Below are 45,721 nucleotides of genomic sequence, written 5' to 3'. Positions count from 1 at the left end.
GGCTTTTATTCTATTCCAGCAAAATTCTCCACCAGCCTTAAAACGTTAAACTTAGTTACATTCCTATTCTACAAAAACTTACGCCCAATCTTTTTCCACAAGAGACCTCATATATTCTTCAATAAGCTCTAGATAGAGATCAATTAGAGAGCTAAAAGTCCTACTTAACACGTAATATATACTCCCCTAGCTCGGGAGCATTCACGCTGTAGTTCTGCTCAACTTGCAGCGCTGGATGTTGCAAGATTTGAGGCCGAACAAGCAAAATATCCCCTACATGGATGATATTTAAGTAGGACATTCGCTCTACAGCCTTGCGGATCATGGGCTCCGTCACCTCCAGATCCCATTCTCCCCACTCAAGATGATAGCTTGGTTGCAACCCTCCTTCGTCTAAAAAGCAATCTTCGATTATTCCAGCAGCTGCATACTCAAAAGCCACAGCCTCACTCCATGGCTGCCGAGCGGCAATAAGGTCGCAAAGACGATTGTGATGCACAATATCAAACCCAACCCCTAGCCCATTGATGTAACGATGTGAGAAGCGAGAGGCGACCTCGCGACCTGTTCTACCGATTCGCACAAGCAACGAGGGATAAGCCACATAACACTCTTCGGGCGAGGTGTTAGGCAGAAACAAGGGATATCCTTTGCGGATGAGCGCCTCCCCTTTATAGTAATAATGTAGGAGTTGCTCCCTACCATCAAAAACGAACTGATATATTTTCATTTGGCGTCGAGCCTAAGAAGAAAGAAAAGAGAACCAATAGGGAAACATCTAACCCCTAAGATATTGCTGCAAACTAGAGCCTGCCAAATCTTTGGGAGAAAGGATTAACTGCTCTCTAGGCACTCCATATTGTAGCCAATCAACCCCAATCTCAGGCTCAAAGGGATAAAGATGACATTCGTCTTGAGGGGAATAACCATTATCTACCTTGTAAGAAAAAATAGCTTCGTCGCTCACCACAAGATAACCATGGGCAAAGCCCCGAGGAATGTAAAGCTGCTGCTTGGTTGTACCAGAGAGACGAACGGCGACATGACGACCGAAGGTTGGACTCTGCAACCGAAGGTCTACGGCTACATCTATCACCTCCCCATGGATGCAACGCACGAGTTTTGCTTGGGCAGCCGAGCCATGTTGCAGGTGTAGTCCTCGCAGTACCCCTCGGGTAGAAAAAGACTCATTTTCTTGAATAAAGGGACAAGGCGAGACCTTCTCGGCAAACTCAGGGAAACGTAAAACTTCGGTAAAAGAGCCACGCTCATCTCCAAAAACCTGAGGCGTGAGGAGCCAAACTCCTGGAATTTCTAATTCTTTGTATTGTATCATTTCCAACTAATAGACTTAAAAGAGAGCAAGCGCGGATGGATTTATTCCTCGGGAGTAACTTTAGGGGTATTCTCTTCCCCCACCTCATCCGTAGACTCCGAGGCTCCCTCCACTCGATCTATAACAATAAATTCTGTGCGTCTATTTAGGGCATCTGCTATTTTCTTATCCTCTTCACTAAGGGCAGTAACGAATGCTTCGTCAAGTATCGTACCTTCGGGGAATTGGGGGTAAAGGACATGAAGGGCTGAAGATATCACTCTAGGACGTGACTTCCCATATCCCTTGGGTTGCAACTGATCGGCTGGAATCCCTTTCCCCTTTAAATAATCCACTACAGCTCGCGCACGCCTATCACTAAGACCTAAATTGTAGGCATCGGATCCCACACGATCAGCATGAGACGAAAGCTCAACCACGACCTCAGGATTATCTTGTAGTATCTTGGCAATCTGATCTAGAGCAACCTTGCTCTCCGGCAATAAATCTGCACTATCGAAGGCATAGAATATGTCTTGGAACACTTCGCTCACTACAGAGGAAGCAAGTGTAAAATCAATGGCATAAACGGCATCTTCGGTAGCAACATCACTCTCAAAAGAAGAATAGGCACGTAAGTATTTATCGGCGCCTGCTAAGAGAACATAACGCGTCCCCCCCCCTATATCTAATGAGTAGTAGCCATCGGCGTGGGTAGTAGCCACAAGAGGAGTCTCGGGATTCGTCTCACTTACAACACGTACAAATGCCCCTGCAATAGGATTCCCCTCGCGGTCTGAAACAAAACCCTCCAGAATCGTAAGAATAGCAGGTTGGGTAAAAGACCAAAGATGTGGACGCCCCCATGCATCCTGACGAGAAGAGGAAAAATAACCTTCGCTCGTATTATTCTTATCCGGCTTAGGGTTAAGGGTCATGGCATAATCATCCTGGGGAGAATTAAGAGGCGCGCCAAGATGTTCGCAAAGCCACTCCCCCGATGACTGCAACGTGGCCCGGTAGAGATCGTATCCTCCTAGGCCGGGATGACCATCTGAAGCAAAATAGAGCGTACTATCCCCCACAGCAAAAGGAGAGATTTCATTACCGGGAGTATTGATCGCTCCTCCTATATTGGTAGGTACAGCACTCCCGATCTCTTCTACGTTGATGTAATAAATATCTTTACCTCCATACCCTCCCTCACTCACAAAGTAGAGTTTCTCTCCCGAAACCGAGAGGGCTGGATGAGCCGCCATACGCAACGTATCGCTCCAGATCTCCAATTCTTTGCCTGCACTCCATCCTCCTTCTCCACTTTTTGAGGACTTATAGATTTTGGCAGTTCTGTCGTAAAGATCGCTATACTCCGCCATCGTATAATAAAGGGTGTTACCATCGGGAGAAACAGCAGGCATCCCTTCGTCATTAGAGGTATTGATACCTCCGGAGATACTATCGGGGCGAGACCATCGTCCTTGGGCATCTTGGTGGATATAGTAGAGGTCATTAGGCTTCTCCCCCGTGATGGCACTGTTCTCTATCTCAGGGTTTTTGTTACGAGCCGAAGAATAAATAAAAGCACTCCCATCGGGCAAAAAAGCCCCTCCAAAATCACTTCGAGACGAATTCAAGTTGCGTGCCAAACGCACTTGATAGTGAGAAGGATTGGAACGCAAAGCGTCTATTTGCAGGCAACACTCTCTCCCCAAATTGGCAAAGTAATCATTGGGATAAAGAGCACAAAAGGCCTCGTAATCTACAAGCGCATCCCGAGTGCGCCCTAGGCGTTGCTCCATCTCCGCAAGTCGCAAAAGCACAATGGAATCCGGATACTGATAAGAGCGCGCCGAAATATAAAAGGATTTGGCCCTCTGCGCATTGCGTGCCAAACGATAATTTTCTGCGGCACGAAAAGCAAAAAACGCCTTTTTCTCTTTGTCTTTGCGAGTCTGCTTGCGATAGAGCTCACGGTACATCTCGGCAGCCTCTCCGTAACGCCCCGCCTTGTGTGCATACTCCGCATCACGTATTTTACGCGCTGCACACCCCCCAAGCAAGAGCAAGAAAAAGAAAGCCCCAACAAGAAGAGCTACTGAATACCAATGATTTTGTGGAGTTGTATGCTTAGACGCCATGTAGGGTGTTGCTTGATATACTCAATACACTCTTCCAACGCATGAGGAGGTTGCAATATTGCTTCTCCCGGTTCGTAAATAGGACTTAAGCAGTAGGTGCGTGCCGGCGGAAGGCTCTCTATTGCAGGTGGTAATGGAGCTGATGCTCCAAAGGGGAAACGCCACTCATCCACACCATGGGGAAAATTCTCCCACAAATGAGGAAAGGACTCGGGCTTGGCACTGCACGTGATGTAGTCAATTCCACGAGGTACAGGGCGTGTACCATTGGTTTCAATGCTCTGTCTATACCCCTTTTGATGGAAAAATCCGACCACCTCTTCGGTAAGATGCAGGGTAGGCTCCCCCCCTGTCCAAAGGATATTATGCGTGGGGAAAGAGGCAAGCTCTGCAACAATTGCCTCCAACGACATTGGGGTAAAAGAAGAAAAATCCGTATCGCAATAGCTGCAACGAAGGTTACAACTACTCAAACGTATAAATACCATCGGAAGCCCCACTTGTGCCCCCTCCCCTTGTAGGGAATAGAATATCTCGTTTACAGGAAGTTCGAGATGGTCTAGCATGGCAATAGGCGGTAAGACGCACGGCACTTGGCGGTCTCTTCTACAGTACAGGCCACCAGAGTAACACCCGTACCCTCCAAATTGTGGGGAGCGACCTCCTCCACCAAATAACGAGCCATCGCCTCCGCCGTTGGATTGAAAGGAACTATCACCAAATCCTCGGGGGCAATCTCCTTCAATTGAGGTAGAAGAGGATCTTCTTGCCAAAGCATCATTTTATGATCCCAAGCCTCCTCTACCCAGAGACAAAGGCGTTCTTTGATCACACCAAAGTCTATCACACGCCCCAAGGCGTCTAGCTCAGGAGCTGTACAAACAAAGTGGATACGATAGTTATGCCCATGTAGATGGCGGCACTTGCTCTCGTGCCCTACAACGCGATGCCCCATGCTGATATCGTGGTATCGCTCGGCTGTGAGGAGACTCGGTCGGTTTTTATTCTCGTTCATCTTCATTGTTCTGTACGTAAAGGTACTACATTCCTCGTTAGTACTCTACACAACCCTATCCCCCATCCTGTAAACAGGACTAGGAAGAGGGAGAAGAAATGGCCACGATCCGAGCCTTTCGACCTCCCATTCAGTGGAGAGAAAAAGCCCCCTTTACCCTAGAGAGCGGTATGAAAAACGACTCCAAGGTAAAGGGGCTCAATATAGACGATTAAGTATGGAAACGAAAGAGATTACATGTAATACTTCTCAGCCCCCTCTCCCTCTATAGGCACATCCCACGATTCTTTATAGAGATCCTCTATATCCTCTCTGGACATTTCGTACTCGGCAGCGAGGTCATTAAGATATTCTTCCAACGTTTTAGGATCATCAGAGGGGCGCTTTGTCACCACTCGAATGGGGATTGTTAGCTCAAAAACAGAGAGTGCAGAAAAAGCTTCCTCCCAAGCATACGCAGAGCGGAAAGAGCCATTAGGTCTCTTCTTTTTAGGGGTTGCAAAGCGCACCATACGGAGGTGAAGATCGTAAGAGAGATGCTTATCACGAAGTCCGATAAAAGGGTTACTCTCCTCGAGAGTCTCCGGATCATCGAAATACCCCTTTAGCCCCAACTGCTTACGAGAGAGCTTTACCTCATAGTTTTCACCAGGGGGGCTATACCCAAACATTCGATCTTCTGGATGAGTATCGCGATACACAAACTTCGCCCCCACCTTTTCGAAAGTTGTATTCACTAGAGGCCCCTCAACCTTACTCCCTGGGGTGTATTTACGGATATTGTCTACCGTGATGAAGAGTTGGAATAGATCCTCAGCCCCCTCCTTCACAAACATATTATTGACACGCTTACCCTCCTTATCGTAGCAAGTAAGCTCCAGAGACCAAATCACGTTCGACTTCCAACGGACAGGGTTGTTCCCTCCGGCTATACTATACCCTTTGCCATCAGCATTGAGTTTGAAATCTACCTTTTGCACCCCCTTGTCGGGGAAACCAATATTGAGATAGGAAGGATCCCCATGGAACTCAGCCCCATGCAAGTGACCACAATGCATCTCAATGCTGATCTTATCGGGCAAAACAAAGCTCGACATATTGGGCTTAGGATCGTTGCTACAACTAGAGAACCCTAGAGAGAAAGCTACCGACAATAAAAGAGTCGCAAAAACAGATCTCCTCATATTGCGTTTCTATCACTTAGTTATTGTAGGTCTATTGGAATGTACAACTCAAGATCGCGTGTACCCATAGTGCGAGCAGGTTGATCGAAGGGATAAAAAGAGTTTGTTGTTCGGTTAATCTTTGTCGAGGGAGGCAATACATGTACCAATACCACATTCAAGAAAAAGTGATCCAGAGTGGCATTGGGATGTACATAGAAGGCACCCTCTAGCCCAATCGGGTTACGCTTCCCCTCAAGTTGCAGCGTCTCTGCATACTTATAGGTGATAGCACTTGGTATGGTGCGATAGGTTTTCTTGGCTTCGTCTTTAAGCTCTCGACTTATAAAAAAGAACTGATGTAGAGCCGCCTGCTCTGGGGTAATGTATTGAGCATTGATATCAGAGCCGGAGGCATTACGCAGCACAATTTCTAAGTGATACCATTGACCTCGCTTTAGTGCAAGAGGTGTGTGATTTGCTTTTTCATTGGAGAAGCTCCATGTAGAAGAGGAGCCCTTATTCGTAATCTTATCCACAAAGAGGGCTGTTGTATCTGCCACTTCACAAGGGGTAAAGATAAAATCGGTACTATAGGGTACCTCATGCCCACGCTCTTTTGCCTGATTTATCGGCTTTTCCGGGGTAATTTTTCCACAAGAACTAAGGGAAAACAGGAGCACAAATAGGGCAGTAGCGAAAGTTGTACAGAGCAGTTTTTTCATTGTCGTATATCTATTTGTTTTGTTATTCTAGAAGTAGTAACCTAGGATAAGTTGCACATCTCGCCCCTTCTCATGGGCAAAGTAGCGAAACCTATTCGTGTACTCTTTGTAGAGCGCGTTAAGCAGATTCTCCGCACGCAACGATACCTTCCACGATCTACCTTGACTCATAGTGTGGGTATACTCTGCCGATGCTCCCAGCAAATGATAGGCATCTGGCGTCGTGGGTAAAAAGTCTATTGAGGGGTCAAACCTCCGCTGCTTTGTGACAAAAACCCAATCCAACCCAAACGAGAATTGGTTGTGGGGGAAGAGATTATGGCTCTTCCATTGGATAGACTGGCGGTAGCGATCGGAAGGGATATAGGGTAAATATCCCCCGGTTTTGCGTTCTATAGCGCGAATCCACTGCCCTTCGAAAGTGTATTCCCAACCCTTGAATGGGTGCACCCTCAGTTGTACATCCCCACCCCAAAAGCGAGCATCTACTTGCCGATAGCGGAAGATGGGAAAGACCCCGGCTACCAACTCTTTCACGGCAATGCCTCCCGTATTGGGGTCGTGCTCGGGGCTTGCAAAAATATAGTTGCCAATGGATTGCAAAAAAGCGGTTGCAGAGGCATGTATCCAAGAGTTGACATAGCGAAGTTCGTTATTCCACTTCCAAGAAGCCTCGGGCTGCAGAGTAGCATCCCCCTCCTCATACGCTGCCGCTCCGTGATGCAAACCTTTGCTGTAGAGCTCATTGACATCAGGGGCTCTCCAAGCCAAACCAAGATTGGAAGAAAAGGTAACTCCCTCTAGAGGACGTACAAGACCCGAGAGCGAAAACGACGGACTATTGTAGTGATGCTCCCCTCCATACTCCTCGCCCGAGAGCCCATAGCCTAGGGCATTGAGGTACTTATAATCGTAACGCACCCCAAGAGCAACCTCGTAACGGGGACGTACCCATTTGCTAATACCATATCCCCCAAATGTAAGACCGGCGTAGTTGGGGATAAGGGGCACCGTACCGGTATTGGTCGTTTTATTCTGCTGCAATTGGGCACTAGAACCAACAACAAAACGCAAGGGTTGCTCTTTAGAAGATTCCCAAATGGCTTGTGCTCCATGACTTGCTAGTAGAAGCCCCAAAGCAGGTTTATGCGCCAGGGAGCCGACACGTATCTCAAACTCCTGCCGATCATCGTTCTGAAAGTCATATTGCATCCGCAATAGACCTCCCTGCTTTAGCTTGTACACCCCCGATAGGCGCATAAGCCAATGCTGTACCTCTTGCTTGGGAGCTGCAATTTTATAGCTACGAGGGGCGAAGACTTGAGGCTCTCCCAACTCAAATCGCTCCAAGAGATCTTCGAGGGTACCTATATGCGAACCCGTAAAAATACCGAGTTGAGAAGAATAGTAACTCACGAATAAATCCGTAGAAAAACGAGGACGATCAACGCCAAGCACCCCCGTAAAGCTACCTTCTCTAGCTCCTGTATTATTAAGTACATACTTCGCAGTTTCGTAATCTCCGGCTACCGAATAGGCGGCTTGCGTGCGCCAGGTCAATCCCCGAAGAGCCTCTACGCTCCCCGAGAGATCTCCATTAACCTCAGCCCCACGGTCGTTAGATGTTGCCGAGAGAGAGAGTCGCCCCTTGAGAGGCTCTCCCCATTTGGGCAGAGGAGCTGTCTCCAGTAGAATAACCCCTCCTATGGCTCCTGCTCCATAGCGAATAGACTCAGCCCCCTTGATTACTTCAACACTCGTTGCCGTAGAGATATCCACTTCAGGAGCATGGTCGGCTCCCCATTGCTGCCCTTCTTGCCGTACTCCATTATTTATAAGGAGGATACGACTACTGTGCATACCCTGTATTACGGGCTTCATAATGGTAGCACCACTGCTGATACTACTCATCCCCGGCACCTCCTGCAAGACCTTTGCAAGGGAGCTCTTGGCCTCACTACGCAAAGCATTCTCCCCGAGGCGTACCGCAATGGTAGTGGACTCGCTACGCGGTTTATCGCCCACGACTACCACTTCATCAAGCCGTACAGGGACGAGATGTAAGTGTAGACCTTTGGCTTTTGGCTTAACGATGCTCTTATACTCATTGTACCCAACCATGCGAACAAGCACCTCGCAACGCTCCTTTTGAGGGAAGGGAAAATCGACTTTTCCCTCGCCATCTGTGAGGGCTCGTTGCCCCTCTAGCTGCACCAAAGCCCCGGGGATAGGTTCTTCACTCCCCTCCTCCACTACTACGACGGTAAAAGATGGGTTTTTATCCCCTCTTTGCGCCCACAACAGAGAGGGAGCGGAGAGAAAGAGAAGAGTAAAGAGGTGAAAGCGAGACTTCCCAAAAAACGAATTGGGAATAGAGATAAGGCTCTTTGCTATAGAGAATATCCTGATAAATTCCATCCTATGGTTTACCCTGTTTTATCGGCTTAACTTCAACTAACTTGAACAAAGTCCAACTCAAAAGCAAGTGCAAAGATAGAATTTTATTTCGGACTTAGTCCAATCTTACCTATAAAAATCAAAGGGACTTTTGCGATGACCAGCCAAGTTTTAGCTGAAAAAGGGAAGGGCTATTCATCCACGGCGAGTACAAGAGCCGTCAGGCTCTCGGGAGCTGTGAGAGCCAATGTGTCTGCAGCCGCCACTAAGGTTGCTCCCGTAGTAAGCACATCATCAACGAGCAGAAGGCGGCTCCCCTCCGCCGGCACATCGCGCGACAGGGAGAATGCCCCTACCATTGAGCGCAAGCGATCCTCACGCCCCAGCATTGTTTGGCTGTGCCTCCCATTCCGTATAAGTGTCTCTTTTGCAACAGGTATTCCACTTGCCATACTCACCCCTCGGGCTATAGCTTCGGCTTGATTGTAACCCCTCAGGGCTTCTCTTTTGGGATGCGTAGCAATAGGAATCAATAGGTCGTAACGCGCTGGAGAAAGGGCAAAACGATGAGCTAAAACACGCCCAAGGGTAATCCCAAGGGCTCTATTTCTTTGGTATTTGATACTATGTACCACCTCCTGCACCGCGTTGTTACGACTGAATTGGTAGCCGGCTAGGAGTTGATCAAAAGGGAAAACTCCTCCTTCTAATCGGTCGGCAGCATGTAATAATTTATCGTGATAGAGAGGGAGCGAGAGGAGGCAATCCGGACAAATTCCCTCCATCTCGGGAGCAAGAAGATGATGGCACACCGGGCAGTACTGGGGATAAAGGATCTCCAAACAAGCCTTGAGATAGGTCTGCCAACGCCTAGGAGGTACATAACGATAGGTACGGATAGACACAGCTCTTGACTAAAACTCTTTGAGGATAGAGAGTATCTCATCGAGATCAAACCCCCGATTCATTGCCCAAGTAATTACTTTGCGTTGTATTTCATCCGGAGTAGGATCGTTGAGCGAAAGTAGCTTTTTGGTAAGCATCTCTCTCAGAAGGCGCGGAGCATCCTCCTCATCCATTACCTCTCGCACGATACGCTCCACAGCAGCCTCGGGCAAGTCTCTCTGTAATAACTCTTGCTTAATTTTGAAGGGGCCCCACCCCGAGAAGCGCAACTTATCGGAGGCAAAAGCATGAATAAAACGCTCTTCGTTGATAAAGTTATCGGCTTTGAGTTTTTCGATAATAAAGCTATGATCTTCGGCATCAATGCCATGACGCCAAAGCCATTGTGCTACTTCTGCGGGGCAACGTTCTGCACTAGAGCAATAAGAAGAGACCTTGCGGTATAGATTTTCTGGAGTCATTTGGGAGTAAGCGTAGCAGTGAGAAATCTCGATTTTCCCGAGAGATCGGGCAAAAGACTTGCTGAGAGAATATGGGGAGCTTCTGCGAAGATAGCAAGAGTATCCTCTGCAAGAAGAGCATTTAACTCTAGGTAAATATGGGCAGATGATTGCATAGGAAGCCGTGCTGCCAGTTGGCATATCGCCCGATAGAAAAGCAGAGGATCTGCCTCCGGAGCAAAGAGGGCAAGGTGCGGCTCATGCTCCAAGACATGAGGCTCCATAGTCACAGCCTCGGAAAGCTGGATGTAGGGAGGATTGCTGACGATAATATCCAAAGGAGGGAGAGACGAAGCCCAAGAGCCCACTTCGAGCATATCCCCACGCAAGAGTTGGGGAGTAGAAGAACCTAAGCCTGATCGGTCAAAATTTCTCCGAGCTATGGTGGCAGCTTGATCGCTTTTCTCCAGAGCAAACACCTCGGATTGAGGCAACCTCTGTGCTAGATACAAAGCAATGCAACCGCTCCCCGTACCCAAATCGAGAATGCGCACCCCCTTCTGTCCCTTATGTCGCTCTACGATGGTGGAACAAAGCTCCTCCGTCTCAGGCCGAGGGATCAGCACCCCTGGAGCAACAAAGAGATCGAGCGGACCAAAAGGGGCATGACCCAAAATGTATTGAATAGGTTCATGGTGCAATAGACGCCTTACAGCCTCCCAACATTGCCCCTCCTGCCCTTCGTCCAAAGGTCTCTCCGACGCCATAAGAAGCTGGGTACGAGACAAGTGCAAAATTTCTTCTAGAAGAATACGGACAAGCGAGCGCGCCTCCTCCCGAGTGTAAAGAGAAGAAAGTCGAGAAAGGGCTTCAGTCTGAATCGAACCTACCGTGTGCATCAACGTTTACGAATAAAGAGGAACGAAATGTGCGCCAACAAAGTAGGGAGGAGCCCAAAATGGCGGCGCATAATAGCAAAACGCTCCCGAAGCGAACGCCAATGCTTCTGATTGGAGAGGCCTCCTGCTAGGTAATCGACCAAAATAGTTTGAACCTGCCGATTCTCGTGCGAACGCTCAAGCATCCGTAAACACCAGTCGTAGTCGGAACTCAATGTATAGGTAAGGTCGTAGGGAAGAGCGATACGACGAGCCACCACAAAGGCTTGATGGCAAACCAACATACCCCGTAAGAAGTCTTTTTTCCGAAGATTATGAGGGGGGCGTAGGCGTCGAAGCCCCAGCTCTTTCCGCTCTTCGTCCACAATCATAGTATCTCCATAGACAATATCGGGTGCACTCCCCTGCTCTATTGCCTCTACAACTTCTTGCACCGTAGTCTCCCGACGCAGAGAATCCCCGGCATTGAGGAACCAAATATAGTCCCCTGTTGCCCTACAAATCCCCTTATTCATAGCATCGTACAAGCCTCTATCTGGCTCACTCGTGATAAGAGCCTCAGGGCATATTGAACGCACCAAGTCTAAAGAATTGTCGCGCGATGCCCCATCCACCACGATGTACTCAATATGAGGATAGGTCTGCCGAGCCACACTCTCAAGCGTGGGCAATAGCGTACTCTCTGCATTGTAACAGATCGTAATAAGGGAGATCTTAATCATACATTACACTAACGTACATTCCCTACCGGCTATTGTGAATAAGGACAAGAAGGAGGCTATTCTCTTGATAGGAAAAGAAAAAGGACCACAACCTCACACTCGGGGGGAGGTCGTAGTCCTATGGGATAAAAGGAGATGGGGACTACACTAGCGCACCAACACCTTGCGAGTAGTATTACCTACCTCTACTATGTAAGAAGAAGAGGGAAGAGCAAAAGTAGCATACCCAGCCACTTCGGTAGCGTGTAGACAAACGCCATCAAGCGAGAAGATGCATACCCGAGTGGGCGTATCAACTGTGAGATGAACTTTGCCCGAAGTAGCCCAGATCTTGGCAGAGGAAGCCTCAACCTCGTCTACACTAACACCCTTAACACCGATAATCACGGGAGTTGTAATGGCAGCTCCATTGAGCACAAGGCGGTCGCCCTCCATCTTTGCCCCCTCGGGAGAGAGGATGGCACAATCTTCGAATGTAACAGAAGAGCACTTATTTATAGCTCCCTTTGCACCCAAGATTTTAACCTTGGCCTTTTTGAAAACAAGACTACCCGGGTAGGACAAAAGCCCGGTAATAGCATTATCGTCACTCTCAAGATCCACATCAACACCTTCTTCTATCGTAAGAGTGGCTCCGCTCAAAGCAATGGCAGCACTACCTGTTTTCACTTTGAGGGTTCCCTGCCCTTTGATGAGGGCATTGGTAGAAAATGCCAAACCAAAGTAGGGAGTCTCAATCGTATTGGTACCGTTAACTACAATAGTAATATCCGCTAATTTGCTAGCAGCATTGATACCGGACTCTCCGGCAATTGTTTTAAAAGAGAAATTGTTAAGCGTGAGAATCCGCTTTTCTACATCATAGCGAACAGAACCATCCCCAAAGAGGTCTTCGTAATTTTCGCTCGTAAGCGTCTTTCCTCCTACAAAGAGGTAGTCAATAGTTTTGTCTATCAATACTTTTTCCTTGCAGATAGCCCCATTGAGATAAATAACTCCCTTATCTACCTTAGCACCCTTGGGAGTATGGATATGGCACCCCTCGAATGCGACTTCGCCAAAACCGGATAAAGAGGCTGTACTCCCCTGTAGCTCTACCTTTGCATTCACAAATGACAATTTATTCTTATCGCCTAGGAATCCATATACCCCCTCTGCAACAATAGACGTTCCCTTCACGGTCAAACCCTTGGTTGCCTTAAGGCCTGCTTGCTCCTTAGACTTAACGTTAAGAGAACCTTCTCCCCTTATTTCCACATCAGCCTCAAGTAGGATAGCATCGCTAGACGTAGCACTCAATGTATTCGCCCCCTCTAGAGAAATATACAAATCCGACTTCACCTCAAGAGCAGGCTTATCCCCACCCTCTAAGGTAGCATTGCGCAGGAAAAGAGTCTTCGTCTCCGCAGAGTAAGAAACAGAGCCATCACCCAGTATATCGGAAGCATTGCTAGCATTTACTTTTACACCCTTTACAGTAATATCATAGTCCACACTCACCTTTTCTATCACGACTTGTTCCGTGCACACCTCTTCACCAAGGACAACAAATCCTTCTACAATCTTAGCATTGGCCGGTGCTGTAATCACACAATCTTCGAGTTTAATATCCTTCAAGTCTGAGATTGAGCCCTTTTCTCCTTTAGCCTTTAAAGTAGAGGCTTTAACTAGAAGAATTTCGGAGAGCCCCATATCTCCCGTAATACCCCAAGCTCCCTTCACATCTACGGTACAGCCTCCTTCTATAGTCAGATTAGAATTATCTAGAAAAATAGCAACTGCAGCAGAAGCGTCATAAGAGAGGGAGCCACTACCCTTAATCGTATTGTTAGGGCTGGCCAAGTCAAAGCGTCCTCCCTTTGAAGTAATCACATTATCCCCCTTTAATTCTATTGTAAAATTACTAAGGTCAGAGGAGGTTTCAATAGGATTTGTCGTATCATCAATTGCCAGATTAACCCCATCAAGGGTAAGAGTGTGACTCTCTACATCATAACTGATTTTACCAGTTCCTTTGCCAATCTCTTTCATAAGATCGGCAGCATTAGCACTGGTTACTTCTACGCCTGCAACAGTCACTCCAAGCGACTCCTGCGCCCAAATGGAAGTAGTTCCCATTGCTGTAAAAGCCACAATGGTCGCTAAAAGAAAGACAAATCGTCTCTTCATAACAAAGTAAATCTCTTTCATTTCTAATCTATTTTTAGTTTTCAAATTCAAATATTTCTCCCTAAAACAATACCCTCAAGAGACCTCTAATCTGGGGACATCGATACATTATAACATCCTAACAGCGTGAGGATTTATTTTTCACACCCCCCATCCGAGGCTCAAGAAGGTTTGTACTCTGAGCGCAATATTACGAAAATAATTTCAAATACACGCCGAAAAAGAAGAAAACATAGTCTATTATTCTGCCCCGATGAGGGTAAGAAAAAAGAAAGGTCTTCCGTTTTACAGGGTCAACCTAATTTGATTGGAGCCAAAGAATTTACGTCACTATCACACAAAAGGAGGCTCTACACCATTTTAATCCTTGAGGCAAATCCAAAAGATTAATGGGGACGCTATAGAAAATACCAAAGAGTCAAGAACGATATTACACACAACTTCTTTACTATAAGTTTTTTGGGGAAACGAACACGAAAGGAGTAATTCAAAGAGAACAAGAAGAGAAATCAGTGTATTAAATGAGATTGTTTAATACCTTTATACCATTGATGAAGAAAAGTATTGTACAATGAAAAGAGAAGTAATGTTATTGCTTTCTGTTATGCTATCTATGCTAACGGCTTTTGCACAAGAACATGTCGGAGGAATGGTTAGTGGTCAGGTTAAATCCACCTCAGGGGAAGAACTTATCAATGCCATTATTACATTTAAGAATCTCCAAGATTCAACGAAAATTTATCCTACGATATGTGATGTACAAGGGCGTTACCATCAGGAATTACCTTATGGCGAATACTCATATGTTATTTCTTATATTGAGGGAAATTATACCCCCGAAAAGAATAGGGTTTTGGTAAATAAATCGAATACAGAAATACCGGAGATAAATATCAAACTTAAAGATAAAGAGCTGAATGAGGTTGTTGTAACGGCTAAACGCCCCTTTGTTTCATACAATGGTAGTGTCGCTCGATATAATCTATCCGCAAATCCGGCATCCATCGGAGGAAACATTTTGGATGGTGTAAAGTTGATACCAGGGGTACAAATACAAGAAAGTGGAGGGCTGTCTATTTTTGGGTTCTATAACTTAACAGTGGCTGTTAATCGTCAGGTGCTCAGATTATCAAATGAAGAGATACAAGCATATCTTGCATCCTTGAGTGTGACGGACGTAGAAGCGGTGGTGATTATTCGCCATCCGGGACCGGAATATGGTATGCGAGGAGATGCCATTTTGAACATCATCACAAAGAAAAAGCCAAATGAAGGAACCAATACTTTTATTTCTATGGATGCTATCTATAGAAAGCTGCTATCCGAAAATGCACGTATAAGAATCAACTATAACAAGAAGAATTGGAGGAATTATGTATCCTATCATTTTTTTAACACACGCCATCAAGAGACTCTTACAACCTCCATTGGAGCGGATACAACAACGACCAATCCTTATAGAGGACATAGTCTTCAAACAGGATTCGAATGGCAAGTATCGCCCAAACAACTGATTGAAGCAAGGGGGCATTTATCTCTTTCTAAAGAGAATATTGACTACAATCACACGAATAGAATTGATATGAATCGAAAAGTAGCTACTTTGAATTTGTATCATACCTTGTCTGAGAAGAATTGGGATTGGAAAAACTATGCAGATTACACATTTAGTAGTAATGGTCGGAATTACTTTTACGGCAATACAAATAATAACTCATTACAAGATAGATTCCATTATCTCCGCATAGCCTCCGACGTTGTCTATTGGCCTACTCCGACATTGGGAGTTCTAATCGGAGGAAGTCAAAATAACATGTGGTTTGTAACTAAATCGCCAATGGAGACAGATCTCCTGAACAATGCTTATAACGAAAGTAACACTTCCGCCTATCTTACTGTACGTTATCGTAATGGGAGCATTGATACATATGGCGGTGTCCAATTCAATTATGATCAACGGAAAGGTATTGCTCAAGAAAGAATAAGTCACTTTGATAATACACATCATTGGCAACCCTATTTCAATTTTGCTTATGATATATCACGCAATCACCGAATATCCACCTCGTTACAGACCTACTACCGACGCCCTTCTTTCCGAGATTTGATGCCCTACGCCTCCTATTCCGGATTCTTACACAGATTGGGAAATCCCAAACTCAAGAATAGTACGAGGTATAATCTTTCCCTCAATTACGCCTACATGAAAGCTGCTACATTAGAAATAAATCTATCTAATGAAAAGTATCCAATAATCGAATACCTAACACCATATAATGGAGGTTATGCCCTAACTAAAACAAATCTAGATTATAGTCGGTATCTACGAATTGTAGCAGGAGCTCCAATCCCAATTATCTACAAAGAAGATGGATTGCAATGGATAGCATCTACTTACCTTGCTTATCATGTACAACAAGACAAAGGGGACATAAATGCCCTAGATTACAATCGCACATTCACTGCTTATTACGCACAACACAAACAATCATTAAATCTTCCATCTCAGTGGTATTTTGATGCTCAAATTACCTACTATAGCCCTCTCTTTTTAGGAGTATATAAAACCGAGAAACAGTGGTGGATAAACTTTTCCATTAGTAAACGTATCCAAAACTGGAAGTTCTCTCTCAATGGATATGATATACTGAACACTAATCTAGCCAAAGGTGAAATAGTAGGTATGGAAAATCTTATTTCATTTGTCCAAAACTGGCATAGCCCTAAAATCACTTTTGGTATAAGTTGCACTTTGGGTAACAAGAGTCTCAAAACGTCCGATCGTAAAAATATAAATAGCGAATCTCGTCTTAGCCAATCTGCCAATGAGGGGATGAACTTACAACAATAGATGAAGGTCACGGACTATTGCATATAGAAAAGATATGATGATATAGGATAGCTTCCGACAAAACACAGCCCATTATTCTATCCCGATGAGGGTAAGAAAAAAAAGCGTTACCCCAAAAATAGAGTAACGCTACCTAATTTTCTGAAAACTCTAGGCCTAGCTCGTCCTAAAATTCACTTGTAAAATGGAACTTGATCTCGGGGAAGTCTTGTTGAGCCATCTGCAATACATAACCGGAGTCCGCCAAGAAAACGTCTCGTCCCTCTCTATCGTACGCCATGTACTGTGCCTTACGTTTTTTGAAGTTGGCAAGCACTGCGGCATCACTACTCTCTATCCAACATGCCTTATACAAGTGGATAGGCTCCCAGCGACACTCTGCACCATACTCATGCAAGAGGCGATACTTGATCACTTCGAACTGAAGCTGCCCCACCGTACCAATGATGCGACGACCATTAAACTGATTGATAAAGAGTTGCGCAACCCCCTCGCCCATCAACTGATCCACACCCTTGATAAGCTGTTTCTGCTTCATGGGATCGGCATTCTCAATGTACTGGAAAAGCTCCGGAGAGAAACTCGGCAACCCTCGGAAGTGCAGAGACTCACCCTCTGTCAGCGTATCACCAATCTTAAAGTTACCGGTATCGGGCAATCCTACAATATCTCCGGCATAGGCATCATCCACAATTTCTTTCTTCTGAGCCATAAAAGCGGTAGGGGAAGAAAAGCGGAATTGCTTATCGAGACGGATGTGACGATAGTATTTATTGCGTTCAAAACGCCCCGAACAAACCTTGACAAAAGCGATACAGCTGCGGTGATTGGGATCCATATTGGCATGGATCTTGAAGACAAATCCGGAGAAAGGCTCCTCACGAGGCTCCACAATGCGCTCTTCTGCCTCTGTGGGTTGTGGCGATGGCGCAATGCGCACAAAACAATCGAGCAACTCTCTAATACCAAAGTTATTGAGGGCAGAACCAAAGAAAACGGGAGCCAATAGACCCGACAAATACTCCTCCGAAGAGAACTCGGGGTAGACACCCTGAACCAATTCAAGTTCATTACGAAGTTGGTCGGCAGAAGCCTTTCCGATGTACCCCTCTACCTCAGGAGTAGATATATCTTTGATTGAGTGGATATCGTCAGAGACATGCTGCTTGTCGCTTTTGAAAAGACAAAGCTCTTGGGAAAACAGGTTATATACCCCTTGGAAACGCTCTCCCATACCAATGGGCCAGCTCATGGGGCAAACATGAATCCCCAACTCTTCTTCCACCTCATCCAGCAACTCAAAAGCATCTCTCCCCTCACGGTCTAACTTATTGATAAAGACAATAACGGGCGTGTGCCGCATGCGACAGACCTCCATTAGTCTACGCGTCTGCTTCTCTACCCCTTTGGCACTATCAATTACGATAATAACGCTATCTACGGCCGTAAGGGTACGGAAAGTATCTTCCGCAAAATCCTCGTGCCCCGGGGTGTCTAAGATATTTATCTTATAGTCTCCGTATTGGAAGCCCATCACTGAGGTTGCGACAGAGATCCCACGTTGCCGCTCAATCTCCATCCAGTCACTAGTGGCCGTTTTGCGGATTTTATTGCTTTTGACAGCGCCTGCTACATGGATCGCCCCCCCGAAGAGAAGGAGTTTCTCTGTGAGGGTTGTCTTACCCGCGTCCGGGTGCGAAATAATGGCAAACGTACGCCGCTTGTCAATCTCTTGCTCGAAGGAAGACATATAATTCCTAGGCTCTCTCGTTGTTACTTTGCGATGCTCACAGAGCGCGTCTCACGTATTACAGTTATCTTCACCTGCCCTGGGTAGGTCATTTCATCCTGTATCTTACGTGCTATCTCGTTACTGAGTTGCTCAATGTCTTTGTCACTAGTCTTATCAGCCCCCACAATTACACGCAATTCGCGACCGGCTTGAATGGCATAAGTTTTAACCACTCCGGGATAGGAGAGCGCGAGCTGCTCAAGGTCATTAAGACGCTTGATATACGCCTCAACGATTTCCCTACGAGCACCAGGGCGAGCACCACTAATAGCGTCACAAACCTGTACGATAGGAGCCAGTAGAGAAGTCATCTCCACTTCGTCGTGGTGAGCTCCTACGGCATTAAAGATCTCGGGTTTTTCCTTATACTTTTCGCAGAGCTTCATCCCTAGGATAGCGTGCGATAGTTCGGGTTCGTCGTCGGGTACTTTACCAATATCGTGGAGTAGACCTGCACGCTTCGCCTTCTTGGGGTTAAGCCCTAGCTCGCTTGCCATGATGGCACAGAGGTTGGCAGTCTCACGAGAGTGCTGCAACAAATTCTGACCATAGGAAGAGCGATATTTCATCTTCCCAATAAGGCGTACCAACTCGGGATGAATCCCGTGTACCCCGAGGTCAATTACGGTACGTTTGCCCGTCTCGATAATTTCCTCTTCTACCTGCTTACGCACCTTAGCCACCACCTCTTCGATGCGGGCTGGGTGGATACGTCCATCTTGTACCAGCTGGTGCAAAGCAAGGCGTGCTATCTCACGACGTACGGGGTCGAAGCCCGAGAGCACAATCGCTTCCGGGGTATCATCCACAATAATCTCAATACCCGTAGCTGCCTCAAGAGCGCGAATATTACGTCCTTCACGACCAATAATTCGCCCCTTTATTTCGTCATTATCGATATGGAATACACTTACAGAGTTTTCGATAGCTGTCTCTGTAGCTACCCTCTGGATAGACTGTACAACGATGCGTTTTGCCTCCTTATTGGCAGTCATCTTAGCCTCTTCTACAATCTCATTAACGTATGCCGTAGCCTCGTCTTGCGCCTCGGCACGCATAGTCTCGATGAGTTGTTCCTTAGCTTCAGTAGCACTAAGCCCTCCGATATGCTCCAACTGGTTGCGTTGCTGAGCAATAAGCTCGTTCAATTCTTCTTGACGATGCTCTACTACATCCTGCTGAGCAGTAAGCATCTCGCGCACAGCATCTAGCTCGCCATTCTTCTTCTCCAGCTCACACTGACGCTCATTGAGGTCCTCCTCACGGCGCTTTAGCTTGGTATGGCGGCTATCAAATGCACTATTTCGCTGCTTCGTCTCACGCTCCAGTTCCTCCTTCAAACCTTGGAACTTTTGCTTGAGCTCTTTCATTTTTTCCTTCTCTAGAGCATCCGCTTCTCGCCTTGCATCTTTGCGAAGACGCTCTATTTCTCTCTTTGCTTCGGCCAACTTTGCCTTGTAGAGGTTGTCTGCCTTACGGCGAATCAATAGCCAACCTACTACAGATCCTACAACGAGGAGGGCAATGGCTCCAATTACATATCCCATAATCTGTCTCTCTTTGTCCTAACCCGAAAAAGGGACTCTTTCCCTCTTAGCAAGCCAGTTTGTTTACTTTGCCTCCATGACTTTTCTTCTCCAAAAGAAGAGAGGCGCATGATTTCCTCACCCTACAACAGAGAAAATCTCCCTCTGTGAAGGACACTCCAACTTAACACAAAGACTATCGGATATTGGGATAAAAAGAATAGAAGCACTCGCCTAAGGCACAATTAGGAGCTATTTACTCCGCATCCCCTTAGCAAGATCCTCCCCTCTGCACTACTAGAGTGAAGGCAAATCGTCTACGAGGGTTTTGTACTGCTCCAAGAGCGTCTCGGCGTCAGTACACAACCTAGCCAAGGACTTTTCTGTATCAGAGTGATCGGCTCGTTGGGTCGTAATATCCAACAAATAAGCGGTCTCCAACAACGCCATAAGACGCGGTTGCTCCGTGATCTGCTCCATACTCCCTCCATAGAGACGACGATAATGAAGAATACGATCCGTAGCAAAGTCAGCAGCTCTGCGGTATCCACCATCTTGAGAGACAGGGATTCTTTTGAGATTAAGCTCTACACTATCTACGATAATCCTCGCCTTCATCATCGGTTCAGACTCTGTAGCCGCACTCGATCTCTTACGCTGCACAATAGGTTTTTGAGACATACTTTTTCCCTTTTATGTGTATGCTACACATGCATTCTCGCCCTACGTATCACATCCTTTAAGCCGTCTTCTTCCATCATAGAGACACTTCCCTCAACTCTCGGAGAGGCTCTTTCTTCTCCGGCTTCTTATTCTGTCTCCAAAAGGCGTAAGGCCTCTTGGATGTTTTTTTTCAACCCTACAAGACGCTGACGGGCATCCGCCCAATCTTTGTCTTGTGCAATAATCATCCGAGCTGTAAGCAAAGCGTTATTTTTTTGCTGCTCTGTAGTCAAGCTCTCCTCCAGTCTCAAACGCTCCCCTTCAAGGTACTTCATCCGAGCTTGTAGCTCCGAAATGTACACCTGTTGGCGTTCCAAAAGCTGCGAGAGACCTCCAAAAGCACGCTCCAGCCGCTGCAAATACTCTGCTTCCTGCCTAGTCATTGCTAAGTCTTCTTACGGCAAAGGTACAAAAAAGATGGAATAGGCAGGTGAAAAGTCCACAATGAGAATGCAGATAAGAGGCTTGGAGGTCGTTGTCTGAATAGGGCCTACAAAAAGAACTCCTCTCCCTATGGCGAAATGCCACAAGGAGAGGAGATTTTTTTATTGGGAGGTCTGATTAACCGAGCTGCGCAATGGCACGCTCAATACGTCGGATGCTTTCTTCTCGCCCCAGTAAGTAAAGGATCTCGTTGATATGAGGGCCTTTGGGAGCTCCAACAAGAGCCAAACGAAGGGCATTCATCACCCCACCCATACTATACTCTTTGGTCTGAATGAAACTATTGAGAGCCTCTTCCAATGCCTCGCTTTCGAAGGCGGGTTGGGCATTCAATAGATCGATAATTTCACGCATTTGGAGCGAAGACTCTGCCTTCCAACGCTTCTTCACCGTTTTTTCATCGTACTCTTCGGGAGCCATAAAGAAGAAATAAGTCTCATCCCAAAGCTGAGGGATCAATTGCACTCGGTCTCGTACCACACTTAGGATGCTCTCGAGATTGGCAGGGACGTCTACATGATGCTGCTCCAAGACCGGAGTAAATAAAGCGGCAATACGCTCAACAGGAGCCTCCTGCAAGTAACGATGATTGAACCACTTGCCCTTCTCAAAATCGAACTTAGCCCCCGACTTACTGCACTTATCAAGAGAGAAGGCCTCTATCAGCTCCTCCCGAGTCATCACTTCTCGGTTATCCCCGGGGTTCCACCCCAAGAGGGCAAGGAAATTGACAACAGCCTCGGGCAGATAGCCACTCTCACGATAGCCCATGGAAATGGTCTGACTCTCAGGGTCGTGCCACTCAAGAGGGAATACGGGAAAGCCCAATCGATCGCCATCCCGCTTGCTGAGCTTACCATTCCCTTCGGGCTTGAGCAAGAGGGCAAGGTGAGCAAATTGGGGCATTGTATCTTCCCAACCCAACGCTCTATAAAGGAGCTTGTGCAAGGGGGCACTAGGTAACCACTCTTCCCCTCGTATCACATGGGTAATACCCATTAGATGGTCATCTACAATATTTGCGAGGTGGTAGGTAGGCAGGTCATCGCTACTCTTGTAGAGCACCTTGTCGTCTATAATGGACGAATTGATGCGCACCTCTCCTCGGATTAGGTCGTTTACCACGACTTCTTCTCCGGGCTCGATTTTGATACGTACCACGTAGGGCACTCCCGCCTCTTCCAAAGCTCGGATCTCCTCCTTACTGAGGACAAGATCGTTTTTCATGCTATTGCGGGTAGTAGCATCATACTGAAAGTTGGGGATTGCATTACGAGCAGCCTCTAGCTCCTCGGCCGTATCGTAGGCCTTATAAGCCTTCCCCTCTCGCAATAGTTGGGCTACGTACTCGCGATAAATATCTCGGCGTTCGCTCTGGCGATAGGGGCCACACTCACCCCCTACACCCACACCTTCGTCTATCTCTATCCCAAGCCAATTAAGTGCTTCCAATATATAGGCCTCGGCACCTGGTACAAAACGCTTGCTATCCGTATCCTCAATACGAAGTAGCATATCGCCACCAAAATGACGAGCAAAAAGGTAATTATACAAAGCTGTACGCACCCCTCCGATATGGAGTGGCCCCGTAGGACTGGGCGCAAACCGCACACGTGGCTTTTGGGAGGTTGAAGTCATATTCTCTTCTTTCTCTAGTGTATTGTGTTATTCTTTTCTATGCTTAATAGCGCAACAAAAGTAGCTATTTGTTGGGGATCTCCCAAAGAGGAGATAGCCCTTTCTTCTGAGGTTTAATAGGAGTAGCTCCTAACTAAAAACAAAGAGAGGGTGCACTTACAAATGCCCCCTCTCCTCTCTTTTTGGTGATTTCTATAGCCTCATAGAAGAGGTGTTGAGAGACCGATTAACGGCTCTGCTGACCTCCCGGCTGACGCGCCGAGTAACTGATATTGAGTGCGTCGGCACGACGAAGTTGATACTTAATATCCGATATAATCTTCATCTTTGTATCGGCATCAGCTTTGATAGAGATGGTCATAAGCTTCTTACGCTCATCTTGTATCTTAGCCTCTTCTTGCTTTACAAAGTCATAGACAAGCTCCGTATTCTGGATTATTTTGTCATTGATTTGAATGCAAGAATTATTACCGAACTTTGCGCGATAGGCTGCAATGGGCTTACCTACGTAGAGATAAGACACGAGCGACTTCTCTTCGAGCTTTGTGAGCTCTGTAGCGCGAGGAAGATTGCTGTACTCTACCTTAGCGGTTACTTCGCGGATACTTGTAACCATCATGATAAAGAACAGGAATGCAAAGATAAGGTCGGGGAGAGAGGAAGTGTTGAGTTCCGGCATCTCACGTCCGCCATTTTTACTGAATTTTCCCATTACTATCTTCCTTACTAATTACTTGAGATTCGACAAAGGCATTTCGGAGAGGTGCATCGGGTACACTTCGAGGATCATCTTCTGCTTATCGGTGCTGAGCTCTTCGTAGGGAGTATTGAACTTCATACGAGCATACTCATCCCAAATCTCATTGTAAGCCTTGAGGATCTCATTTTGTACATTGATGAACATCTGATAACTCGTTTCTACCTCATTCTTAAGAGAGATAGCGTAGCTAAGAGTTGTAGTCTCAACCACTCCAAGACCAGGTACCTCGCGAGTTTCCTTCTCGGGCAACTCAGGACTATTCTTGGGGTTCACCACAAATTCTTTTACACGCTCCTTGAGCTCTTCGATAGAGATAAGCTGAGTACTCTCGCCACCTGCCGTCTTACGTAGTACGGCAATCTGGTCCTTACGATTAACGAGCAACTGCATAATGTTGCGGTCGTTAATCTCTATATCATCATGTTGTTCTTCTTTGGGCACAAGCGGCGGAAGACGACGCTTAATACCCTTATCCGTATCCATTGAAGTAGTTATCAAAAAGAAGATCAGAAGAATAAAAGAGATATCGGCCATAGACGAACCATTGATGCCTGGTACTTTCTTTTTAGACTTAGCCATGCTCTTATTACTGATTTAATTTGATAATTATTTCTTTAGTGTACTGCGGCGAATTGCGCCCCAAATGATCAGAACGATAGTTGCTGCAATAAGTGCGTAACTACTGTAAAGCACCATATCGGCGGTTTTGAGCCAGCCCGCAGTGAGATACTTCTGAGAGTCTTCGTTTACAGCACTCATAGCGGCAGGGTCTCCATTGCCAATAGCGTAAGTGATAACGAGTAGCAATACAAGAGCTACCAAACCGATAAGACCTGTAAGAGCCTTCTTTGAGTCCCGCTTAAAGCTTCTGAAGAAGCCGATTAGGGCAAAACACAAGGTAACCACTAGGGTTAAGCCTGTGAGTATGTATACCCATCCGAGGAATGCTCCTGTAAGCTCGTAGGCCTTATTCGTCCCTTCCATGTGCGAACCTCCCATAAAGAGAGAAAGGCACATAAGAACCGAGACAACCAGGAGAGCGAGGAACGTCCAACTGGATATCTTTCTAGATTTTGTTACAGACATAACTACTAATGGGGGTAATTACTTTTTAATATTGTACTTGATAACCAAGTCGAGAAGAGAGATAGAAGCGTCTTCCATCTTATTGAGGATAGCCTCTACCTTGCTGAGGATGTAGTTGTAGAAGAGCTGAAGGATAAGAGCTACAATAAGACCAAAGATGGTCGTAATAAGAGCTACCTTCATACCGCCGGCAACTACCGTAGGGCTGATGTCACCTACCTTTTCAATCTTGTCGAAGGCCATAACCATACCGACTACAGTACCGAGGAACCCGAGAGAGGGAGCCATGGCAATGAAGAGAGTAATCCAAGAGAGGTTCTTTTCGAGAAGACCACCTTGTACCCCACCATACGATGTGATAGAGCGTTCAACGATGTCAATGCCTTGATCCATACGCATAAGACCTTGGTAAGCAATAGAAGCTACAGGGCCGCGAGTCTCACGAGCAATTTTCTTAGCACCTTCTACATCACCACGAGCAAGAGCATCTTCGATACCCTTAAGTAGCTTGTCTACATTGGTATCTGAGAGGTTGAGGTAGATGATACGCTCCATACAGAGAGCGAGACCAAGGATGAGGGCGAGAGCAATGATGGCCATAAAGTCGGCACCCCCTTCGATGAATTTCGTCTTAAGAGCCTGATGGAAGCTAGCTTCTTCGGCAGGAGCTTCGGCAGGAGCTTCAGCAGCTTCTTGGGTTTCCTCTTGATCCGCTACAGCAGGAGCAGCTACCTCTTCAGTGGCAGCAGCCTCAGGAGCTTGTGCGGGTTGGTCTTGAGCCCACGAAGCAGTGGTAATGCTCACTGACAACAAGGCGGTGCAGGCAAGAGTTGCAAATAACTTTTTCATCTTGACGTTGAGATTAAATTGTTCTATCTTTTTAATTTGTTCTATTATACTTTTTCTTTGATGGTGACAATAAGGTGAAGGAATATACCTATCTAAACATCATGTCTACCCCTCAAAGTTCTGCGGAGAGAATGGGATTCGAACCCATGAAACACTTTTGGCGTTTACACACTTTCCAGGCGTGCCTCTTCAACCACTCGAGCATCTCTCCTAACTATTTCACCCCATAGTATCTCTGTATTTTATCTTTGAATATCAGATACTTGAGCGAAATTCACGAGTATTAGGGCACTTCCCAACTCGTATTTCAACCGCAAATCTAATCTTTTCCCTGCAAATAGGGGCTACAATTAGCAAAGAATTATCGACTTCTAAGCTCCAAAGGGCGAGATTACTGCCCTATTGGAACATAAAAATCACCAATTGCACAACGCCTACTTTGCTGCCGTAATCAGCTCTCTTTAGCTCCTCCCCATCCCTAACTAACCAGACTAAAAAAGCGACATAGGGATTGTTCTTTTTCTCCCTCGCTAGAAAGCAAAAATTTCCTGCCCTAGAAATTTTTATTTTCCAAGCAGAAATGCTCCTCCATTCTGGGCAAGATTTTTTTCAAAATAGGGCAGAAAATCCTCTGAAAATCAGCTGTCTTTTTCAGGAGATTCTTTATAGGGCTGTAAAGTACGAAGCCATTGATCGATCCGAGGAGCAGCGGTATTAACCTCGTCTTTGTGTATCAAAAGCCCTTCCATCAGGCTAGACTTGGGGAGCATCTGCATCAAGTGGGGCATTATCTTAGTGATACTGCTCTTTCCACTCGTTGCAAAGGGCACAACTACTTTCCCTCGAAAATCATGCTGCGCAATGAAGGTTTTCACCACCCCGGGCAACTGCCCAAACCAAATAGGAGTACCTAAGTAAATCGTATCGTAAGCAGCAAATCGGGGCAGTTTTCCCTTGATTTTGGGATACACATCATTGTTACGCTCCTCCTTGGCACGAGCCACTACATCATTGTATTCGCTGGGATAGGGCACCTCAGGCTCGATACGGAAAAGGTCTCCTCCTACCTTACGATGAATTTCTTCAGCGACCTGTTTGGTTACGCCTCCACGAAGCGAGAAGTAGGCGACTAACACCTTCTTATTTTCTCGGGCATGGAGATTGGCAAAAGAGAAAAGCATCCCCAAAAGGAGGAATAGGGTGCATTTGCGTCTCCATTGCCTTATTTGTGGGGTTATTACAAAAGACTTATACATAGGACTCTAGTATTATGAGGTGTATACATTGAGGTATCGTTGTACGATATTCGTGGTATCATAGCGATGGAGCACATCGGTACGACACTGTGCTATTGGGCCTTTTTCGGTGGCACGGAGCACCTCTTCTATCCCCCTAGCCAAGTCGGGCACATCTCGATAGCGAGCCAAATAGCCCGTGACTCCATGAGTAATAATCTCGGGTATCCCCCCGACCTCAAAAGCGACCGTAGGGCACTCCATGGCAGCCGCCTCTATAATGGTATTGGGGAGGTTTTCCTCGAGAGAGGGCGTTACATACAGGTTGGCGGCGGCATAATGAAGAGCCATTTCCTGTGGGGATAGGTACCCCACACACTTAAATTCGATAGGAGCGAGCGACGAAAGTAACTCAGGATGGGATATTTTTCCAAAGAGAAGAGCGAGAGGCTTCTGCTCCTGAGCATAGGGAGTTGCGTAGAAAATTTGAAGAGCCTTGAGCATCTCGGCAAAACCCTTGCGAGGGTCGTCAGTACGAGCTGCTCCAAAAAGGAGTATAGGTCTATCGGCTGGCAAGCCAAGTTTTATGCGAGCTTGCTCTCGGGGGATAGGGGTGAAAGTCTTGGAATCGAAGACGTTGGGTATAGCCTCCACGCGGCACCCTTGTGTCAACAACGACTGCCGAGCTTCGGCTGCAATCCACTCGCTACACCCCACAAAAGAGGGGGATAACTCTTTGTAGAGAGCCTGTTTAGCACGGAAAAAACTCCGTGCCGGATCGAAAAAAGGGATCCCGGGTTGCAACTGAGGGCAGTCATGACACCCTGGAGTTTCGGTAAAACGCCGGCAGTCGCGAGCGTGATGACAAACAGAAGTAAAAGCCCACTCGTCGTGAAGGGTGAAGATCACCTTTTTCTTTAGTTGTACCAAAGGACGAAGAGAGGAGAGACCAAGAAATCCCTGGTTGATCCAATGAATATGGATAACATCAGCCCCAAGGATAAGAGGATGGTGCTTGAGAGAAAAACCTGCTATCGGCAATGAGACATCAAAAACATGAGCCAAACGAAAACCTTGAGACACCCATGCAGCTCCTACTTCGAGCGATTTTTTCCATTGTGCAACCCCTCGAGACCAAGCACTATCCCTCCGTAAAGCGTGAATACCGGATCCCCGATGAGAAGCATGGAGTACGAGCATAGAAGCATTCAAACCTGCCTCACGCTGCGCCATCATGAGACGATGTGCTGCAATAGCCGCTCCCCCCGCACTATCGCTGGTACAGAGATGAACAACTTGCAAGGGGCGTGAACTCATAGGCATGAAAAAGCACAAAAGAGATTCTCTAGGACTTCAAATAGAACGAGCCTCTCTCGCCTTGAGAGCCGGTGATAGGGCGGCAGTATAGCGTAGGAAGGTATCAAAAAGCACCATTTTGGCACTAACATTCCCTCTCACGTGGCGTATAGCACTCTCAGTTGTACGATATATAGATTCGATATTAGCAGGAGTAATCACCTCATTCAAGGCAATAAAGATTGCTTGCTCTCTATCTGTAGAAAACTGAGTACCGGCTCCCGTAAAATTGCCCGTAAAGCTAAGTCGAAAACACTCCTCGAAGTAAACCAAAGCTGCAACAATCCATTCTCTCCCCTCACTGTCCATCTTCTCACTTAACTTACGGAGCGCAACCACATCCTTACGCACTATGTCTCCAATAAGTTGTCCGAAGCATTCTGTGTATTTGGCAATGGAAGTATTATTAGCAAGTATCTGACGAGCCCGAAGCAATATACCATCGCTACGGAGGGCGGCACGCAACAAATCTCGCTCCTGTGCTTGTGGGTAAAACTGCCGTAGCCCCATTTTGAGTTCGTCTTGGGTGAGAGGGAGCAACTCAAAACGCTGCATACGGCTCAGAATTGTCTCCAAAAGCTGCTCTGTAGCAAAACAAACCGATACAATAATCGTCTTATCGGGAGGCTCTTCCATCAGCTTGAGGAGCTTATTGGCAGCCGCCTCATTCATGCGATCAGGCTCGTATATAATGACCATACGATACCCACCCTCGCTAGAGGCGATACTCAGTTTGTTCTCCAAAGCGATGGCATCCTTACTATAAATCACAGGTTGCTGCTTGCCGGCGTTGAGGTAGCGAAGCCATGTCTCATGATCGAAATAGGCTCCCTCTGCAGCAAACATTTCACGCCACTGAGACAAGAAGTTATCCGAAGGCGTCTCCACGTCCGTAGCATTAACAACAGGGAAGATATAATGGACATCAGGGTAAGAAAGCTGAGAAAGCATCTTGCAATGGGGACAGACTCCACAGCTATCCCCATGGTGAGGGTCCGAACAATTAAGGTACTGTATCCAGGCAAGAGCAAGCCCAACACCGGGCATCCCATCTTCTATATCGAAAAGGATATTGTGAGGGATATGCCCCGTAGCACTAATTCTCCGAAGTTCTTCTTTGAGCGACTCGTAGCCTATTATATCTCTAAACTGCATAGTAGTAAGTGGCTTTTGGTGCCATCTTTATTTGCTCGGCTCTACGAAGGTACAAACTCTCACGCAACAAAAGAGTTTTTGCTCGCAGTGAGGAAGAGATAAATCCACCATAAGATTATAGGGAACATACTCTCCCATAGAAACAAAAAGAGAGTGCAACAAAGAGAAGTTTTCCCCCTCTTGCTACACTCTCTCCTATCTTTTATTAGGAAGAGACTCTTATCTCTCTCCTCTCTGTGCGACACTAGCGCACCCGAATAGATTTTCCGGGGCGAAGAGTTGCCTTTGCGGTCATATTGTTTAGCTTACAAAGCTTAGCAACTGTAGTGCCATGTCGCTTAGCAATCGAAGAGAGGCTATCACCTTCTTTGATGCGATGCGTCTGAGGAGCTTTTTCCTTTGCACGCTCACGACTATTGGCAGATTGCTTGTACTCCGTTACTTTCTCTTTGTTGTTCGCAAACAATTCTCCATAGCTAGGACCGGAATTATCAGTGTTACCACGACGGAATACGTAGGTATCACGCTGTAGTACTCCTAGGGAGAAATCGACAATCTGCGTTGGATTAATGGGAATCCCCATAAAGCGAAACTCTAAATGCAAATGAGGGCCGGTAGAGCGACCTGTAGAGCCACCTAGACCGATAGGATCGCCGGCTTTCACCACTTGATCGCGCTGCACCAACTGACGGCTAAGGTGACCATAAACGGTCTCTAAACCATTGGGGTGACGGATCACAACGTAGTATCCAAACCCTTTACCTTCGAAATCTCGGATACGAACCTTACCACTAAAGGTAGCACGCACGGTGTCTCCCGTGTGGAGAGCGAGGTCTATACCTCGATGGTTACGACCAAATCTGGAACGATAACCGTAGTTGGAAGTCACCTTTACCTTCCCACTGAGGGGCATCACAAAGCCCTCACAATTGATCTCGTAACTAGAGGGGATTTCAACGGAATGCTTACCGGCGAAGGGGTTGACATATGAGCTCCAGCTATCCACTCCGTAGAGGTCGATGGCTGGTGCTTCAAGGGCTTCGCGCGCGTCTTCAAGCTCGCGCATATTCTTTTTTGCCTTGACTTTCTCAATCCCCTTAACACCATCTGCATAGAGCGTTGGCATCTCGGTGGAATCTGCACTTTGGGACGAAATCCCTTTCTTGCTCTTAGTCGTCGCAACCGCTGTAGTGCGCGCCGACTTCTTCTTTCGAGGCTTCTTCCTATCCACGGAATAGGCCTCAAGAGGCAAGCTAAGTAGAGCTACAAACCCCACTAAAAGCAGGGAGCGAGCGGCTGTTAGCTTTGTTCTTTTCATTCTGTTCTTACTTAGTTCATACTTGGCATACGAGGAGCGCTTCTCCTATTCTGCCCAACTTGTCCGATCGCAAATGTAGTAGATTCTACTGAAACAACCACAAAAAAGAGAAGAAAGGATACTGAAAGGGGGGCGTTTTTATGGTTATTTGCGAAGAAATAACACTTAGCACCCTGCTATCCAATACTCCCCCAACGCTTACTCTTAGGGTATATTCTCTCTAATTCTTCTGCCAAAAGAACCATATCCCCTCCCTCTAAAAGAGCATCTCGTTCGAGGATTTCCTTTACAGTTTGAGCTGCAGCATAGAGGATATTGAGGTCTTTCGATGGCTCTGCGAGGCGCAATCCCGAGAGGTCGCCACTCTGTCGTGTTCCCTCTATGTCCCCGGCGCCCCGCAATTTGAGGTCTTCTTCCGCAATGAAAAAGCCGTCGTTGGAACTACACATCGCCTCAATTCGCTTGATAGCAACAGGACTGATGGTTCGCTTAGAGAGCAATAAACAATAACTTTGCTCGGCTCCTCGCCCGACTCTCCCACGGAGCTGATGCAATTGAGCCAACCCAAAACGATCGGCATTCTCGATGACCATAACGGAAGCATTAGGCACATTTACCCCAACTTCTATCACCGTAGTAGAGAGCAAAATAGGGATCTTACCCGAGACAAATTGCTCCATACGCTGCTGCTTCTCTTGGGGTTTTAGTTTGCCGTGAACCCACGTTACATTACGATCGCCAAAGCGATAACGATATTGCTCGTAACCGGTTTCCAGATTTTTGTAGTCGGAGTCTTCTGTCCCCTCTATCATAGGATAGACCACATAGATCTGCCTACCGGCAAATAACTCTTGCTCCACCAATCGAAAAACCTCTTCGGAGAAATCGTCGAAATAGTGGCGTGTGGAGATCGGCTTGCGCCCCGGTGGCAATTCATCTATCACCGAAATATCCAGATCTCCGTAGAGCGTCATAGCAAGAGTACGTGGGATAGGAGTCGCACTCATAATGAGTACATGAGGGAGTAGATCGAGGCTTTTTTCCCAAAGACGAGCGCGCTGCACCACACCAAACCGATGCTGCTCATCAATAACGGCAAGAGCAAGATGTGCAAATTGTACTCTCTCTTCTAGGAGCGCGTGTGTGCCGACCAGCAAACGCAAAGACCCTTGAGCAAGATCCTCCAATATGGTCGTTCGCTCTCGCTGTGGTGTGCTACCCGTAAGAAGGGCCACCTCTATACCCAAAGGAGCGAGCTGGCCACGCAAGGTTTCGTAATGTTGCTGGGCGAGTATTTCCGTAGGAGCCATCATACAAGCCTGCCAACCATTATCCAAAGCCAAAAGCATGGAAAAAACGGCAACAAGAGTCTTGCCACATCCCACATCTCCCTGCAGAAGGCGATTCATTTGCAGTCCACTCTGCGTATCGTGCCGGATCTCCCTAAGCACCCGTTTTTGGGCTTGTGTGAGGTCGTAAGGGAGGCTCGAATAGTAAGAATTGAAGTACTCCCCCACCTGATCGAATAGGTAGCCTTTGAAGTGAGACTTGCGCTCTTTCTTTGTCAGTTGCAGTGATAGTTGCAAGAAAAACAGTTCGTCAAACTTCAGTCTCTGCACAGCTTTTTCCAGCGTTGCATCGTCTTTTGGGAAGTGAATGGCGTAGAGAGCCTGAGGCAATGGGATTAAACCCCAACGATTTCTGACCTCTTCGGGCAACGTTTCTCTGATATACAGATGGGCTATTTGGCACAATCTCCCGATGGCGTTGCGCAGATTCTTACTATCCAATCCCGAGCGTTTCATCTTTTCTGAGGTATGATAGACAGATAGCAGCCCACCCGCGACTTGGCTCGCACGCTCAATAGGCGTAACCTCAGGGTGCACAATATTATAATAATGCCCAAAAGCCTTAGGACGGCCATAGACGATATACTCTCGCCCTGTGGGGAATTGCTCCGAGATATAGTCCGACCCCTTAAACCACACCAGCTCAATAGAGCCCGTATCATCCCTAAAAGTCGCTTTCAATCGGGTCTTCCGGCCAAATCCCTCAAGTACATAATCCGAGATTATCCCCCGAAGTTGTACCTCGCCTCCTCCATCTCGCAGTTCTCGCACAGTGAGGATGCGACTACGATCCACATAACGAAATGGGAAAGTATAGAGAAGATCTCGAAACGTATAGACCCCTAATTCGCTCTGCAACAGCTTACTCTTACGCTCTCCTACGCCAGGGAGATACTCAATAGTAGTCTGTAGATAGTCCTTATTCATGGCAAAAAGGGCTTAGAGGAGCAGCGTGAAAGTGAGAGGATTAGTGATTCGATGGAGAATTAAGTGCTTGACGGAGAAAAAGAAGGTCGTGGGGATGGGTAATTTTTTTATTCTCAGGATTAGACTCAACAAGCTCAATAGGAGCATCATACAGAGCCTCATACACAGAAGCATCGTCTGTAAAATTCGCACCACCATCCGCTTGTCTATAGGCTGCACGAAGGCGCTCAAGATGGAATACCTGAGGGGTTTGCACCGCTACAAACTGAGTTCGATCTACCGATTTTGATCCCATCAACGGCTCGAGGTGTCGTATAGAATCCGTAAGAGGTAGGTAGGGAATTGCAGCTCCTGACGCCTCAGCTGCGGCAAGAAGAGCCTCTATTGTCTCTCCCGAGACGAGGGGGCGCACAGCATCATGCACCCCAATAAGAGTATCAGGATCTGCGGCGAGAGCCTCTATGGCGTTGCGCACCGATAAGAAACGTGTTGCCCCGCCCTCTACAATTTCATGCTTGAGATCAAAAGACTTCTCCCGACATAGTTGCTGCCAATACTCCTGATAATCCTGGGGAAGAGCCAGTGTAATACTCTCTGCATAAGGAGCAATGGCGCGTAAAGTATGCATCAAAATGGGAAGCCCCTCTACCTCCACAAATTGTTTGGGAAGAGGGCCTCCAAATCTAAGTCCTACCCCACCGGCGGGGATCACGAAGTGGCACTTTGGCATACTTCTATGGGCAAAATCTATTTCTCTCGGATAAAGATATTGATAGGAATACCCGAGAAATCCCAATTCTTACGAATCTGATTTTCCAGGAATCGCTTGTAGGGATCTTTTACCCATTGCGGGAGATTGGCATAGAATGCAAACGAAGGCACCGCTGTGGGCAACTGAGTTACGTACTTTATCTTGATGTACTTCCCTTTCCACGATGGAGGAGGCGTTTCCTCTATAATAGGCAACAACACCTCGTTCAACTCATGAGTAGGGATGCGCTTCGAGCGGCGTTGGTACACAGCATTTGCCACTTCCAACACCTTAAATATACGCTGCTTAGTGAGGGCACTAATGAAGAGAATCGGGAAATCCGAGAAGGGAGCAAGACGCGAACGAATTGCCTCCTCAAAGACACGAATTGCCTCATTGGTTTTATTCTCCACGAGGTCCCACTTATTAACGCAGACTACCAACCCTTTGCTGTTTCGCATCACAAGGGAGAGGATATTGACATCTTGGCTCTCAATTCCTCGCGTTACGTCAATCATAGCAATGCAGATATCACTATTTTCGATAGCACGTATCGAACGAATTACCGAGTAGTACTCAAGGTCTTCTTGCACCTTACCTCTTTTGCGAATACCTGCAGTATCGACAAGGTAAAAGCTGAAACCAAATTTATTGTACTCCGTATAGATAGAGTCTCGCGTGGTGCCGGCCACATTCGTTACAATGTTTCGCTCCTCCCCTATAAAGGCGTTGATAAGCGAAGACTTACCGGCATTGGGGCGACCTACCACGGCAAAGCGAGGGAGTTCCTTCTCGGTTTCTCTCTCGTGTTGCTCGGGGAGCGAGTTGACGATAGCGTCCAAAAGATCTCCGGTACCGGAGCCATTGATAGCACTAATGGCATAGGGATCCCCCAAGCCGAGAGCGTAAAACTCAGCACTTTGGTAGCCAATCTCGAATGTATCCGCCTTATTAGCAACCAGAAGAATTGGCTTCTTGGCACGTCGAAGCAGCCCCGCGACCTCCCGATCCAAGTCGGTCATCCCGGCCATTACATCCACAACAAAGAGGATTACATCGGCCTCCTCTATCGCGATCTGTACCTGCTTATTTATCTCAGACTCGAAAACATCCTCACTGCCGGAGACCCATCCTCCCGTATCAACGATGGAGAACTCGTGCCCCGTCCAGTTGGTGTGCCCATATTGACGGTCGCGCGTTGTTCCTGATATCTCCGTTACAATAGCTTGTCGGCTCCCTACCAATCGGTTGAAGAGAGTGCTCTTCCCCACATTGGGGCGACCTACTATGGCTACTAAATTACTCATATATTGATATTATACCTTGCTCATTTTGAGCGAGTTTTCTTTCTTTAGAAAAGGAGAATTTAGTCTAGCGAATAGCCAAACTCCGATAGATCGCGATCATTTTGTCGCCAATCTTTCTCCACTCGCACGATAAGCTCTAAGCGAATGTGCTTATCGAAAAATTTCTCCAGAGGGCGACGAGCTGCAATACCGAGCTTCTTAATCGCAACCCCTTTATGCCCTATGATGATCCCCTTTTGGCTCTCTCTCTCTACCATAATAACAGCCCTGATATCAATCCGCTGAGAGCTTTCTTTGAATTCTTCCACTACAACCTCCACAGCATAAGGTACCTCTTGGGTATAGTAGAGGAGGATTTTTTCTCGGATAATCTCTGAGACAAAAAAACGCGCCGGGCGATCGGTAAGCGCATCTTGCTCAAAATAGGGAGGAGCAATAGGGAGAAGCTCCTCAATACGCTTCTTGAGCGGCTGCACATTGAAGCGATTGGTAGCAGAGATAGGGAGTATTTCGGCTTTGGGAAGAAGCGTATGCCACTCCTCTACCAGCTCTTCGAGATGTTTTTGATCGGTAAGGTCGATTTTATTTATTACAAGGAGAATAGGACACTCAAGGCGCCCCACAGCTTGTAAGAAATCCAGATTCTTCTCCCTACGCTCCACTACATCGGTCACGTATATAAGCACATCGGCATCAGTCAGAGCCTGATCCGAGAAGGCTCGCATACGCTCCTGTAGCTTATAATTGGGCTTAAGCACCCCAGGAGTATCTGAGTAAACCACCTGCATATCGGGTGTATTGACAATACCCAATATGCGGTGGCGAGTAGTCTGAGCTTTGGATGTGATGATAGAGAGACGCTCCCCTACAAGGTAATTAAGAAGCGTAGACTTCCCTACATTGGGGTTACCTACGATATTAACAAACCCTGAGCGATAATTCTGAGGATGCTCAGCGGGGGGAGAAAACGTACTATCCATCATTTAATTGCAAAAGCCCTAGTAGATTAGTCTTCCTTAGGATCATACCCCCACTTGAGGTACACAGCACCCCAAGTATAGCCGGCACCAAAAGAAGTAAGTATGAGGTTATCCCCCTTGCGCAACTTCTTCTCCCACTCCCACAAACAGATGGGGATAGTGGCAGAACTGGTGTTGCCATACTTCTCGATATTGATCATGACTTTTTCTTGAGGCACCTTGAGGTAACGCCCTACCATGTCTATGATACGACGGTTGGCTTGGTGGGGAACAACCCATGCAATGTCATTATTGGTAAGGTTATTACGCTTCATAACCTGCTCGCAAACGTCCGACATGCCATTTACAGCATACTTAAATACGTGACTACCTTCTTGGTAAACGAAGTGCTCACGACGCGCTACAGTCTCTGCAGTTGCCGGGCTGGCAGAGCCTCCCGACTTCATGATAAGGTGAGGACGCCCCACTCCATCCGTATGGAATATAGAGTCCATCACACCCACGGGTTCTTCTGTTGCCTCTAGTAGTACACAACCGGATCCATCACCGAAAAGAGCACAAGTCTGGCGGTCTGTATAGTCTACAGCGGCAGACATTTTCTCTGTTGCCACAATTACGAGACGCTTACAACGCCCGGAACGGATATAGTTAGCACCCGTCTCTAGTGCATAAAGCCAACTGGGGCAAGCCGAGACAAGGTCGAACGTAAACGCATTGGCACAACCACTATCGTGCGCTACAATAGACGAAGTAGGAGGGAAGTGATAGTCCGCCGTATTGGTTGCGAGGAATAGCCCCTCTACGCTTAGGGGATCTATATGGAAACGCTCTAGCATTCCCTTTACAGCCTCGGTTGCCATGTAGGAAGCACCTTTGGAGGGATCCTTTAGGATGCGACGTTCTTTGATACCCACCCGAGTCATGATCCACTCATCGCTGGTGTCGACCATCTTTTCTATATCTGCGTTGGTCAACTTATCCTCTGGCAGATAGGCCCCTACTGCAGTAATGGTAGCGTATATTTGATTCATCATTGTAGTCTGTTTATGCGTTATATATCAATTTGTAGCACTAATGATCAGCGAGAGTTTGCTCTCCGAGGGGGACTCAAATCCCCTCCTCATTCTTCCGAAAAGAGAGTGTATCCGCTTTCCAAGCACTAAGGTAGTAAAAATAGGACAAACCTATCATCTACAAGAGTTCTAGTGAGACAAAACGGCTCGGAGAGAATACAAAAACTTCGAGGTATATGCAGGATCCTATGGCATAGTGCCTACATTGTTACCTCGAAGTCTCTTTTTCTCTCACTCAGTAACCCTTAAATGCAAATGACCAACACTGCTAGGGGCAAAGATACCGAGAGAGCGACACCTAGAAAAGTTGCTTATTCTTCACTCTTGGCGATAGCGAGTTTACCTCTGTAGTAACCGCACTCGCCACACACCGTATGGTAGATGTGCCAAGCACCGCATTGGGGGCACTTTGCTAGGGTAGGCATAGCTGCCTTATCGTGAGTTCTGCGCTTGAGAGTTCTGGTTTTCGATTGTCTACGTTTAGGATGTGCCATTGTTTGATTCCTTTATATTCTTACTTATTTATTATTTGTCGAATTGTATTTGCTCCAAGTCCGCCCAGCGTGGATCTTTGGCATTCTGCTGCTGGTGAAGGAAAAAGGACTCCACCTCTTCGCTACAAGCACCTTCTTCGTGCACTTTGCGCATAGGCATGGCCAAAACCACTAGCTGCCAAAGGATTTCGTCTAAGCCCATCTCCGGTTCGTTGCGCGACACCATAAAGTCACTATCAGAGACCTCCTTTGTCTCTGCCCCGAGAGCAAAGCTCATAGGGAAAACAGCCTCAATTTCTGCATCAAGAGGAGCATTACAGCGGTCGCAGAGAGTGCGAACCGTACCCTCTAGCACGAAGTCGATCTCAAAATTATCTCCACTACGCGTCCCCTCCAGCGTTACTTTTACGTCTCCCCCAAAGATGTCGAACCCCTCGATAGCTGCGAGAAAGGAATCATCTAGGGTATAGACAATATCAAACTCACCATCGGGTAACCCTCTAAGGCTAAGTATGTAACGCGCTTCTACCATGCTTTTATTCTAGCGTCTTGTTGCAAACGGGCATCTAGATGCTCGTCAAAAATTCCCTGCAAAGTTAGTGCTTTTTCCGATAACCTTGCACAACAAATAGCCCCCAACCTCTCTGTTTCCACTTTCTCAGTATACCAAAAGCACATTGGGTGCCTTCTGTAGGCTTAGAGAAGGAGCGGAGAAGAAGAGCAGGCCTTATCTCTTATAAAAAAATAAGGAGCACAAATGCCATTCCATTACAGAATGTCACAGTACTCCTCTTAGTGAGGTTCGTGGCGGAATCGAACCGCCGTAGACGGTTTTGCAGACCGGTGCCTAACCACTTGGCTAACGAACCATCTCTCCGTGAGAGCACGAATACAAGGCATCTCCCCCGTTTCGTAGTGCAAAGGTAATAATAAACTTTGGATGTACAACTCTTCCGCCCAAAAACGAAAAATAAATCACCCAAAACGGGAGCTCCATTCTGGGCAAAACATTTTTATTTTTAGGCCTGTATTCCATCTTTTTTCAGCCGGCATTCAACCCTCTTTTCAGCTACTTGTTTTTATTATAGTCGCCCTTGCTCAATTGTCAAGTGTACCCTCCTCACAGGAAATACAAATCAATAATAATATCACACAATAAGTGTTCAAAAACAAGATTCCAGAAAAAAAAGCCCTACTTTTGCACCAAAAGAAGCCGACAAAACCGGCATTCGATTACAAAATCGTATCCAACCCTTGCGAAAGCATAGGATAGAAATAACGTAGCACATAGACGACTATGAGTAGTAAAACAGATGCAAAGAAGGCTCCTTTTTGGCGTAGAGCCTTTTATCTCTACTATGATGGATTTCGCTCCATGAGTCGCACCTCTAAGGTTTTGTGGACTCTCGCCCTTATCAAATTGTTTATCATGTTTGCCATCCTACGCCCCTTTTTCTTCCCACGCATTGTGGGGCAGCAAGGAGATAAAGAGCAGCAAGCCAACTTTGTTATGGAGCAAATCACCCATGAGAAATAGCTCTCCTTTAGAGAGATTGAAAGAGAAGGAAATAAAATAATCACGATATGGAAATTGAAGCATTACTCACTTGGTCGAGGGCGCAATTTGCCCTTACGGCCTGCTATCACTGGCTCTTTGTGCCACTCACCCTGGGGCTAGGTATTATCATGTCTTTAGCCGAGACAAAATACTATCGCACACGCAAACCGGAGTGGAAGCACTGGGCTCAATTTTGGCAAAAGCTCTTTGGTATCAATTTTGCCATTGGTGTTGCCACAGGTATCATTCTAGAATTTGAGTTCGGCACCAATTGGTCGAACTATAGTTGGCTCGTAGGCGACATCTTTGGGGCTCCCCTCGCAATTGAGGGTATCTTGGCTTTCTTTATGGAAGCAACCTTCATCGCCGTCATGTTCTTTGGTTGGAACAAAGTGACTCCTCGCTTTCACCTCGCCTCCACATGGCTCACCGTGATAGGGGCGACCATCTCGGCTGTTTGGATTCTTATCGCCAACTCATGGATGCAAGATCCTCAAGGGGTGATTTTCAATCCTGCAACGGTACGCAGCGAAATGGCAGACTTCTGGGCAGTGGCTCTCTCCTCTACTGCCATCAATAAGTTCTGGCATACAGTTACCTCTTCTTGGCTACTCGGCTCTATATTTGCCCTTGCCGTATGTGCCTACTACATGCTTCGCAAGGACAAAAAGCACCATGAGTTCGCTCTCGCCAATGCTCGCATAATTGCCCCCTTTGGACTTATCGCAGCTCTTCTTACGGCCTTCACGGGCGATACCAGTGCTGTAAACGTAGCTGAGCGTCAACCGATGAAGCTCGCCGCTATGGAGGGATTATACAATGGAGGAATGAACACTCCGGAGGGAAAATCTCTTGAGGGAGGGGCTTCTCTTAGCCTATTTGGCATCCCCAAGAGAGAGGTACCTGCACCGGGAGAAGAGGCTTTCTACTTTAATACAAAGGTGCCTAAGATGCTATCTCTTATGGCCACCCACACCCCCGATGGCTATGTACCCGGCATCAACAATTTGCTTGATGGTGGATATTACCTCCCCGATGGCTCCATTGCCCTCAGTGCTGAAGAAAAAATGGAGCGTGGACGTACAGCTCTTGCGGCCCTCACCCAATACCACGAAGCTATGAAGGCAGGGAATCAGTCGGAGATGGATGCTCAAAATAAGATCATCCAAGAGAACTTCCCCTACTTTGGCTACGGTCACATCAACGATCGCAGCGAACTCATTCCCAATGTCCCCATTAACTATTACTCGTTCCGTATAATGGTAGGTTGTGGACTCCTTTTCATTCTCGTCCTTCTCATCGCTACCATCTTTGCACGTAAGCCGGAGAAGTATAGAAAGATGCGCTGGTTCCACATACTAACCATCGTATGCCTCCCTCTTGTTTACCTTGCAAGCCAATCAGGATGGATTGTAGCCGAACTCGGACGCCAGCCTTGGACTATCCAAGACATCCTCCCGGTACGAGCTGCGGTATCCTCAATAGAGGCTTCAAGTGTAATGATCACATTTGCCCTTTTTGCGCTACTCTTTACAGTGCTCTTGGTGGCAGAGATCAATATCATGGTGAAATCGGTAAAAGAGGGTCCCGCACAACAGGGTACATCCTCCGAAGAAACAAATAAGTAATCCCTTATAAGCAAAAGAAAAGAGACTATGGACTATTCATTTTTTCAACACTATTGGTGGCTACTCGTCTCGCTGTTAGGGGCGTTGCTTGTATTCTTGCTTTTCGTGCAGGGAGGGCAAACATTCATTTGGCCCTGGCAAAAAGATGTCACGCTACAGAAGATGATTATCAACTCCTCAGGACGCAAGTGGGAGTTTACCCTTACTACCCTTGTAACCTTTGGTGGGGCATTTTTTGCCTCCTTCCCCCTCTTCTACTCCACCAGCTTTGGTGGTGCTTACTGGGTTTGGATGCTCATACTCTTCTGCTTTGTCATCCAAGCAGTATCCTACGAATACCAGTCAAAGCATGGCAATGTATGGGGCAAAAAGACCTTTCATACCTTCCTCGTACTTAATGGCATTTTGGCTCCTGTATTGCTTGGGGCTGCGGTGTCAACCCTATTTACCGGAGGCAATTTCCTTGTGGATAAATCGGTGATCTATAATTTCACTCAAGCTGCAGGCCCCATCTCTGCATGGCAACCCTATCATGGCATTCAGCTCCACGGATTAGAGGCTGTGCTCAATCCTTGGAATCTAGTGCTAGGTATTGCCGTCCTTTTCTTAGCTCGCACTACTGCCCTTCTCTACTTCATCAACAATATTGATGATGAGGCACTCCAAACCAAAGCGAAGAAGGCGCTCCGACCCAACGCCCTCATCTTTGTGGTGTTCTTTGTGGCTTACGTGGCATTCTTAGTAACGACAACGGGATATACCGAAGACCCAACCACGGGCGTTATCAGCCTCGAAAATTACAAGTACCTGCATAACTTCCTAGCTATGCCTATCGTACTTATTATTTTCTTGATAGGGGTTGTACTTGTACTTGCAGGCATTGCACTAACCCTCTTTAAGCCTGCATTCCGCAAGGGAATTTGGGTAGAAGGCGTGGGTGTTGTCCTTTCGGTTCTTGGGTTGCTCCTCGTAGCAGGCTGGAACAATACGGCCTACTATCCCTCCCTCTTCGATATGCAAAGCTCCCTAACCCTACGCAATAGTTCTTCAAGCCCTTACACCCTGCAGGCGATGAGCATCGTATCTCTACTGATCCCCTTTGTGCTCGCTTATATCTTCTATGCTTGGCGCTCTATCGACAAGAAAAAGATGACTCGTAAGGAGATTGAAGATAACCATCACACTTACTAACTTTACCTCTTCTATATAATTGCTGCGCCCTGCCTCGTGAGTTAGACTCGCTAGGCAGGGCTTCTTATATCCTGAGACTCACTCCTCAACTAGGATATGACATAATACGAAAAAGGCCTCCATGGGATGAACACCTCCTCTCCTCCCTTAATAGAATCCCTGTACCTCTGAATGTACAAAGAGGACGATAGAAACACACCTTACTCCCCCTTTCCTTGCCCCTCAGCGACCTTTTATAAAGACTTCTCCATCTTCGTAGGGGATTCTATGCCCTATATGTTTTAGGATCGTGTATTCCACTCTTCCGTTTCTTAGCGATGTTGCTATAGATTGCTCCCCTTCGGATAAAAGAAAAAGAGGCTCCCTCAAAAAAAGGAAGCCCCCAAAAGTGTTATGAAACGTGTAGCGAGACCCGGGATTGAACCGGGGACCTCATGATTATGAATCATGCGCTCTAACCAGCTGAGCTATCTCGCCATCTATTTTGGAGAGAGGTGAGGCCTTCGCTTTAGGTCACTCTCTCAGAAAGCAGTGCAAAGGTACTACTTATTTTCATTCCCTGCAATACCTAAAAGCATTTTCTATCCCTAATAAAATCGGATATACCATCATTGGCAGAAAACATCCCTCTCATTGAATGAAAATAAGAGTCTACACCCTACTCAGTGAAGGAGAATAAGAGAAGAGGACCTCCGCTCTTAGCAAGAAACAGGCAGGAGAAAGAGGGCTTGCTTAAAGCGAGAATTAACGATAACCGGAAAGCTCAATTACCTCAAGATCGCGCAGCTGCTCCCCATCCACCACTAAGCGAACCAAAGTACGTACAGGCTGCCACCCCTGTATCCCTGCTGCCCCAGGATTGATATGCAAGAGGTTATTTTTTCGATCGGGCATCACCTTGAGAATATGACTATGACCGCTAAGAAACAGATGAGGCTGGGTACGAGAGATCAATTCTTTGGCTGCTGCTGTATATCGCCCCGGATAGCCTCCGATGTGAATGAGAGCAATACGCGCTTTTTCTATCGTTACAGAAAGCGTTTCGGGATACTGGCGCCGAGTGTCGCTATCATCGATATTTCCATAGACGGCATAGAGAGGGGCAATATCCTGCAAACGCTCAGCAAGCAAAAGAGAACCTATATCTCCACAATGGAAAATAGCCTCGCATGTTCCTAGATAATGCGCATAACGCTCGTCCCAATAACCGTGAGTATCGGAGAGAATACCTATTCTCGTCATGATGGTCTAGATAAAAGAATCCGCCCCCACACTCCTTCCCTTAGTCAGAAGGCATTGCGGAAGCGGATTGTTAGTACCTCTGGGGGATATCCCCTCTAGAGAGATTTTTTCTTATTCTGAGCTTAGAAGAACTTAGCGCGATTGTCCACAATATCCATATCACGCATGAGCTGTTGGAAAGCTCTATAACCAAGACCTTGACCCAAAGCTCGGCGTTGCTGACGGAGTTGTGCCTCCTGAGACTGTCCTACGGGTGTCTTAATCTCACGGAGAGGCTTTACTACCATCACCTCGGTACCTGAGCGGAATGGCTTAGAAATCGTATTTATAGCCGTAGTCATAGCGTGGGCACTCAACATAGGAGTCACAGAACCACGAGCTACCAAACTTACACTAGGGATGGTATCTACACTAGCCTGCATAGCCACGGCATAGCCATCTAGATCGGCAAATTTCTTTCCTTCCAAGTCTGTTGCGAGCTTATCACCACGCTTCTCCATTGTTAGGTAGTCGCGAATGTCTTCCTTCACATCCTCAAAAGGTTGTGTACCTGCAGGCACCTGCTCTTTTACCGTAGCAACAACGAGGTTAGCATCTCCACAACGGAATACTTTCTCATTTACCTCGCCGGGCTTTGCCTTCAAGAGCCAGCTTACAGCTTCGCGAGACGAAGGAATATTGGCAAGGTTAATCGAGGTGGGTTCTACACGAGCATCACGCACAACTTCGAGACCCTTTGCCTCAGCTTCCTTAGCCATTTCGTCAAAAGATTTGCCGCTAGCCAAGATATTGTTGATAGTAGAATACTTTTCGCTAAAGGTGCCTTCGCTGAAGGTTACAGGCAAGTTGATATAAGCAATCTTGTACTTAGTTGCTTCGGGCATTGCCTTAGCCACCTGCATAATCACCTTAGTTGCCCCTAGCGTAGAGGTGAAAGCACGCCCTACAGGCACCTTGTAAAGGGTGTCAAGTTTTTGCATAGTAGCCATAGCTTCTGTGAGCGTCGTATCCGGCATCCCCATGCGATCTTGGAAGATGATATAACCACCTTGAGCCTTGGTTTGAGGGTCTGCGGAGTAACGCATAGCCATATCAGCAAAAGCAGCTCCACCATTGATAGCACCAACAATGCTGTCTGCCTTAGTAGCATTCAGAGAGTCGAGTACAATGATACGAGCTTGAACGCCCGATGGTGCAGACTTCTTTGCCATCACCTTTACGAGGGAATAGCTATCATTTTCTATAGAAGGAGTATTAACGGCTCCCACCTCAGAAGACTCAATAAACTCTACGAGAGAAGAGGGCAATTGGATATCACGAAGTTCTTGTCCGGACATGTAATACTCAGGAGCAAAAGCCTCAGAGTGATTACGAGTGATCGTGCTAGCATCGCTTGCGCCAAGCAGACTTGTACGAGTCTTATTCATCAAAGCCAAAGCATCTGAGTAGTCTTTGGCACTGGGGCGAATAGCTACGTTGATATACTCCACACGTGTAAAAGGATACTTCTGGATAAACATGCGAGGGCGCTTGTTGTAGTACTCACGCACCTCGTCGTCGGTAGCACGCACTGTAGTGTCGGCAAGGATAGTACTAGGAGTACGCACCACAGCGACATCGCGAGAAGGCACATCCGAAAGGAATTGTGCATCCACCTTATTGATGGCATAGCTACGAGTCATGATCGCATTGAACTTAGAGCCCAAACGTTCATTGCGCACCGAGCGAAGGAGAGCATCCCAACTATTCTTGATCATTCGCATCTGCCCTTGTTGCTCCGCAGGGAGTTGGGCAATTTGATTGTCAGAGATTTGTTCAAGGAATGTCTGCACAGCATTGCGATCGCTAGGGTTAATACCCAACTGCGAGATAAACTGCTGCGCTTGGTATGCGGGGGAAACGCCATCACCCAATACAAGGGCGATCAATTCTTCAGGAGTAACCTTTAGACCTAGGGCATCAGCCTCTTTCTCTAGAGCAATGCTTTGGATGTACTCTTCGGCAAGCTGATTATTGAGTTGCATGCGCTGCTCATCTGTAAGATGATTGCCATTAGCTTCGGCAGCCTCTTGCAGCTGTTGCAACCGTTGGTGATAGTCTTCTGCCTTGATTTTCTCACCGTCAATCTTGAGGGCATAGTTGTTACTCATCTGGAAGAGGGTTCCGCCTGAACGCAATCCGTCTCCGACAATAAACGCGAGGAGGGCAACCCCGATAACGATAATCAGGAGGCCGGCTCGGTTACGAATCTTCTGTAATGTAGCCATATATGTACTATATCTTTTATTCTTCGTTAATTGCTACCTATTCAAAGCGCAAAGGTAAGAAACAAATGCGAACCTAGGTATTCCAAACTCGGTTTTTAGGGTAAAATTTATAGGAGAAGCAGGTGATTTAATTTCAAATATAGGCCTAAACTTCTTCTAAAATCAGCCTAATTACTAGGAGTGAAGCAGGCTAAAAGTAGCAACAAATTGGGTATCAGCATCTATCGAGTGGAGCGGAAGGATCCCTCTAAGCAGCTTTGCGTCAGCATCAAAGCGAGGGGGATTCGCAAATTCCGAGGCTCGAGACCATACGAGAGCATCCCCTTTTTTAG

The 45,721-nt window shown here is 46.9% G+C and carries 40 protein-coding genes and 3 tRNA genes (1 of these 43 running past the window's edge); 4 read left to right on the top strand and 39 right to left on the bottom strand.

Going from position 1 to position 45,721, the window contains the following annotated elements:
• Positions 1-160 precede the first annotated feature (160 nt).
• From POREN0001_RS09165 to POREN0001_RS08330, 13 genes are all read right to left on the bottom strand, one after another.
• A complete protein-coding gene (locus POREN0001_RS09165; RefSeq protein WP_004335085.1) occupies positions 161-730 on the bottom strand; it encodes a hypothetical protein in 570 nt (189 codons plus the stop codon).
• Between the two features lie 48 nt (positions 731-778).
• A complete protein-coding gene (gene rfbC, locus POREN0001_RS08385; protein ID WP_040581610.1) occupies positions 779-1,333 on the bottom strand; it encodes a dTDP-4-dehydrorhamnose 3,5-epimerase in 555 nt (184 codons plus the stop codon).
• 44 nt (positions 1,334-1,377) lie between these two features.
• A complete protein-coding gene (porE, locus tag POREN0001_RS08380) occupies positions 1,378-3,453 on the bottom strand; it encodes a PorE family type IX secretion system protein (RefSeq protein WP_004335134.1) in 2,076 nt (691 codons plus the stop codon).
• The gene (locus POREN0001_RS08375) at positions 3,408-4,019 is read right to left on the bottom strand and encodes a 7-carboxy-7-deazaguanine synthase QueE (protein WP_040581574.1); all 612 of its coding nucleotides are present in this window, start codon (positions 4,017-4,019) and stop codon (positions 3,408-3,410) included. The genes porE and POREN0001_RS08375 overlap by 46 nt, the downstream gene beginning before the upstream one ends.
• On the bottom strand, positions 4,013-4,474 hold the full coding sequence (locus POREN0001_RS08370) for a 6-pyruvoyl trahydropterin synthase family protein (RefSeq protein WP_004335140.1): 462 nt from the start codon (positions 4,472-4,474) through the stop codon (positions 4,013-4,015). Before POREN0001_RS08370 ends, POREN0001_RS08375 begins: the two co-directional genes overlap by 7 nt.
• A 227-nt stretch (positions 4,475-4,701) precedes the next feature.
• On the bottom strand, positions 4,702-5,652 hold the full coding sequence (locus tag POREN0001_RS08365; RefSeq protein ID WP_004335188.1) for a hypothetical protein: 951 nt from the start codon (positions 5,650-5,652) through the stop codon (positions 4,702-4,704).
• 20 nt (positions 5,653-5,672) lie between these two features.
• A complete protein-coding gene (locus POREN0001_RS08360; protein ID WP_004335034.1) occupies positions 5,673-6,356 on the bottom strand; it encodes a hypothetical protein in 684 nt (227 codons plus the stop codon).
• Between the two features lie 27 nt (positions 6,357-6,383).
• On the bottom strand, positions 6,384-8,774 hold the full coding sequence (locus POREN0001_RS08355; protein WP_004335120.1) for a TonB-dependent receptor: 2,391 nt from the start codon (positions 8,772-8,774) through the stop codon (positions 6,384-6,386).
• 170 nt (positions 8,775-8,944) lie between these two features.
• On the bottom strand, positions 8,945-9,658 hold the full coding sequence (locus tag POREN0001_RS08350) for a ComF family protein (RefSeq protein ID WP_004335021.1): 714 nt from the start codon (positions 9,656-9,658) through the stop codon (positions 8,945-8,947).
• 9 nt (positions 9,659-9,667) lie between these two features.
• Positions 9,668-10,120 (bottom strand): regulatory protein RecX, encoded by a 453-nt coding sequence (locus tag POREN0001_RS08345; RefSeq protein ID WP_004335108.1) that lies wholly within the window; start codon positions 10,118-10,120, stop codon positions 9,668-9,670.
• Complete coding sequence (gene prmC / locus POREN0001_RS08340; protein WP_040581570.1) at positions 10,117-10,998, bottom strand: peptide chain release factor N(5)-glutamine methyltransferase; 882 nt, start codon at positions 10,996-10,998, stop codon at positions 10,117-10,119. Before prmC ends, POREN0001_RS08345 begins: the two co-directional genes overlap by 4 nt.
• Complete coding sequence (locus tag POREN0001_RS08335) at positions 10,998-11,720, bottom strand: glycosyltransferase family 2 protein (RefSeq protein ID WP_004335160.1); 723 nt, start codon at positions 11,718-11,720, stop codon at positions 10,998-11,000. Before POREN0001_RS08335 ends, prmC begins: the two co-directional genes overlap by 1 nt.
• A gap of 147 nt (positions 11,721-11,867) precedes the next feature.
• Positions 11,868-13,889 (bottom strand): hypothetical protein, encoded by a 2,022-nt coding sequence (locus POREN0001_RS08330; protein ID WP_147286682.1) that lies wholly within the window; start codon positions 13,887-13,889, stop codon positions 11,868-11,870.
• Positions 13,890-14,460: 571 nt separating this feature from the next.
• Between POREN0001_RS08330 and POREN0001_RS08325 the strand changes: the two genes are divergently transcribed.
• Positions 14,461-16,740 carry a TonB-dependent receptor gene (locus POREN0001_RS08325; RefSeq protein WP_052296716.1) on the top strand — a complete coding sequence of 760 codons (2,280 nt, stop codon included), beginning with the start codon at positions 14,461-14,463 and terminating at the stop codon, positions 16,738-16,740.
• 166 nt (positions 16,741-16,906) lie between these two features.
• On the opposite strand, the gene POREN0001_RS08320 is transcribed toward POREN0001_RS08325, so the two are convergent.
• The 22 genes from POREN0001_RS08320 to POREN0001_RS08220 all read right to left on the bottom strand — a co-directional run bounded on the left by POREN0001_RS08320 (position 16,907) and on the right by POREN0001_RS08220 (position 38,372).
• On the bottom strand, positions 16,907-18,490 hold the full coding sequence (locus POREN0001_RS08320; RefSeq protein ID WP_004335004.1) for a peptide chain release factor 3: 1,584 nt from the start codon (positions 18,488-18,490) through the stop codon (positions 16,907-16,909).
• Positions 18,491-18,513: 23 nt separating this feature from the next.
• Entirely contained in the window at positions 18,514-20,082 is a 1,569-nt protein-coding gene (gene rny / locus POREN0001_RS08315; protein ID WP_375378842.1) for a ribonuclease Y, read from the bottom strand.
• Between the two features lie 273 nt (positions 20,083-20,355).
• On the bottom strand, positions 20,356-20,739 hold the full coding sequence (locus tag POREN0001_RS08310; RefSeq protein ID WP_004335086.1) for a hypothetical protein: 384 nt from the start codon (positions 20,737-20,739) through the stop codon (positions 20,356-20,358).
• Between the two features lie 128 nt (positions 20,740-20,867).
• Positions 20,868-21,164 carry a hypothetical protein gene (locus POREN0001_RS08305; RefSeq protein WP_004335141.1) on the bottom strand — a complete coding sequence of 99 codons (297 nt, stop codon included), beginning with the start codon at positions 21,162-21,164 and terminating at the stop codon, positions 20,868-20,870.
• A gap of 178 nt (positions 21,165-21,342) precedes the next feature.
• Entirely contained in the window at positions 21,343-22,863 is a 1,521-nt protein-coding gene (gltX, locus tag POREN0001_RS08300; protein ID WP_004335142.1) for a glutamate--tRNA ligase, read from the bottom strand.
• Positions 22,864-23,089: 226 nt separating this feature from the next.
• Positions 23,090-23,575, bottom strand: coding sequence for an ExbD/TolR family protein (locus POREN0001_RS08295; RefSeq protein WP_004335097.1), 486 nt, complete (start codon positions 23,573-23,575; stop codon positions 23,090-23,092).
• 18 nt (positions 23,576-23,593) lie between these two features.
• Positions 23,594-24,202, bottom strand: coding sequence for an ExbD/TolR family protein (locus tag POREN0001_RS08290; protein ID WP_004335014.1), 609 nt, complete (start codon positions 24,200-24,202; stop codon positions 23,594-23,596).
• A 27-nt stretch (positions 24,203-24,229) separates the two neighbouring features.
• Positions 24,230-24,709 carry a hypothetical protein gene (locus tag POREN0001_RS08285; protein ID WP_040581563.1) on the bottom strand — a complete coding sequence of 160 codons (480 nt, stop codon included), beginning with the start codon at positions 24,707-24,709 and terminating at the stop codon, positions 24,230-24,232.
• Positions 24,710-24,727: 18 nt separating this feature from the next.
• A complete protein-coding gene (locus POREN0001_RS08280; RefSeq protein ID WP_004335089.1) occupies positions 24,728-25,558 on the bottom strand; it encodes a MotA/TolQ/ExbB proton channel family protein in 831 nt (276 codons plus the stop codon).
• A gap of 123 nt (positions 25,559-25,681) precedes the next feature.
• A tRNA-Ser gene (locus tag POREN0001_RS08275) sits at positions 25,682-25,769 on the bottom strand.
• A gap of 427 nt (positions 25,770-26,196) precedes the next feature.
• A complete protein-coding gene (locus tag POREN0001_RS08270) occupies positions 26,197-26,814 on the bottom strand; it encodes a flavodoxin (RefSeq protein WP_004335191.1) in 618 nt (205 codons plus the stop codon).
• A 12-nt stretch (positions 26,815-26,826) separates the two neighbouring features.
• Entirely contained in the window at positions 26,827-28,110 is a 1,284-nt protein-coding gene (locus POREN0001_RS08265) for a glycosyltransferase (protein WP_169307837.1), read from the bottom strand.
• Positions 28,111-28,146: 36 nt separating this feature from the next.
• Complete coding sequence (locus tag POREN0001_RS08260) at positions 28,147-29,304, bottom strand: DNA polymerase III subunit (RefSeq protein WP_004335047.1); 1,158 nt, start codon at positions 29,302-29,304, stop codon at positions 28,147-28,149.
• 244 nt (positions 29,305-29,548) lie between these two features.
• Complete coding sequence (locus tag POREN0001_RS08255) at positions 29,549-30,622, bottom strand: M23 family metallopeptidase (protein ID WP_004335204.1); 1,074 nt, start codon at positions 30,620-30,622, stop codon at positions 29,549-29,551.
• A 176-nt stretch (positions 30,623-30,798) separates the two neighbouring features.
• A complete protein-coding gene (recG, locus tag POREN0001_RS08250; protein ID WP_004335028.1) occupies positions 30,799-32,898 on the bottom strand; it encodes an ATP-dependent DNA helicase RecG in 2,100 nt (699 codons plus the stop codon).
• A 40-nt stretch (positions 32,899-32,938) separates the two neighbouring features.
• Complete coding sequence (locus POREN0001_RS08245; protein ID WP_040581559.1) at positions 32,939-33,628, bottom strand: IspD/TarI family cytidylyltransferase; 690 nt, start codon at positions 33,626-33,628, stop codon at positions 32,939-32,941.
• A gap of 17 nt (positions 33,629-33,645) precedes the next feature.
• Positions 33,646-34,956, bottom strand: coding sequence for a ribosome biogenesis GTPase Der (gene der, locus POREN0001_RS08240; protein ID WP_004335042.1), 1,311 nt, complete (start codon positions 34,954-34,956; stop codon positions 33,646-33,648).
• Between the two features lie 59 nt (positions 34,957-35,015).
• Positions 35,016-35,939: a GTPase Era gene (gene era, locus POREN0001_RS08235; RefSeq protein ID WP_004335168.1), complete on the bottom strand. Its 924-nt coding sequence runs from the start codon at positions 35,937-35,939 to the stop codon at positions 35,016-35,018.
• Between the two features lie 23 nt (positions 35,940-35,962).
• Entirely contained in the window at positions 35,963-36,967 is a 1,005-nt protein-coding gene (locus POREN0001_RS08230) for a beta-ketoacyl-ACP synthase III (protein ID WP_040581555.1), read from the bottom strand.
• A gap of 353 nt (positions 36,968-37,320) precedes the next feature.
• Positions 37,321-37,503: a 50S ribosomal protein L32 gene (gene rpmF, locus POREN0001_RS09315; RefSeq protein WP_083797856.1), complete on the bottom strand. Its 183-nt coding sequence runs from the start codon at positions 37,501-37,503 to the stop codon at positions 37,321-37,323.
• Positions 37,504-37,534: 31 nt separating this feature from the next.
• Positions 37,535-38,035 (bottom strand): YceD family protein, encoded by a 501-nt coding sequence (locus POREN0001_RS09160; RefSeq protein WP_004335125.1) that lies wholly within the window; start codon positions 38,033-38,035, stop codon positions 37,535-37,537.
• Positions 38,036-38,301: 266 nt separating this feature from the next.
• Positions 38,302-38,372, bottom strand: a tRNA-Cys gene (locus tag POREN0001_RS08220).
• A 428-nt stretch (positions 38,373-38,800) separates the two neighbouring features.
• On the opposite strand from POREN0001_RS08220, the gene POREN0001_RS08215 reads away from it, so the two are divergent.
• The 3 genes from POREN0001_RS08215 to POREN0001_RS09410 are packed head-to-tail and all read left to right on the top strand — an operon-like array spanning position 38,801 to position 41,880.
• A complete protein-coding gene (locus tag POREN0001_RS08215; RefSeq protein ID WP_004335124.1) occupies positions 38,801-39,040 on the top strand; it encodes a DUF4492 domain-containing protein in 240 nt (79 codons plus the stop codon).
• A gap of 47 nt (positions 39,041-39,087) precedes the next feature.
• A complete protein-coding gene (locus POREN0001_RS09415) occupies positions 39,088-40,689 on the top strand; it encodes a cytochrome ubiquinol oxidase subunit I (RefSeq protein WP_004335117.1) in 1,602 nt (533 codons plus the stop codon).
• Between the two features lie 27 nt (positions 40,690-40,716).
• Positions 40,717-41,880: a cytochrome d ubiquinol oxidase subunit II gene (locus POREN0001_RS09410; RefSeq protein ID WP_004335100.1), complete on the top strand. Its 1,164-nt coding sequence runs from the start codon at positions 40,717-40,719 to the stop codon at positions 41,878-41,880.
• A 403-nt stretch (positions 41,881-42,283) separates the two neighbouring features.
• Here the strand turns inward: POREN0001_RS09410 and POREN0001_RS08200 are convergent.
• The 4 genes from POREN0001_RS08200 to POREN0001_RS08185 all read right to left on the bottom strand — a co-directional run.
• A tRNA-Met gene (locus tag POREN0001_RS08200) sits at positions 42,284-42,357 on the bottom strand.
• A 267-nt stretch (positions 42,358-42,624) separates the two neighbouring features.
• Entirely contained in the window at positions 42,625-43,122 is a 498-nt protein-coding gene (locus tag POREN0001_RS08195) for a metallophosphoesterase family protein (protein ID WP_004335082.1), read from the bottom strand.
• A gap of 122 nt (positions 43,123-43,244) precedes the next feature.
• The gene (locus POREN0001_RS08190; protein ID WP_004335131.1) at positions 43,245-45,389 is read right to left on the bottom strand and encodes a peptidylprolyl isomerase; all 2,145 of its coding nucleotides are present in this window, start codon (positions 45,387-45,389) and stop codon (positions 43,245-43,247) included.
• Positions 45,390-45,563: 174 nt separating this feature from the next.
• On the bottom strand, positions 45,564-45,721 hold the 3' end of the coding sequence (locus POREN0001_RS08185; RefSeq protein ID WP_004335149.1) for a hypothetical protein. The gene runs 1,084 nt beyond the window's last position; 158 of the gene's 1,242 nt are visible here — the last part of the coding sequence; its start codon lies beyond the right edge, outside the window; its stop codon occupies positions 45,564-45,566.

Origin of the sequence: Porphyromonas endodontalis ATCC 35406, assembly GCF_000174815.1 — a bacterium.
In the GTDB taxonomy this organism is placed as follows: Bacteria; Bacteroidota; Bacteroidia; order Bacteroidales; family Porphyromonadaceae; genus Porphyromonas; species Porphyromonas endodontalis.
This window is presented reverse-complemented; position numbering and strand designations above follow the sequence as displayed.

Excerpts from the sequence above, each read along its gene's own strand:
- POREN0001_RS09165 (WP_004335085.1), bottom strand. The coding sequence starts at position 730 with ATGAAAATATATCAGTTCGTTTTTGATGGTAGGGAGCAACTCCTACAT.
- POREN0001_RS08195 (WP_004335082.1), bottom strand. The coding sequence starts at position 43,122 with ATGACGAGAATAGGTATTCTCTCCGATACTCACGGTTATTGGGACGAG.
- POREN0001_RS08270 (WP_004335191.1), bottom strand. The coding sequence starts at position 26,814 with ATGTATAAGTCTTTTGTAATAACCCCACAAATAAGGCAATGGAGACGC.
- POREN0001_RS09410 (WP_004335100.1), top strand. The coding sequence starts at position 40,717 with ATGGACTATTCATTTTTTCAACACTATTGGTGGCTACTCGTCTCGCTG.
- POREN0001_RS08345 (WP_004335108.1), bottom strand. The coding sequence starts at position 10,120 with ATGACTCCAGAAAATCTATACCGCAAGGTCTCTTCTTATTGCTCTAGT.
- POREN0001_RS08285 (WP_040581563.1), bottom strand. The coding sequence starts at position 24,709 with ATGTCTGTAACAAAATCTAGAAAGATATCCAGTTGGACGTTCCTCGCT.
- POREN0001_RS08265 (WP_169307837.1), bottom strand. The coding sequence starts at position 28,110 with ATGAGTTCACGCCCCTTGCAAGTTGTTCATCTCTGTACCAGCGATAGT.
- POREN0001_RS08280 (WP_004335089.1), bottom strand. The coding sequence starts at position 25,558 with ATGAAAAAGTTATTTGCAACTCTTGCCTGCACCGCCTTGTTGTCAGTG.
- POREN0001_RS08290 (WP_004335014.1), bottom strand. The coding sequence starts at position 24,202 with ATGGCTAAGTCTAAAAAGAAAGTACCAGGCATCAATGGTTCGTCTATG.
- POREN0001_RS08325 (WP_052296716.1), top strand. The coding sequence starts at position 14,461 with ATGAAAAGAGAAGTAATGTTATTGCTTTCTGTTATGCTATCTATGCTA.
- POREN0001_RS08190 (WP_004335131.1), bottom strand. The coding sequence starts at position 45,389 with ATGGCTACATTACAGAAGATTCGTAACCGAGCCGGCCTCCTGATTATC.
- der (WP_004335042.1), bottom strand. The coding sequence starts at position 34,956 with ATGAGTAATTTAGTAGCCATAGTAGGTCGCCCCAATGTGGGGAAGAGC.
- POREN0001_RS08375 (WP_040581574.1), bottom strand. The coding sequence starts at position 4,019 with ATGCTAGACCATCTCGAACTTCCTGTAAACGAGATATTCTATTCCCTA.
- rpmF (WP_083797856.1), bottom strand. The coding sequence starts at position 37,503 with ATGGCACATCCTAAACGTAGACAATCGAAAACCAGAACTCTCAAGCGC.
- POREN0001_RS08260 (WP_004335047.1), bottom strand. The coding sequence starts at position 29,304 with ATGCAGTTTAGAGATATAATAGGCTACGAGTCGCTCAAAGAAGAACTT.
- recG (WP_004335028.1), bottom strand. The coding sequence starts at position 32,898 with ATGAATAAGGACTATCTACAGACTACTATTGAGTATCTCCCTGGCGTA.
- POREN0001_RS08335 (WP_004335160.1), bottom strand. The coding sequence starts at position 11,720 with ATGATTAAGATCTCCCTTATTACGATCTGTTACAATGCAGAGAGTACG.
- POREN0001_RS08330 (WP_147286682.1), bottom strand. The coding sequence starts at position 13,889 with ATGAAGAGACGATTTGTCTTTCTTTTAGCGACCATTGTGGCTTTTACA.
- gltX (WP_004335142.1), bottom strand. The coding sequence starts at position 22,863 with ATGACTTCAACCTCCCAAAAGCCACGTGTGCGGTTTGCGCCCAGTCCT.
- POREN0001_RS08295 (WP_004335097.1), bottom strand. The coding sequence starts at position 23,575 with ATGGGAAAATTCAGTAAAAATGGCGGACGTGAGATGCCGGAACTCAAC.
- POREN0001_RS08310 (WP_004335086.1), bottom strand. The coding sequence starts at position 20,739 with ATGTCTCAAAAACCTATTGTGCAGCGTAAGAGATCGAGTGCGGCTACA.
- POREN0001_RS08305 (WP_004335141.1), bottom strand. The coding sequence starts at position 21,164 with ATGACTAGGCAGGAAGCAGAGTATTTGCAGCGGCTGGAGCGTGCTTTT.
- POREN0001_RS08370 (WP_004335140.1), bottom strand. The coding sequence starts at position 4,474 with ATGAAGATGAACGAGAATAAAAACCGACCGAGTCTCCTCACAGCCGAG.
- POREN0001_RS09160 (WP_004335125.1), bottom strand. The coding sequence starts at position 38,035 with ATGGTAGAAGCGCGTTACATACTTAGCCTTAGAGGGTTACCCGATGGT.
- POREN0001_RS08245 (WP_040581559.1), bottom strand. The coding sequence starts at position 33,628 with ATGCCAAAGTGCCACTTCGTGATCCCCGCCGGTGGGGTAGGACTTAGA.
- prmC (WP_040581570.1), bottom strand. The coding sequence starts at position 10,998 with ATGCACACGGTAGGTTCGATTCAGACTGAAGCCCTTTCTCGACTTTCT.
- POREN0001_RS08230 (WP_040581555.1), bottom strand. The coding sequence starts at position 36,967 with ATGAATCAAATATACGCTACCATTACTGCAGTAGGGGCCTATCTGCCA.
- POREN0001_RS09415 (WP_004335117.1), top strand. The coding sequence starts at position 39,088 with ATGGAAATTGAAGCATTACTCACTTGGTCGAGGGCGCAATTTGCCCTT.
- POREN0001_RS08255 (WP_004335204.1), bottom strand. The coding sequence starts at position 30,622 with ATGAAAAGAACAAAGCTAACAGCCGCTCGCTCCCTGCTTTTAGTGGGG.
- era (WP_004335168.1), bottom strand. The coding sequence starts at position 35,939 with ATGATGGATAGTACGTTTTCTCCCCCCGCTGAGCATCCTCAGAATTAT.
- porE (WP_004335134.1), bottom strand. The coding sequence starts at position 3,453 with ATGGCGTCTAAGCATACAACTCCACAAAATCATTGGTATTCAGTAGCT.
- POREN0001_RS08365 (WP_004335188.1), bottom strand. The coding sequence starts at position 5,652 with ATGAGGAGATCTGTTTTTGCGACTCTTTTATTGTCGGTAGCTTTCTCT.
- POREN0001_RS08360 (WP_004335034.1), bottom strand. The coding sequence starts at position 6,356 with ATGAAAAAACTGCTCTGTACAACTTTCGCTACTGCCCTATTTGTGCTC.
- POREN0001_RS08320 (WP_004335004.1), bottom strand. The coding sequence starts at position 18,490 with ATGTCTTCCTTCGAGCAAGAGATTGACAAGCGGCGTACGTTTGCCATT.
- POREN0001_RS08215 (WP_004335124.1), top strand. The coding sequence starts at position 38,801 with ATGAGTAGTAAAACAGATGCAAAGAAGGCTCCTTTTTGGCGTAGAGCC.
- POREN0001_RS08355 (WP_004335120.1), bottom strand. The coding sequence starts at position 8,774 with ATGGAATTTATCAGGATATTCTCTATAGCAAAGAGCCTTATCTCTATT.